Below are 56843 nucleotides of genomic sequence, written 5' to 3' on the forward strand. Positions count from 1 at the left end.
CGCAAGGACCGCAGGGAACTGGTGCTCGTCGACTCCGACAACGACGTCGAGTTCTTCTTCCTGCGCCCGCGCGACATCGCCGTGTACGTCGGCTCCGGCCGCCTCGACATCGGCATCACCGGCCGTGACCTGCTGCTGGACTCCGGCTCCCAGGCCGAGGAGATCATGCAGCTCGGCTTCGCCGGCTCCACCTTCCGCTACGCCACCCGGCCCGGCACGGCCAAGGACGTCAGCGAGTTCGGCGGGATGACGGTCGCCACCTCCTTCTCGGGCCTGGTGACCAAGCACCTCGCGGACAACGGCGTGGACGCCGCCGTCGTGCACCTCGACGGCGCCGTCGAGACCGCCATCCAGCTCGGCGTGGCCGAGATCATCGCGGATGTGGTCGAGACCGGCACCACCCTGCGCAACGCCGGGCTGGAGATCATCGGCGAGCCGATCCTGGAGTCCGAGGCGGTCGTCATCCGCCGCACCGGCGCCCCGGCCGACGACCCCAAGGTCCAGCAGTTCCTCCGCCGGATGCAGGGCGTCCTGGTGGCCCGGCGCTACGTGATGATGGACTACGACATCCGGGTGGAGCAGGTGGAGCGGGCGGTGGCGCTCACCCCCGGGCTCGAGTCGCCCACCGTCTCCCCGCTGCACCACGAGGGCTGGGTGGCGGTCCGCTCGATGGTCCCGGCCAAGGACGCCCAGCGGATCATGGACGAGCTGTACGACCTGGGGGCGCGGGCCATCCTGACCACCGGCATCCACGCCTGCCGCCTCTGACGGCCCGGCCGCCCCACCTCCTCAGACCCGTTCCTCTCACGGAGAGACCCCACGCCACGTGCCCGCCTCCGACTCGGCGCCCGCGCAGCCCCCTGCCGGGCTCCCCGCCCTCCCCGTCACCTTCCGGCCCACCCGCACCCGGGCCGTCCTGCTGACCACGGGGGTCGCCCTGGTCGCCGTCCTCACGGCGCTGGCACTGCTCCTGGAGCGGCTGAGCCCCGGGGAGAAGATCAGCTTCATCTTCACCGGCCTGCTGTTCTTCGGCGTGCTGGCCCTGCTGAGCCGGCCCAAGGTGGTCGCCGACGCCGAGGGGGTGACCGTCGTCAACCTGACCACCAAGCGCCGGCTGGCCTGGGCGGAGGTGCTGCGGGTCAACCTGCGGCCCGGCGACCCGTGGGTCTATCTGGATCTCGCCGACGGCACCAGCCTGCCCGCGATGGGCATCCAGCCCGGCATCGCCAAGGCCCGCGCCATCGGTGACGCCCGCGCGCTGCGCGCGCTGGCCGAGACGCACGGCACGGGCCGGGCGGGCGACTGAACCGGACCCCCGAACAGCCGTCCGACCACGGCCCCAGGGTCCGTCTCGCAGGGCGCCTCGCCCCCTTTGAAGACGGGCCCCAGCGGGCCCCCAACCGCTCGATCGGCCCTGTCAGGGGCTACGGGGCCTGCCCCGAAAGCCCGATCCTTGATTACCCTGTTGCCGGGGCGCCGACGGTGCCCCGGCCCGTACCACCTGTCCGCGCGCCTCCGGCGCGCCCCTGGCAGGCCCCTGCGACCCGAGGAGTGATTCCCTCCAGAGATGGACGGATCGTCCTGTAGTACCTGCGCCGCCCCTCACCCGACGGCGGCGGCATGAGCGTCACCCTGTCCCTCCTGCTGCTCGCCGCAGCACTCGTCCTGATCCTCGCCAACGGCTTCTTCGTCGCGGCCGAGTTCGGCCTGGTCACCGTGGAACGGCCGGACGCCGAGCGGGCCGCCGCCGAAGGCGACCGCCGGGCCCGCACCGTCGTGGAGGCCCTGCGCGAACTGTCCTTCCAGCTCTCCGGCACCCAGCTCGGCATCACCATCACCTCCCTGGTGGTCGGCATGCTCGCCGAACCGGCGCTCGGCGAACTGCTGACCGGCCCGCTGACCGCGACCGGACTGCCCCACGGGGCGGTCTCCGGCGTCGCCGTCGTCCTCGGCATGCTGATCGCCTCCGCCGTGCAGATGATCGTCGGCGAGCTGGTCCCCAAGAACTGGGCCGTCTCCCGGCCGCTGCAGGTCGCGCGGTTCGTCGCCGGTCCGCAGCACGCCTTCGCCCGCTTCTTCCGCCCGCTCATCTCCCTGCTCAACACGGTCGCCAACCGGCTGGTGCGGGCGCTGGGGGTCGAGCCCACCGAGGAACTGGCCTCCGCCCGCACCCCCGGTGAACTGGTCTCCCTGGCCCGCCACTCCGCGCTGGCCGGCGCCATCGAGCAGGACACCGCCGACCTGTTCGTCCGCACCCTGACCCTCGGGGAGCTGACCGCCCAGCATGTGATGACCCCACGGGTCCGGGTCAGCGCCCTCCAGTCCTCCGCGACCGCCGAGGACGTGCTCAACCTCACCCGCGCCACCGGGCTGTCCCGCTTCCCCGTCTACCGCGACCGCCTCGACGAGGTGATCGGCATGGTCCACCTCAAGAACGCCCTCGCGGTGCCCTCGGCGGAGCGGCTGCGCACGCCCGTCGGCCGGATCGCCCAGCCCCCGCTGCTGGTTCCCGAGACGCTGCCGGTCCAGCCCCTGCTGGAGCGGCTGCGCAGCGAACAGCCGATAGCCGTCGTCGTCGACGAGTACGGCGGCACGGCGGGCGTGGTCACCCTGGAGGACATCGTCGAGGAGCTGGTCGGAGAGGTGCGCGACGAGCACGACGACGAGGGCGCGGACACCCCGGACCTGATGCCGACCGCCGCCGAGGACGGCCGCCCCGCCTGGGAGGCCGACGGCGGCTGCCGCGTCGACACCCTGCGCCGGATCGGCCTGGAGGCGCCGGACGGCCCGTACGAGACCGTGGCCGGCCTGGTCGCCGACCTCCTCGCGCGGATCCCGGCCGTCGGCGACACCGCCGAGCTGCCCGGCTGGAAGCTCTCCGTCCGCCAGGTCGGACACCACCGGGCCGAGCGGGTGCGGATCATACGCACCGGCACCGGCGGCCTGGTGACGGCGGGTGGCGCTCTCGCCGGTGGCGCCCACAGCGACGGCGCCCGGGGGGCGGAACGATGAGCCTGGTCCAACTTCTCTTCGCCGTGCTCCTGGTCCTCGCCAACGGCTTCTTCGTCGGCGCCGAGTTCGCCCTCGTCTCCGTCCGCCGCAGCCAGATCGAGCCACGCGCGGCCGAGGGCTCGGCCCGCGCCCGTACGGTGCTCACCGGCCTGGAGAACCTGCCGCAGATGATGGCGGCCGCGCAGTTCGGCATCACCGTCTGTTCGCTGACGCTCGGCGCGGTCGCCGAACCGACCGTGGCGCACCTGCTGGAGCCGGTCTTCCACGCCGTCCACCTGCCCGAGCAGCTCGTCCACCCCCTCGGCTACGCCATCGCGCTGGCCGTGGTGGTCTGTCTGCACCTGGTGATCGGCGAGATGGTGCCGAAGAACCTGGCCATGGCGGCCCCCGAGAAGACCGCGCTGTGGCTCGCTCCCGGCCTGGTCGCCTTCGCCCGGCTGTGCCGTCCGGTCACCGCGCTGCTCGGCGCCTGCGCCCGGCTGGTGCTGCGGCTGTTCCGGGTGGAGCCCAAGGACGAGGTCGAGGCGGTCTTCACCAGTGAGCAGCTCACCCACCTGGTCGAGGACTCCCGGCAGGCCGGGCTGCTCGACCCCGGTGAGCAGGAGCGGCTCGCCGACGCCCTCGAACTGGGCAGCCGCCCGGTCACCGATGTGCTGCTTGACCCGGCGGGCCTGGTCACCGTCGATCCCTCGGTCACGCCCCGCCAGATCGAGGAGCTGACCGTACGGACCGGCTACTCGCGTTTCCCGGTGCGCGGGGCCGGCGGCGCCTTCATGGGCTATCTGCATGTGAAGGACGTCCTGGACCTCGATGCCCCGGACCGGGCCGTGCCCCAGCACCTGTGGCGGCCGATCGGGACGCTGCGGGCGGAGCTGCCGCTGGACGACGCGCTCACCGTGATGCGGCGGGCGGCCTCGCACCTGGCGGCCGTGGCCGACGCCACGGGCAAGGTGCTGGGCCTGGTCGCCCTGGAGGACGTCCTGGAGATGCTGGTCGGCGAGGTACGGGACCCCTCCCACCGGGGCGGGACCCGCGACCGGGTGGCCGAACCCAGGGCCGGGACGGCGGCCGCGGTTTCGGAGCCGGCTTCAGCGGCCTCGGGTTCGGGGGGCTCGGCTTCGGGGCCCTCCGTCTCGGAGACCTCGGCGTCGGAGGACGAGGAGCGGGCGATGGTCGGCTGAGCGGGCGCGGCCGCGCCCGTGGCCGGCGCTACACCGGCGGCGGGTCCTGCGGGTCGCGGTACATGGGGCCGCGGCCGGACAGGACCTCGCCGTACGCCTGCATCAGGTCCGGGAGCCGCAGCGTGGCGAGGTCGTCGCGGGTCGGGGTGCCGGACCAGCCGGACAGCCGCAGATCCCGGTAGGCGCAGCTTTTCTCGTACAGCGTGCGCAGGAACCGGCCGTTGCCCAGCTCGTCGATCCAGCCCTGCTCCACGACGTGTCCGCTGATGGAGCGCAGCTCCTCCACGGCCTCCTCGTCCCACCGGTCGCCGTTCTCGGCGGCCAGCACCTCGCCGATCCGGGTGAGCTCCAGCGGGCGGTAGCTGGGGAAGTCGACGCGCGTGGTGAAGCGCGAGCCGAGGCCCGGGTTCGCGGCCAGCAGCCGGTCCATCCCCTCGGGGTAGCCGGCCAGGATCACCACCAGGCGGTCGCGGTTGTCCTCCGCGCGCTTGAGCAGCACCTGCAGCGCCTCGTCGCCGTACGCGTCGCCCTTGCTGTAGCCGGAGTTGGACAGGGAGTACGCCTCGTCCACGAACAGCACCCCGCCGAGCGCCGAGTCGATCAGCTCGCTGGCCTTCACGGCGGTCTGGCCCAGGTACTCGCCGACCAGGTCGGCACGCCCGGCCTCGACCAGATTGTCGCTGCTCAGCAGCCCCAGCGCGTAGAAGACCCGGCCCAGGATGCGGGCCACGGTGGTCTTGCCGGTGCCGGAGGGGCCGGAGAAGACGAAGTGCCGCTTGGGCGGCTGGACCGGGAGGCCCTGCCCGGCGCGCAGCCGGGCCATGTGCAGCTGCGCCGACAGCGCCCGCACCTGCCGCTTGACGGGCTCCAGGCCGACCATGCGCTCCAGCTCCTGCAGCGCGTGCTCCAGCAGGACCGGGTCGGAGGGGCCGGGCTGCGGGGGGACGCCGGCCCGCTCGCGCGGGCCGTCGGCGGCCACCGCGGGCGCGGTCACCAGCGGGGGGCCCTCCGGCTCCGGGCCGGTGGGGCGCGGCTCCCGGCCGTCCGCCGGGTCGGCGGTGACCAGCGGGTCGGGGTCGGCGGCGGGGCCGTCGCGGCCCTCGGCGGCGTCCTGGCTGCCGAGTCCGGCCAGCGACACGGCGGCCAGGTCCGCGGTCTCGTCCAGGCCGTCGCCCTCGGCTATGGCCGCCAGCCGGGCCGCGGTGTCCATGAAGGTCGGGTCGATGCGGTGCACCGCGCGGTAGAGGGGGAGCGCCGCGGCGCTGCGGCCGGTGCCCTCGTGGGCGCGGGCCAGCCAGTAGCGCAGCTCCTTGCGCTGCGGCTGTTCGCTGCGGCAGCGCATCAGGGCCGCGGCGAGCAGTGGTTCGGCCTGGCCGTACATCTCCAGGCGCACCCGGGCCATGCCGCCGAACAGCCCCGCCTCGATGCCGAGTAAGGGGTCGTCCAGCAGCGGCTCGGTGTGCCGCACCAGCTGCTCCCAGTCCTTGACCAGGTAGGCGCGGCAGGCGTGCAGGAACCGCGCCTGCGGGTCGGCCTCCACGGGCGGGCAGCCGGCCAGGGCCCGGTCCAGCTCGGGGACGTGGCGGCCGTCGAGCCAGTGGGAGGCGTGCGCGAGCAGCAGGTCCCGGCTGGTCTCCAGGACCGGCTGGACCCACCAGCCCAGCCAGTACCAGGAGTTCAGGGTGCGGTGGTGGCGGGCGCGCTGCTCGCCGAAGCGGTCGCGGTGCCGGTACATCCGCAGCAGCGCGGTCGTGGTGTCGGCGCGCAGCGCGTGGAGACCGAGCCAGGCGTCGGCCATGCCGGGGTCGTGCCGCACCGCCGTCCGGAACTCGTCCTCGGCCTGGGCGTACGCGCCCATGGTGTACGCGTCGACGGCCCGCAGCCAGGCGAGATCGGCCGGGGAGTGCGAACCCTGGGTGCCGAAATCCATCACGTCCCCCACCAACCCTGCCCCCGTGGTTGCCGCCGGGGCGGCTGCCCCTTTCGCATCGTACCTGCGCAGGCCGCACGGGCCGAGGGTGCCGCACGGCTGTTCGTGTCCGACCTGCCTGGCCGGGCGGCGTGCGCGGGGGCGCGCAGGGGGCGTGAAAGGCCGGAAGACGCTGGTCACCCAGGGTGAGGGCGGTGGGGAGCAAAGCGGCGGAAAAGGGTCGCCGAAGGGGCTGTGCCGGGGGCTCCGGGAGCCCCCGGACAGGACGAAGCCCCCGATCACGGGGGAACAACCGGGGGCTTCGCGTCTTGGGGCGACTCGTACGAGTCGCACATTGAGAACGTAAGACCTGTATGGGCCCCAGGTCAAGCGGAGTTGGGGCGCGCGTCGCGGGTCGGGCGCGCCGGACGGGCGCCGGCCGGCCGTGTGTGGTCACGCAGCGTGAGGCGCGGGGGTGGCTCAGACCGCCGCGGCGGGCCCCGCCAGCAACTCGTACCCCTCGTCTCGCTGCACCACCAGCGTCCCGGCGTACGGGCGCGAGGGGTCCGCGGCGAAATGCGCGCGCTCGGCGGGAAGCCAGCCGTCCCAGAATGTGGACAGCTCCGGTCCGTCCCGGAGCTGTCCCCGCCGCCAGGAGTCCACGTCGGGCAGCTCCATCCACAGCAGGTGCGCCAGCCGCGGGCGCAGGGCACGCCGGCCGGCGCCCACGCCCTCGACCAGCACCACGGGGGCGGGGGCAAGCCGCCGCGGGGTGGCGGCGAAGCGGCGCGCCACCCAGTCGTAGGGCGCGTACCGGGCGGTGGCGCCGCGGGCGAGGGGGGCGAGGACCTGCTCGTCCAGCCGCCGGGTCCAGGCGAACAGCTCCTCGTGGGTGGCGAGGTCGTCGGTGTGCAGCACGGGTGCCCCGCCGAGCGCCGCCGCCAGCCGCCCGGCGAACGTGGTCTTCCCCGACCCGGCGTGCCCGTCCACCGCGACCAGCCGGACCGGCCCGCACGAGGGCGGCAGGGCCCGCAGCCGCCGGGCCAGCGCGCCGAGAGCGTCCGGGGCGGCGAGGGGGGCGCGGGGGGCGGCGGGGCGGGGCAGGTCCATCGCCGACCACCTTAGGCGGTGTCCCGGCCGCCCGGCTGCGGGGCCCTCGGCCCGTCCGGGGGCGGGGCCGGGCCATGGGTTCCGGCGGCCCTCGTTCACTCCACTGGTCGCACCAATATTGATCCGGCGCGGAGCCGGGAATCACTGGCCTGAAACCACTCGCAGCGGCCATAGTTGTGCGACTGTCGCGCACCCGCGGCCCACCCGGACGACGACTGGGGGAACCCCGTATGACCAGATCCGGAGACGGATCCACGCCTCGCCGCACCGTGCTCGCCGCCGCCCTCGCCGCCACCGGGGCGGCCGCGCTGGCCTCATCGGCCGCGGCACCCGCCGCCGCGGCCGCGCAGAGGGTGCGCCCGCCGGCCCGGCCCTCCCGCGAGGCCGCCGCCCCGGCGGTCGGCTACCGCGGCTGGAGCAGCCTCGCCGACTGGCGGGCCGGATCGGGTGAGGGCATCCGCGTCGAGGCAGGAGCCCGCCCCGGTGTGGTCATCTCCCGCCCGGCGGGCACCGCGGACTACACCGATCCGCACACCGGCACCACGGCCGCCTGGGAGTACGCCACCTGGACCTCCCCGGTGCACACCCTGCCCCACCCCGCCACCGAGGCGATCGTCTCCTGGAACGCCCGCACCCCGGCCGGCACCTGGATCCAGGCCGAGCTGAAGGGCACGTACTCCGACGGCACCGACACCCCCTGGTACGTGATGGGCCGCTGGGCCTCCGGGGACGGCGCCGACTCCATCCGGCGGACCTCCGTCGACGACCAGAGCGACGGCAAGAGCTCGGTGTGGACCGACACCTTCGCCATCGACGCCCCGGCGACCGGGCTGCGGCTGGCCTCGTACCGGCTGCGGCTGACCCTCTACCGCAGGCCCGGCAGCGGTCTGACGCCCACGGTGTGGCGCGTCGGCGCGATGGGCTCGGACGTCCCCGACCGCTTCGAGGTGCCCGCCTCCGCGCCGGGCCTGGCCGGCGGCCGGGAGCTGGCCGTGCCGCGCTACTCGCAGGAGATCCACAAGGGCCAGTACCCGGAGTACGACAACGGCGGCGAGGCGTGGTGCAGCCCCACCTCGTCCCAGATGATCATCGAGTACTGGGGCCGCAGGCCCACCGCCGCGGACCTGGCCTGGGTCAACCCCGACTACGCCGACCCGCAGGTCTGCCACGCCGCCCGGCACACCTTCGACTACCAGTACCAGGGCTGCGGCAACTGGCCGTTCAACGCCGCCTACGCCGCCACGTACCGCGATCTGCAGGGCGTGGTCACCCGGCTCGGCTCGCTCAACGACGCAGAGAAGCTGATCGCCGCCGGGATCCCCGTGATCACCTCCCAGTCCTTCCTCAAGGAGGAGCTGACCGGGGCCGGTTACGGCACCGCGGGCCATCTGATGACCGTGATCGGCTTCACCGCCGACGGCGACGTGATCGCCAACGACCCGGCGTCGGCCGACAACGCGGCCGTCCGCCACGTCTACAAGCGGCGCGAATTCGAGAACATCTGGCTGCGCACCAAGCGCTACAACGCGCAGGGCAAGGTGGTCTCCGGCAGCGGCGGCGTCTGCTACCTGTACTTCCCGGCCAGGCCGACCGCGAGCCAGCGCCGGGCCCTGCTGGAGCTGGGCATCCGCTGAGCGCGCCGGCGGCGCCCGGCCCCGGGCGCCGCCCCCCCACACCCCCCACTCCCCATCCCCATCCCCATCCCCGCCTCCGTCCCCGCCCCGCCCATGATCCGAGGTGCGGGCGGCCCCGAGGCTGCCCATGCTGGACAGGGGGAGGTCGTCGGACACCACAGTCCGCGGCTCACGGAGAGGACGGTGATGGGCGATGAGCATGCCCGTCCGACGCACAGGGAACGAGGGCGCGATGGAGCGCCGGCGCGGCTGGGCGCGCAGCCCCCTGGCCGAATTCGACGACCTGCTCAACCAGATGGGCGGCCTGCTCGAATCCACGGTCGGCGGCGGCCTGCCGGGCATGGGCCTGGTGGCCTGGACGCCGTCCGCCGACGTGTCCGAGAGCGACGAGGGCTACCACCTCCAGATCGAGCTCCCCGGAGTCAGCCGCAACGAGGTCGACGTCGAGGTGAGCGGGCAGGAACTGGCCATTTCCGGCGAGATCCGGGAACGGGAGCGCAAGGGCGTCGTGCGCCGCAGCACGCGCCGCACCGGGCACTTCGAGTACCGGATGCGGCTGCCGGGCGAAGTGAACACCGAAGGGGTCAAGGCGAGCATGTCGGAAGGCGTGCTGTCGATCGACGTCCCCAAGGCGGAGACCACCAAGCCGCGCCACATCGAGATCACCGAGGCCGGGGAGAGCGGAGGCGGCTGAGATTCGCCGAAGCAGGCTCCCTCGCGCGGCGGGACCGCCCCAGGGGGTGTCTCCCCGATCTCTGCGGGCCCGCGACGCCTGGCACGCACGCTCGCTGCGTTGTCGGGCCCGCCCGAGTAGGCCCACTACGAGGGCGACCCTCCGCCTTGCGATCGCACGCACCAGACGCCGCGGGCTGATCCACAGAGATCGAGGAGACACCCCCTCGGGCGCGTTCCGCCGCGGTCGGCGGAAGGGGGTGGAATCCGCCCCTGCCGCGCGGCGCTGCCCCGAAGCGCCCGGCACTTGCCCGGCTCCTCCCGGCTTTTCCGTTACCGGCGCCGATAAAACCCCGAAAAACCCCGAGAAGCGGACTATTGATTTCCACTTCCCGTTCCACCGCGGACGGCCGGTCAGTAATCTCGGTTCAGCAGCGGGTTGCCCTGCCGCTATTCGTCATGCTCCACTTCCCCGAGGACGCGGACGACCCCGAGGGCGGCCCCGGAAGCCGGAAGAGGGCGAGGAAGTGCAGGACGTGTACTGGCGGCCGAAGGGCGACGACGGCACAGGCGAGGAAGCGGCGGCCGGTCACGGCCGCGCCGCGGCGGGGCCCGCGATATGACCTCCGGGCCGGCCGGCGGGCCGAGACCCAGGGAGCGCGCGGAGGAGACCACGGCGGCGGACGCCGGGATCAGGCGGTTCGCGGAACTCTGGAGCGCCGCCGTCCACCCGGTGACGGCGACCACGATGAGCCGCACCGAATTCGAGGCGCACCTGGTGCCGCTGGCCCGCCGGCTGAGCGCCGCCCTCGCCTCCCAGCCCTTCGACACCGCGCCCGCGTACGAGGTCGGGGCCGCGCTGGTGGGCGCGCAGTGCGCCGAACCCGAGGCCCTCCCGGCCATCCTGGGCGCCATCGACAGCCATCTGGTGCCGCACTGCCCGCCCGACCCCCCGATGGCCGACGAGGAGGCGCGGACCCGCTGCACCCGGCTGCAGCACGCCCTCGCCGCCGGCTTCGTCCGCGAGCTCAGGAAGCGCGAGCGCGATCAGCACGAGGCCCTCTCCCGCGCCGCCGAGGCCGCCCGAACCGAGGCCGAGAAGGCCCTGCACGCCAGCGAGGCCAAGTTCCAGGCGGTGTTCGAGGGCGCGGTCATCGGCGTCGGGATCTGCGGCCTCGACGGGGAGATCCTGGTCGTCAACGACGCCATGGCCCGGATGTTCGGCGGCATGGACTTCTTCCGCCCCGGCCGCAACGTCAACGAGTTCGTCCACCCCGACGACGCCCCCGGGGTCCACGAGATCTACCGCGAGCTGGTCACCGGACAGCGCGACCACTTCCGGGTCGAGAAGCCGCACTACCGCGACGACGGCAGCGTGCTGTGGACCAACCTGACGGTCACCCTGCTCCGCGACTCCACCGGCGCCCCGCAGTACCAGCTCACCCTCGCCGAGGACATCACCGAGCACCGGCTGCTGCGCGAGCGGCTGCGCTACGAGGCCACCCACGACGAGCTGACCGGGCTGCCCAACCGCACCCTGTTCCTCGAACACCTCGACAAGGTGCTGGCCGGCGAGTCCGGCGCCGAGCGCTTCGGCGTCTGCTACCTCGACCTGGACGGCTTCAAGGCGGTCAACGACAGCCTCGGCCACATGGCGGGCGACCGGCTGATCAAGGTCGTCGCCGAGCGCCTCCAGGCCTGCGCCGCCACCCCCGACGAGCTGATCGCGCGCGTGGGCGGCGACGAGTTCCTGGCCCTGGTCACCGGCCCCACGGCGCAGCAGGACAGCGCCGCCCTCGCCGGCCGGATGCTCGCCGCCCTCGAGGAGCCCGTCCGCGTCGACGGCCGCGAGCTGCTGGTACGGGCCAGCATCGGCGTGGTCGACGGGGCCACCGGCGAGATCGGCCGCGCCGAGGTGCTGCGCAGCGCGGACATCACGATGTACCGGGCCAAGGCGGCCGGCGGCAACCGCTACGAACTCGCCGACGCCGACTCCAACGCGCGGGTCATCGCGCGTCACAGCCTGACCAACGGGCTGCCCGCCGCCCTGGAGCGCGGCGAGTTCTTCATCGAGTACCAGCCCCTGGTGCGGCTGGCCGACGGCACCGTACGCGGCGCCGAGGCGCTCGTACGCTGGCTCCACCCCACCCACGGGGTCCTCGGCCCCGACCAGTTCATCCCGCTCGCCGAGGACACCGGCCTGATCGTGCCGCTCGGCCGCTGGGTGCTGGAACAGGCCGCCCGGCAGGCCCGCGACTGGCGGGACGCCGCCGGGGGCGACGGCGACCGGCTGCGGGTCAACGTCAACCTCTCGCCCTGCCAGCTCAGCCACCCCAGCCTGGTCTCCGACACCGTGGCCGTCCTGGAGGACGCCGGGCTGTGCCCGAGCGCCCTGTGCCTGGAGGTCACCGAGAACGACCTGATCGGCGCCGACGAGGACGCGCTGCGCCCGCTGCGCCAACTCGCCGACCTGGGCGTGGACATCGCCCTGGACGACTTCGGCACCGGCTACTCCAACCTGTCCTACCTCCGCCGGCTCCCGGTCTCCACGCTCAAGCTCGACCGCTCCTTCACCCGGGGGATGCAGCGGGCCCCGATCGACCCCGTCGACGTCAAGATCGTGGAGGGGATCGTCTCGCTCGCCCACACCCTCGACCTGGCGGTGACGGTGGAGGGCGTGGAGACGGCCGTGCAGGCCGAGTACCTGCGGGGCCTGGGCTGCGACACCGCCCAGGGCTGGTACTACGCCCGCCCGGGCCCGCCCGAGCGCCTCCACACCCTCGCCCTCGCCGACGCGAGCTGACGGCGCATCGACGGCGGGCCGGCGGTCGGCTGACGGCGGCCTGACGCCCGTGCCCGGGTGCCGGGCCCCGCCCCGGCCGCCGCGCGCGCCGGGACAGGGCCAGGGCCAGTGCTAGCCCGGCGGGTCCAGCAGCCGGGAGCGGATCAGGAACCGGACGCCCTCCGGGGCCTCCAGGGAGAAGCCGCTGCCCCGGCCCGGCACCACGTCCACCGTCAGATGGGTGTGCCGCCACCGCTCGAACTGCTCGGCCGACATCCAGAACCCGACCGGCTCCGCGACGCCCTCCACCTCCAGCGACCCGAGCAGCACATCCGCCGCCCCGGTACGGAACTCGCCCAGCGGGTAGCACATCGGGGCGCTGCCGTCGCAGCAGCCGCCCGACTGGTGGAACATCAGCGGGCCGTGCGCCTCGCTCAGCCGCCGGATCAGCTCCGCCGCGGCCGGGGTCACCGCGACCCGGGACACCTCGGCCCCGCCCATCACAGCCCGCCCATCAGAACAGCCCGAGCTTCTTGGGGGAGTAGCTCACCAGCAGGTTCTTGGTCTGCTGGTAGTGGTCGAGCATCATCTTGTGGGTCTCGCGGCCGATGCCGGACTGCTTGTAGCCGCCGAACGCCGCGTGCGCCGGGTAGGCGTGGTAGCAGTTGGTCCACACCCGGCCCGCCTGGATGGCGCGGCCGGCGCGGTAGGCGGTCGTGCCGTCGCGGGTCCACACGCCGGCGCCCAGCCCGTACAGCGTGTCGTTGGCGATCTTGATGGCGTCGTCGAAGTCGCTGAACGGGGCCACGGCCACCACCGGGCCGAAGATCTCCTCCTGGAAGACCCGCATGTGGTTGCCGCCCTCGAAAATGGTCGGCTCCACGTAGTAGCCGCCCGACAGCTCGCCGCCGAGGTCGGCGCGGGCGCCGCCGGTCAGCACGCGGGCGCCCTCCTGCCGGCCGATGTCCAGGTAGGAGAGGATCTTCTCCAGCTGGTCGTTGGACGCCTGGGCGCCCATCATGGTGTCGGTGTCCAGCGGATGGCCCTGGACGATCTTCCGGGTGCGGGCCACGGCCGCGTCCATGAAGTCGCGATAGTGGCCCTGCTGCACCAGCGCGCGCGAGGGGCAGGTGCACACCTCGCCCTGGTTGAGGGCGAAGAGGGTGAACCCCTCGAGGGCCTTGTCCAGGAAGTCGTCGTCGGCGGCCGAGACGTCCTCGAAGAAGATGTTCGGGCTCTTGCCGCCCAGCTCCAGCGTCACCGGCTTCAGGTGCTCGCTCGCGTACTGCATGATCAGCCGCCCGGTGGTGGTCTCGCCGGTGAAGGCGACCTTGGCCACGCGCGCGCTGGAGGCCAGCGGCTTTCCGGCCTCCACCCCGAAGCCGTTGACGATGTTGAGCACGCCCGGCGGCAGCAGGTCGGCGACCAGGCTCATCCACAGGTGGATGGAGGCCGGGGTCTGCTCGGCGGGCTTGAGGACCACCGCGTTGCCCGCGGCCAGCGCGGGGGCGAGCTTCCACGCGGCCATCAGGATCGGGAAGTTCCACGGGATGATCTGGGCGACCACGCCCAGCGGCTCGTGGAAGTGGTAGGCGACGGTGTCCTCGTCGAGCTGCGACAGGCTGCCCTCCTGGGCCCGCAGCACCCCGGCGAAGTAGCGGAAGTGGTCGATGGCCAGCGGGATGTCGGCGGCCAGCGTCTCGCGCACCGGCTTGCCGTTCTCCCAGGTCTCGGCGACCGCGAGCGCCTCGAGGTGCTCCTCCATGCGGTCGGCGATCCTCAGCAGCACCGCGGCGCGCTCGGCGGGCGCGGTGCGGCCCCAGGCGGGGGCCGCCGCGTGGGCGGCGTCCAGGGCCCGCTCGACGTCCTCGGCGGTGCCCCGGGCGATCTCGGTGAACGGCTGCCCGTTGACCGGGGTCGGGTTCTCGAAGTACCGGCCCTGCTTGGGCGGTACGTACTCCCCGCCGATCCAGTGGTCGTAGCGCGGCTGGTAACGGACGACCGAGCCCTCGGCTCCGGGGTTCGCGTAACGCGTCATGGGCGGCTCTCCCAGTGTTCGTCGTGGCATGACGTCGCGGGACGACGTCGGCGGCGAGGTTAGGGGCCGGTACGTTGCACGGAGGTTGCGCCGAGGCGGCCGCGCCCGGGCGGTCGGCGCCGGGGTCAGAGGGGGCCGGCGGTCAGAGGGGGCCGGCGGTCGGAGAGGGCCGGCGGTCAGAGGGGGGCTGGGGGTCAGAGGGGGCCGAGTCCGTACGCCGCGCGCAGCCGCCGCACGCGGGGGACCAGGGCCGCCCGGCCCGGCGCGTGCGCCGGGAGGGCCGCCAGCAGGGCCTCGGCCGCCTCCAGGTCCTCCTCGCCCCACGGCGCCCGGGTCCACCAGCGCAGCAACTCCACCTCGCCGCGGGCCAGTACGGCGCGCCGCATGTCGTCCTCCAGGATCCCGCGCATCCGGCACACCCCGGGCGCCTCCGACAGCGGCAGCAGGGGCCCGGCGTACGCGCGCGCCGCCGCCTGCGTGTTCCCGGCCGCCAACTCCCGCGCCACCTCCGCCACATCGGCCCCCACCGGCGCGCACAGCCGGTAGGGGCGCGAGCCCAGCAGCGGCCCCACCAGGCGCCGCAGCCGCGACAGCTCCGCGCGCAGGGTGACCGGGGAGCGCCGGTCGGCCCGCTCCCCGTACAGCTCCAGGGCCAGCCGGTCGCCGCTCAGGCCCTCCGGGTGGGCGGCCAGCAGCACCATGATCTCGCTGTGCCGCGGCCCGAGCCGCAGCCGCCGCCCGCCGGTCAGCAGCAGCGCCTCGTCGCGCCCCAGCGCCACCAGGCGCGTCCGCGGGACCGTCGCGCGCGGCGCCTCGGCCGCCAGCTGGGCCTCGGCGGCCCGGGCGGTCGCCTGGACCAGGGCCAGGGTGTGCGGGGCCGCCAGGTGGTCGCCGCCGGTGATGTCCACCGCGCCCAGCAGCCGCCCGGTGTGCGGGTCGTGCACCGGGGCGGCGGCGCAGGTCCAGGGCTGCACCGTGCGGTTGTAGTGCTCGGCGGCGAAGATCTGCACCGCGTGGTCGAGGGTGAGCGCCGTGCCCGGCGCGTTGGTGCCCACGTGCCGCTCGTCCCAGCGCGCCCCCGCCACGAAGTTCATCCGCTCGGCCCGGTGCCGCACCCCCGCGTGCCCCTCCACCCACAGCATGCGGCCCTGCTCGTCGCAGACCGCCAGCAGATGCGCCCCGTCGTGGGCGATACCGCCCAGCAGCTCGCGGAACAGCGGCATCACCCGGGCCAGCGGGTGCTCGGCGCGGTACGCCTCCAGCTCGGCGTCCGCCAGGTCGATCGGCGCCAGGCGTTCCTGGGCCACCCGCGCCCGGGCCGAGCGCCGCCAGGACTCCGCCACCACCGGGCGGACGGCCGGCGAGACCGCCCCCTCGGTCAGAAACGCCTCATGGGCGCGGCGCACCGCGCGGACGCGCTCCGCCGGATCCGCGTCCGACGCCATCGCCAGCCAGGGATTGGCCAAGGGTCCTCACTCGAGGTCACGGACGGGCAGGTCGGCGACGGGCGGCACGGTACAGCCGAGCGGCGCCGGCCGCCCCCGTTCCTCAGCCTCTCCCGCGCGCGGGCCGGCCCGCAAGAGCCGGGAGCGCCCCGCGGCACGCGCGTCTTGCTCAACTTCCGCGCCCCTGGCGGCGGCAGGCGAGACGCGGGTGCGACGATGAGGGCGTCATGGAAGCGGGCCACGTACTGCGGGCGCTGCGAGCCGCGGTGTTCGCAGCGGTCTGTGTGCTGCTCGCCGCGCTCGGACACGCCCTGATGTCCGGGGCCGCCATCCCCTGGTGGGTGATCGCCGCCGCCGTGCCGGCCACCGGCGGGCCGGCCTGGTGCCTGGCGGGGCGCGAGCGCGGCCCGCTGGTGGTCGTCGCCGCGACCGTGGGCGCGCAGACCGCGCTCCACGTCGCGTTCACCCTCGCCCAGGGCGCCATGGCCGCTCCGGGGGCGCCCGGCGCGGCGCCGACGCACATGCCCATGACCATGCCGATGGCGGCCCACGGGTCCGGGCACGCCCACCTCATGGACCACGCCCACGCCCATCACGCCATGGCCGCGGCCCCCCTCCCCGGCGGCGAGGGCCACGGCGCGCTCGGCATGTGGTCCGCGCACCTGCTGGCCGCCCTGCTGTGCGGCATGTGGCTCTCCGGCGGGGAACAGGCCGCGTTCCGGCTGCTGCGGGCCCTGGCGGCCGGGCTGTTCGCGCCCCTGCTGACCCTGCTGTACGGCCCGCCGCACGTGCCCGGGCGGCCCCGCGTCCGCGCCGCCCGCCACGGCGGCTGTCAGCGGCTGCGGCGGCTGCTGCTCGCGCACGTCATCGCCACCCGTGGTCCGCCGCCCGGGGCCGCCGCCGTCCGCTGACGGACGGCGGCCTCCAGGCCCACCACGACACCGGACGGCCCGACGGCCGCCCGGACCCCAGGAAGGACCGCAGGCGATGACCCCTGCCCGCACACCGGCCGCTGCGCCACGACGGCGCCCGGCCCGATGGCCCGTATCCCCACCGCGCGTCTCCCGGCGGCGCGCGGGAAGGCCCCCCGTGTCCCGACCGCCCGTATCCCCGCCGCCCGGGTGCGGCCACCCCGGCTCCCGGCTCTCACGGTCCGCCGTGACCGGCGGCCTCGCCGTCGAGACGGGCCGCGAGCTCCCGCAGCCGCCGGGCCCGCTCACCCCAGCGGCGGCACTCCGGGCACTCCAGCAGATGGGCGTCGAGCGCCGCGTCCGGGACCTCCGGCGGCGGCGCCTCGCCGTCGACACGGGCCGACACGGCGACCCTGAACTGAGCACAGACCACCCCCTCATGGTCCCCGATGCCGCCCCCGTCGGCGCGGAGGGCCGCGATGCCTGACCGCGACGACGAGACCCTGACGTCCTGGGCGCTCGCCGCCCGCGGCGGGGACCTGGAGGCCGTGGACCGCTTCGTACGCGCCACCCGGCGCGATGTGTGGCGGTACGTCCACCGGCTGAGCGACGACCCGAACGCGGCCGACGACCTCGTCCAGGAGACCTATCTGCGGGCGCTGCGCGGCCTGCCCCGCTTCCAGGGCAGATCCTCGGCGCGCACCTGGCTGCTGTCGATCGCCCGCCGGGCGGTCGTGGACCGGCTGCGCCACAACGCGGCCAGGCCGCGGCTGTCGGACACCGACGACTGGCAGACGGCGGCCGAGCGGGCCTCGCGCCGGGGGCTCCCGGACACCGGCTTCGACGAGGGGGTGGCCCTGTCCCAGCTGCTCGCCCTGCTGCCGTACGACCGGCGCGAAGCGTTCGTCCTCACGCAGCTGCTCGGCCTGCCGTACGCCGAGGCGGCGCTCGTCGCCGGCTGTCCCGTGGGCACGATCCGCTCCCGGGTGGCCCGCGCCCGCGAGGCGCTGATCGAGCAGCTGGCGACGGCGGAGCGGGTGGCTTCCGGTGCGGCCGAACCGGGCCGCGCGGCCCCGCCGGCCCGCGTCGCGATGCCCGAGCCGGTGGGCTCCCGCTAGCGGGGCTCCCCGGCGCCGGGGAGCCCCGCTCGGCCGGGGACGCGCCGGCCGGGGACGTGCTCCAGGACGAGCGCCGCCGCGTCGTCCTGGAGCCGCCCCTTGGTGTGGGCGTCGAGGTCTCAGTTGATGGACTTGATCAGCTCACCGTTCGACGTGTCGCCGCTCAGCTCCCAGAAGAAGGTGCCGCCGAGGCCCTGCTGCTGCTTGTAGGCCATCTTCCCGGCGATGGTGGACGGGGTGTCGTAGCTCCACCACTGGCTGCCGCACTTCGCGTACGCCGTCCCCGCGACCGTGCCGGTCGCCGGGCAGGAGTTCTTGAGCACCTTGTAGTCCTCGAAGCCAGCCTCGTACGTGCCGGGGGCCGGGCCGGTCGCCGTCCCGCCCGGGGCGCTCTGGGTGACCCCGGTCCAGCCGCGGCCGTAGAAGCCGATGCCCAGCAGCAGCTTCGAGGCCGGGATGCCGAGGCCCTTGAGCTTGCTGATCGCGGCGTCGGTGTTGAAGCCCTGCGTGGGGATGCCGCTGTAGGAGGTGAGCGGGGAGTGCGGGGCGGTCGGGCCCTGGGCCGCCCACGCGCCGAAGAAGTCGTAGGTCATCGGGTTGTACCAGTCGACGTACTGCGCGGCGCCGGCGTAGTCGGCGGCGTCTATCTTGCCGCCGGAGGACGCGTCCGCGGTGATCGCGGCCGTCACCAGGTTGCCGCTGCCGAACTTGGCGCGCAGGGCGGCCATCAGGTTCTTGAAGGCGGCCCGGCCGCTGCTGTCGCAGGTGAGGCCGCAGGCGTTGGGGTACTCCCAGTCGATGTCGATCCCGTCGAAGACATCGGCCCAGCGCGGGTCCTCGACCAGGTTGTAGCAGGACTGGGCGAAGGCGGCGGGGTTCCTGGCGGCCTCGGCGAACCCGGAGGACCAGGTCCAGCCGCCGAAGGACCACAGCACCTTCAGGTTCGGGTGCAGCTTCTTGAGCTTGCGCAGCTGGTTGAAGTTGCCGCGCAGCGCGCCCGCGTCCCAGGTGTCGGCGACGCCGTCCACGCTGCTCGCCGCGTCGTAGGCCTTGTCGTAGTCGGCGTAGGCGTCACCGATGGCGCACTTTCCGCCGGTGACGTTGCCGAAGGCGTAGTTGATGTGGGTGAGCTTGGCGGCGGATCCGGAGGTCTGGATGTTCTTGACGTGGTAGTTGCGCTGGTAGATGCCCCATTCGGTGAAGTAGCCGACCACCTTGTTGCCCGCGGCGGCCTTCGTGCCCGCCGTCGGACCGGCCTTCGCCTCCGGCGTGGTGCCGGCCTTCGCGGCCTTCAGTCCGGGTTCCCCGGCGGCGGCCGGGCCGGCGAGCATCGTGGCGGCCAGTACCGCCGTACACAGCGCCGCGAGGGCGGCGAGCAGTCCGCGGATTCCGCGAGGTCTGCGCATGGATTCTCCTCCGTGGGGGTGAGGGGAAGTGGTGCTGTTGACGACCCGCCCATGACTTGACATGAACGCGTAGGGCGCGGTGGGAGCACCGTAGAAGGACTAGACCAGAGCGGTCAATGGTTTGGACCAATTTGCTCACCGCTCGACGAACTCGGTTGAAGATCCACCAATCGGTGACGCGGGGCCCCGGATCGGGCATACTCCAACCGCCACGGCGCAGGTCACGCCCCGTTCGCGACCCGACGGAGCGGCCCCGGCCGCCCGGCAGCACGCACCCCGGCGGCGCCGCCACACCCCCGGCGCCGCGCCGCCGCAGCGCCCGACAGGGAGAGGAGCGCCGTCATGACCGACCACGGACCGCAGCCGGTGGAGCGGGAACTGCCCACCGAAGAGGCCCGGGATCTGATCTCGCTGGTCCGCGAGGTGATCGAGCGGGAGATCAGGCCGCACGCGGCCGAGGAGGAGGCCGCCGGACGCTTCCCGCGCGAGCTGTTCACCCTGCTGTCGCGATCCGGGCTGCTGGGGCTGGTGTACCCCGAGGAGTACGGCGGCGGGGAGCAGCCGTACGAGGTCTACCTTCAGGTGCTCGAGGAGCTGGCCGCGGCCCGGCTCACCGTGGGCCTCGGCGTCAGCGTGCACACCCTCGCCTGCCACGCGCTCGCCCACTACGGCACCAAGGAGCAGATCGCCGAGCACCTGCCCGCCATGCTGGGCGGCGGGCTGCTGGGCGCCTACTGCCTGTCCGAGCCCTCGTCCGGCTCCGACGCGGCCGGGCTCACCACCCGCGCCACCCGCGAGGGCGACACCTGGACCCTGGACGGCACCAAGGCCTGGATCACCCACGGCGGCATCGCCGACTTCTACACCGTCATGGCGCGCAGCGGATCCGACCGCACCCGGGGCATCACCGCCTACCTCGTCCCCGGCGACGCCCCCGGGCTCTCCGCCGCCACGCCCGAGCGCAAGATGGGCTTGAAGGGCTCGCCCACCGCCCAGATCCACCTCGAAGGCGTCCGGGTGCCCGACGCGCGCCGCGTCGGCGAGGAGGGCCAGGGCTTCGCCATAGCGCTGTCCGCCCTGGACGCGGGCCGCCTCGGCATCGCGGCCTGCGCGATCGGCGTCGCCCAGGCGGCGCTGGACGAGGCGCTCGCCTACACCACCGAGCGGCGGCAGTTCGGCCGGCCCGTGGCGGACTTCCAGGGGCTGCGCTTCATGCTCGCCGACATGGCCACCCGGATCGAGGCCGGACGCGCCCTCTACCTCGCGGCCGCGCGGCTGCGCGACGCGGGCAGGCCGTTCTCCAAGCAGGCGGCGATGGCCAAGCTGTTCTGCACCGACACCGCCATGCAGGTCACCACGGACGCCGTCCAACTGCTGGGCGGCTACGGCTACACCGCGGACTTCCCGGCCGAGCGCTACATGCGGGAGGCCAAGGTGCTGCAGATCGTGGAGGGCACCAACCAGATCCAGCGCGTGGTGATCGCCCGCCATCTCGCGGGGCCGGAGAGCGGCTGAGGCGGCGCGGTGGGGAAGTGAGGCTCACGCCAGTGGGGGCGCGGCGCGCCGGGCCCCCTCGGTGAGCGGCTGACTCGCGGGCCTGGATTCCCGGGCCCGGGACCTCAGGCCCGGGACTCCTGGGCCCGGGACGACGGCCGACGGCGGCGCAGGCCGGGCATCCGGATCGGCTGCGACCCGGGGCCGCCGATGTGCGAGAACGGCTGCATCCGCCAGTCCAGCGTCTCCGGCAGCGTCAGCAGGAGCGCCGCGTCCTGCTCCGACGCGTCCAGCGACGCGTCGGCGGCGGAGGCGTCCGCCACCCCCCGCCCGGTGCCGGGGCAGACCGTGAGTCCGAACGGGTTCCACGGGGACGGGCACAGCGCGTGCTCGGGAAGCACGTCCTCGTCCGCCAGCAGGGCGATCGGACGAGCGCAGTCCGGGCAGATGACCCGGAAGATCTCGTAGGTCTCGTCCGTATCGTTGTCGCCTTCGTCGAGGCGCTCCAAATAGGGCATGAGTTTCCCCCTCGGAATGGGACGGCCGGGCTCGTCGGCCTCGGCCTGGCCAGGCTCGTCGGCCTCGACCACAGCAAGCATTTCCCGCGGCACTACGCGGGTAATCGCGGCACTCCCCGGGACCCCGGCGAATGTATGTGGCGTTCGTCACATGCCCGGTGCAGATGCTGCGAACATGGGTGTATGTCCCTGGCTGGTTCACAGCGGGCGGCCGACTGGGCCGGACCGTCCTCGACACCATAAGACCCTCCGGTAGTAGGGAGCGCGGGTGAAGGAGCGGGTCGAGGGCCGAGTCTGGGCGTGCCGCGTGAGGAGAGCGCAGCGGCGCTGCGTGCGACGAGCGCGGTGCGGTCAGGCGAGAGCCATCGGCACGCGACGCCGCGAGCCCTGCTGCCGGAGGGTCTAAGGTGAGCGGCTGTGGAGGAGCTGGACAGACAGATCGTGGAACTGCTCGTCAAGGACGGGCGGATGAGCTACACCGACCTGGGCAAGGCCACCGGCCTGTCCACCTCGGCGGTGCACCAGCGCGTGCGCCGGCTCGAACAGCGGGGCGTCATCCGCGGCTACGCGGCCGTCGTGGACCCGGAGGCCGTCGGCCTGCCCCTCACCGCGTTCATCTCCGTCAAACCCTTCGACCCCAGCGCGCCCGACGACATCGCCGAACGGCTGGCCGACGTGCCCGAGATCGAGGCGTGCCACAGCGTGGCGGGGGACGAGAACTACATCCTCAAGGTGCGCGTCGCCACGCCGCTGGAGCTGGAGAACCTGCTCAGCCGGATCCGCTCGCTGGCCGGGGTCTCCACCCGCACCACCGTCGTGCTCTCCACGCCGTACGAGGCCCGCCCGCCCCGGGTCTGAGCGCGCCGCGCACCCCCTTGTGCGGGCCGGCCGCGCGGAAGGGCGAGACTGAGGGGCGTACCGAACGCCCGATCCCGAACCCCGCGAGGCAGCCCGCCGTGAACGACCCCACACCCGCCCCGGCCGAAGGCCGCACCGTCCTGCTCCGCGGCGGCGAGGTGCACAGCCCCGCCGACCCGTTCGCCACCGCCATGGTCGTCGAGCGGGGCACCGTCGCCTGGGTCGGCTCCGAGGGCGCCGCGGACAGCTTCGCCGACGGTGTGGACGAGGTGGTCCACCTCGACGGGGCGCTGGTCACGCCCGCGTTCACCGACGCGCATGTGCACACCACCGCCACCGGCCTGGCCCTCACCGGCCTCGACCTGGCGGGCGCCCGCACGCTCGCCGACGCGCTCGGCCGGGTGCGGGCGTACGCGGAGGCCCACCCCGACGACCGGATCCTGCTCGGCCACGGCTGGGACGCCAGCGCCTGGCCCGAGGGGCGGCCGCCCACGCGCGCCGAGCTCGACGAGGCCACCGGGGGCCGCCCGCTCTACCTCACCCGCGTCGACGTGCACTCGGCCGTCGTCACCACCGCCGTGCTCGACCTGGTTCCGGACATCGCCGGGCTGGCCGGATACCGTCCCGACGCGCCGCTGACCGGCGCCGCCCACCACGCCGTGCGCGCCGCCGCCCACGCCGCCGTGACCGCCCGGCAGCGCGCCGACGCCCAGCGCGCCGCCCTGGCCCGGGCCGCCTCCCTCGGCATCGGCTCGGTCCACGAGTGCGCGGGCCCCGACATCTCCGGCGAGGACGACCTCACCGGGCTGCTGCGGCTGGCCGCCGAGGAGCCCGGCCCGCGCGTCTTCGGCTACTGGGCCGAGCCCGCCGCGAGCGCCGCCGACCTGGACAAGGTGCGCGACCTCGGCGCCCTCGGCGCGGCCGGCGACCTCTTCGCCGACGGCTCGCTCGGCTCGCACACCGCGCATCTGCACCAGCCGTACGCCGACGCGCCGCACACCGGTACCGCCCACCTGGACGCCGCCGCGATCGCCGCCCACGTCATCGCCTGCACCGAGGCCGGGCTGCAGGCCGGCTTCCACGCCATCGGCGACGCCGCCGTGACCGCCGTCGTGGAGGGCGTACGGGCGGCCGCCGACAAGGTCGGCCCGGCCCGCGTCCGCGCCGCCCGCCACCGCGTCGAGCACGCCGAGATGCTCACCCCCGACACCATCGCCGCCTTCGCCGACCTGGGCCTCACCGCCTCCGTCCAGCCCGCCTTCGACGCCGCCTGGGGCGGCGAGAGCGGCATGTACGCGCAGCGGCTCGGACCGGAGCGGGCGCGCACCCTCAACCCGTACGCCGCGCTGCTGCGCGCCGGCGTGCCCCTGGCGCTCGGCTCCGACAGCCCGGTCACCCCGCTCGACCCCTGGGGCACCGTCCGCGCCGCCGCCTTCCACCGCACCCCCGAGCACCGCGTCTCCGCCCGCGCCGCCTTCACCGCCCACACCCGCGGCGGCTGGCGGGCCATCGGGCGCGACGACGCGGGCGTCCTGGTGCCCGGCGCGCCCGCCGACTACGCGGTGTGGCGCACCGGGGAGCTCGTCGTACAGGTGCCCGACACCCGCGTCGCCGGCTGGTCGACCGATCCGCGCTCGGGGACGCCGGGGCTGCCCGACCTCACGCCGGGCGCCCAACTCCCGGTCTGTGTGCGCACGGTGGTGGCCGGGCGGACCGTGTACCTCCGGCCGGACGAGTGACGCACGGTCGCGCCGTACCGCCGAACGATGCTCCCGCGGGTTGTCGCGGCGGCTGAACACTGTCCGTACTGACCTGCTCATTTGAGGAAACGGCGCAGGTCATGCCGGTGTTGACAGGGTGCGGTCGGCGGCCGGTAGGTTCGGCCGAGTCCACCACAGGACGTCCGACCGGGGAATCTCCACGCAGTCGTCGAACGCCGCTGGGCCATGGGGTGGCGTGCCGGACCGGCGCGCCGCCGCTGGGAGCCAGGTCCAGCGCACGGGGGCGAGGGAGGGATCGCCGGGTCGGCAGGTGCGACCCGGGAGGGGCCCGGACGCTCAGTAGACAACGGCTCTCGGTCGACCCGCAGCCAGCGGGTCCCAGGCCGGCCCGAAGGGCGCCGGGCCCCGATCCGCACGCACCGCCCCGCGGTGCGCGGCGGGATCGCGCCGCGCTTCCGCCGCCTTCCCGAGGCTTCCTGGCGCGTTCCCGACACCTCCCCGGCGCCCCGCGGAACCGGCCGTCTCCTCCTGGCGTTCCGCACCTCGGGACACATCGCGGAGTCCCGCGTTGTACGGTCACCTCACCACAGCACGACTTGCAGGAAGGCAGCACGTGCATCCGGGTACCGAAACCAACGCCGACGCCGGCCCGCCGGGCACGGCCGAAGACCGACCGGGGAAGCGTCCGAAGGCCGCGGCCGCGCCTCCCGCGGCCGACGCCCCGGCCGACGCCGACGCCCCGGCCGCGGCACGCCCCGAGCGCGACCGTCCCGAAGCCGGCCGCCCCGGCCGGGACCGGGCCGAGGAGCCCCGCCCCGGCCGGATGCGGCGCCTGGCCCGGCTCGCCCGCCGCGAGGCGCGCCGCAGCGCCCTCGCGGTCGTGTGCGGCCTCGCGCTCGCCCTCGCCTTCCCGCCGTACGGGGTGTGGCCGCTGTCCGTGGCCGCCGTGGCGGCCCTGAGCCTGCTCACCCACGGCCGGACGGTCCGCCAGGGCGCCTGGACGGGCTTCGCGATGGGCCTGCCGTTCTTCGTCTTCCTGCTGAAGTGGCTGCACGTCGTCGGCTGGGACGCGACGGTGGGGCTCTCCATACTCCAGGCGCTCTACTTCATCCCGCTGGGGGCGGGGCTCGTCCTGATCTCCCGGCTCCCGGTGCCCTGGCTGCGGCCGCTGTGGGCGGCCTGTCTGTGGATCGCCGAGGAGTTCGTCCGCGACCGGGTGCCGTTCGGCGGCTTCACCTGGGGGCGGCTGGCCTTCGCCAACACCGGCTCGCCCTACACGCCGCTCGCCGCGCTCGGCGGCGCCCCGCTGGTCAGCTTCGCCGTCGCCCTGACCGGCACGCTGCTGGCCGCCGCGGCCCTGGCCCTGTACGGCATGCGCGGCGGTGCCCCGCGCCCGCGCGCCGCGCTGGCGGCCGGCGGCTCGGTCGCCGTGGCCGCGGCCGTGACCGTGGCCGGGCTCGCCGTGCCGATCCCCACCGCCGCCGACGACGCCGTGGACATCGCGATCGTCCAGGGCAACGTCCAGAAGCCCGGCATGGACTTCCTGGGCCGCCCCATGAAGATCCTCAACAACCACGTCAACGCCACGATCGACCTCGCGAAGGACGTGAAGGCGGGCCGGATCAAGAAGCCCGATCTTGTGATTTGGCCGGAAAACGCCTCCGACCTCGACCCCTTCCAGTACCGGGAGGCGTACGCGCGGATCGACGAGGCCGTGAAGGCCATCAACGTGCCGGTTCTCGTGGGCGCGCTGGTCGACCACCCCACCAAGCAGGGCTATGTGCTCAACCAGGGCATCGTCTGGGACCCCAGGACGGGCCCCGGCGCCTCCTACACCAAGCAGCATCCCGTGCCCTTCGGCGAGTACGTCCCCTTCCGTGACCAGCTCAGCAAGTTCATCACCCGCCTCCAGCGGGTCCCGCGCGACTTCTACCCCGGTCACCACAGCGGTGTGCTGCGGGTCGGCCCGGCCCGGCTGGGCGATGTGATCTGCTTCGAGGTCGCGTACGACGAGATCGTCCGGGACACGGTCAACGCCGGCGCCCGCATGATCGTCGTCCAGACCAACAACGCCACGTACGGCCGGACCGGCCAGCCCGAGCAGCAGCTCGCGATGTACCGGCTGCGCGCCATCGAGCACGGCCGCGCGGTGGTCTCCGCGGCCACCAGCGGCATCAGCGCGGTCGTCGCCCCCGATGGCACGATCGAGCAGCAGACGAAAGAATTCACCCAAGATGTGCTCACCGCGCGCATCCCGCTGCGCGATGGCACGACTGTCGCCGACCGCGTCGGTGCGATCCCCGAGTGGGTGCTCGCTATGGTGGGCGTTCTCTCCTGCGCGGCCGCGCTCGTGATCGGCCGTCGGGGACGTATGGACGAGAAAGGGCAGTAAGTACCGTGAGCGACGCACGCGAGGCCGACGAGCCGCGCCACACCTCGGACGCCGCGGATTCGCCTCGCGAACAGGGCGACGCCGCGGCCGTCACCGAGCGGAACCCCGACCAGGACGGGGGGCGGCGGAAGTACGGGCCGCTGGGCACGGTGCTGGTGATCATCCCGACCTACAACGAGGCGGAGAACATCAGACCGATCGTCGAGCGGGTGCGGGAATCCGTGCCGGAGGCGCATGTGCTCGTCGCCGACGACAACAGCCCGGACGGCACCGGCAAGGTCGCGGACGAGATCGCGGTCGAGGACGACCACGTCCACGTGTTGCACCGCAAGGGCAAGGAGGGCCTGGGCGCCGCCTACCTCGCCGGGTTCCGCTGGGGCATCGAGCACGGCTACGGCGTGCTGGTCGAGATGGACGCCGACGGCTCGCACCAGCCGGAGGAGCTGCCCCGGCTGCTGACCGCGCTCAAGGGCGCCGACCTGGTGATCGGCTCCCGCTGGGTGCCCGGTGGCCGCATCGTCAACTGGCCCAAGCGGCGGGAGTACCTCTCGCGCGGTGCCAGCACGTACTCCCGGATCCTGCTGGATGTGCCGATCCGCGATGTGACGGCCGGTTTCCGCGCCTTCCGCAAGGAGACCCTGGAGGGGCTCGGCATGGACGCCGTCGCGTCCCAGGGGTACTGCTTCCAGATCGACATGGCCTGGCGGGCGGTCAAGGCGGGCTTCCACGTCATCGAGGTGCCCGTGACGTTCGTCGAGCGCGAGCGTGGCGACAGCAAGATGAGCCGCGACATCGTCACCGAGGCGTTCTGGCGGGTGGCGACCTGGGGCGTGTCGTCCCGGGCGAACAAGCTGCTGGGGCGCGACCCGTCCTAGGTCTGCCGCCAGGGTCTGCCGTCGCGGGGGGCGCCCCCCGCGCTCAGCGGAGCCCCGTGGCGGTCAGGGCGGTGAGCAGGGCCATGCCGACGACCAGCCAGGCGACGTAGTCGCCGATGTGGCCGGACTGCAGCCGCCGTACCGGGGCCGTCAGCGCGGTCGCCCCGGTGCGGGCGGGCCGCCACACCGCGAGGGCGGCGAGGGCGGCGGCGAGGGCCGTGGAGAGCAGCCCGAGCAGGATCCCGGTCGTCGGCCAGTGCTGGGCCACGGCGGCCGGGGCGGCCACCGGCCGCCCGTCGAGGACGGCGGCGCGGTAGCCCCGCGCGTCGGTGAACAGCCGCCCCGCCCGCTCGGCCGTCGCGGCCACCCCGGGCAGGACGCCGACCGACAGCGCCCCCGCCAGCAGCGCGGCGGGCACCGCGAGCATCGGCACGGGGACGCGCCGGAGCCGCCCGCCGGTCTCCGGCTCCGCCTCGCCCGTGGTCTCGGGGCCGTCCTCCGCCGCGCGCGGCGGCCGCCCGGCCCCGGCGAAGACCCGCAGCGCGACCCGGAGCACCGCGCCGCCGGTCACCGCGGAGACCAGGACGAACAGCGCGGGCAGCCAGCCGGCGGCCTGGCCGGCCGCCTCTTCCGCCAGGGCCTTGCCGAGCCCGGTGCCGAACGGCGGCAGCCCGCTGAGCGCGAGTCCGCCCACGGTGAACAGGACGCCCGTCACCGGCAACTCCCCGGCCCTGCCGTACAGCTCGTGCTCGTCGACGGAGGCGTACCGGTCGAGGAGCACGCCCACGCACCCGAACAGGGCCGCCTTCACGCCCGCGTGCCCCAGGACGTACAGCGCGGTGCCCGAGACGCCCTCCGGGGACAGCACGGCCACGCCGGTCAGGAACAGCCCGGTGTGGGCCACGGTGGAGAACGCGAGCAGCCGCTTGATGTGCCGCTGCCGCCAGCACATCAGCGCCCCCAGCAGTGCCGTGAGGGTGCCGATGACCAGCAGCGCGCGGGTGAGATCCGGATGCGGCACGCCGCCGGGGCCGGAGAAGACGGTCCAGTACACCCGCGCGACCCCGTACACCCCCAGCTCCACCATCACCCCGGACAGCAGCATGCACACGGGGGTCGGGGCGACCGCGTGGGCGTCGGGGAGCCAGAAGTGGAAGGGCACGGCGGCGGCCTTCACCAGCAGCCCCGTCGCCACCAGCACGAACGCGGCCAGGACCAGCCCGTCCGGGGCGCGCCCGTCCAGCGCGCGGCCGATCTGGGCGAGCCCCAGCTCGCCGGTGCGGGCGTACAGCAGGGTGATGCCCAGCAGCATGCAGTACCCGCCGAGGGAGTTCACGATGCCGAAGGACAGCGCGCCGTGCAGCGGCCGGGACTCCTCCACCCGGTAGCCGGTCAGCGCGTACGCCACGACCCCCATCAGCTCGAAGAAGACGAACGCGTTGAACAGGTCGCCGGTCAGCGCGAAGCCGCACATCCCGGCCTGGAAGAGCAGGATCAGCGCGGTGAAGGCGCCGCCGTGGCGGCGCGGGGGCTCCTCGAAGTAATGCCAGGAGTACGCGAGTACGGCGACGACCAGCACGGACACCAGCGCCGCGAGCCCGGCGCCCAGGGGGTCGGCGACCAGCACGATGCCCACGCCCTCCCCGCCCGCCAGGTGCCAGCCGCCCACCCACTCCACCGCGTACGGCCCGGCCCCGCCCCCGGCGACCCGGGCCAGCACCAGCAGCGCCAGCGCCGCCGGGGCGGCGGCGAAGGCACAGCCCAGGGCGTCGGTGACGATCCGGGGCAGCCGCCGCCCGCCCGCGACCAGCACCGCCGCGCCGAGCAGCGGCACGGCGATCACCAACGGCAGCAGCCCCGCGGTGTCCATCCGCCGTCACCCCTTCAGGTCCGACAGGGCGTCCGGGTCGACGGTCCCGTGGCGTTTGCGCAGCTGGACGACGAGCGCCAGCAGCAGGGCGGTCACGGTCGCCCCGACCACGATGTCGGTGAGGGCGAGGGCCTGGACGACGGGGTCGACGACGCGGCGGTCGGGCGGTACGTCGGAGAACACCGGCGCGGTGCCGCCCCGCCGGTAGCCGACGGCGAGCAGCAGCACATACGTGGAGGACTGGGCCACCGCGAGGCAGCCCACCGCGTGGATCAGATTGCGGCTGGTCACCAGCCCGTACACGCCCACCAGGAAGATCCACCCCGCGACCAGGTACGGCAGCACGGTCACGCCCGCTCCCTCCTTCCCGGGCCCCGCGGCCCGTCGTCGTCGGATCCGCCGCCGTCGGCCCCCTCGATCTGCACCGCCTGGTCCAGGAACTGGGCGAGCAGCACCACCACCCCGCAGGCGACCTCCATTCCGACGGCGGCGTTCAGCAGGGGGACGGTCCCGCCCGAGGAGAGGGTGGCGAAGGTCCCGTACGGGAGGACGTTGGCCAGGAACGCCGACCCGGCGAGCACCGCCGCGAGCCCCGTGATCACATACGCGGCCTCGCCCACGGCCTCCCCGATCTCGTACGGTCTGAGCGGTCGCACGCGCTCCAGCGCCCGGTAGTCGGCCGCGATGTACAGCAGGTGCAGCGCGGTGGCGACGACCACGCCGCCCTGGAAGCCGCCGCCGGGGCTGAGCTGCCCGTGGGCGACCACGTACAGGCCGACGGCCAGCGCGACGGGGAGCATCAGCAGGCCGAACCGGCGGATGGGCGGGCGGACGGCGGCGGGGGCGGGGGTGTGGCGGCGCTCGTCGGCGGTCTGGCGGAGCAGCACGACGGCGCCGAGCACCGCGGAGAAGAGGATGGTCTCCTCGCCGAGGGTGTCCAGGGCCCGCTGGTCGAAGTTGACCGAGGCGATGGCGTTCGAGGTGTGGTGGCGCACGGCGGCCCGTACCGCGCGGTCCCCGTAGGGGTGGTGGGCGCCGCCGAAGGGCGGCAGGCCGAGGCAGGCGACGGTGAACAGGGCCGCGACCACGGCCGCCCCGGCGAGGAAGAGCCCCAGCCTGCCGCGCGGGCTCATCGCGGCGGCCGCCCGTCCCGGCCCGCGCCCCGGCGGCCGTCCCCGGCGCCGCCCTGGGGCGGGCCGCCGTCGCCGGGGCGGCGCCGCACCTTGCGCACGGTCAGCAGGATCATCAGCGGGGTCACCGCGGAGCCGACCGCCAGCTGCGACAGCGCCACGTCCGGCGCCTGGAGGAAGGTGAACAGCAGGGCCAGCGACAGCCCGAGGAACGACAGGACCAGCGCCTGCCGCACCGGGTCCCGATTGAGTACCGCGGCCGTGGCGGCGGCGGCCACCAGCAGCAGCGCCACGGCGACCAGTACGTCGGTGAGCGTCCCCGTCATGCCCCCACGCCCTCGTCCCGGCTCCCGGCGCTGGTGACCAGGCCGCCCGCCATCAGCAGCGCCCCGATCACCAGCAGCTTCACCATCGCCCGGCCCGGCCCGGTCGCCACGCACAGCGGAATCACGGCGGCCGGCACGCCCGCCAGCGCGATCCACCGCACCAGCCGCGAACCGGGCAGCACCCCCAGGAAGCGGGCGTAGACGAGCGTCCCGGCGGGGCCGAGCACGGACAGGACGAGCGCCACGTCCACGTAGGCGGGGCGGCCGAAGCCCTGGGCGGTCAGCAGCAGGGCCAGGGCGGCCAGCAGACAGGCCAGGTTCTGGGCGATCAGCCGGTCGCCCGGCTCCCCGTACGCGATCCGCCACAGCACCGGGACCAGCCCCAGCAGCGGCACCAGACCGGCCAGCAGCCAGCCGTCCGCCGCGCTCACGGCCGGGCCGCCGCGCGCCGGGCGGCCCGCGCGGCGACGGCGGCGGCCAGCCCGACGCCCGCGCCCACGACGACCTCCAGGGGATCCACGGTGGAGATCAGCACCAGCCACAGCCCGGTCAGCCCCACCCACCAGGCGAGCACCTCAAGCACCCCGCTCACCTCCCTTTCACGGTGACCTCAGCACCTCCGGCGCGGGCGGCGCGCCCCTTCGGCTCACTCGCCGGTGGCGCGGCGGGTACCCGGATGTCCGCGGGCGATTCCGCGCGGATCTCCGGCCCCGGGGCCCGGCCATGGCGCCGGTCCGGGCACACTTGGAGCATGATGACCGGCCCGGAGCAGCAGACCAACCCGACCCGCCCGAAGCGCTCGCGCGCCCGCACCTTCGTGCCGCTGGGAATCGCGGCCTGGCTGGTGCTCGAGATCTGGCTGCTGACCGTGGTGGCGGAGGCCGCCAGCGGGTTCGCGGTCTTCCTGCTGCTGCTCGCCGGGGTGGTGGTGGGCGCGGCCGTGATCAAGCGCGCCGGCCGCCGGGCCTGGCAGAACCTCTCCCGGTCCATGCAGCCGGGCGCCGAGCCGGCGCGGGACCCGGGGGAGGGCGGGGGCAGCAGCTTCACGATGCTGGGCGGGCTGCTGCTGATGATGCCCGGCCTGATCTCGGACGTGGCCGCGCTGGTGTGTCTGTTCCCGCCCACGCGCGCGCTGCTGCGCGGCCGCGCGGAGGCGATGCTCCGGCGCCGGGTCGGGTATGTCCCGGGGCCGAGGGGCGGCGGCTTCGGTCCGGGCTTCGAGCAGGACCGGCTGCGCCATCCCGACGGCAAGGTCATCCAGGGCGAGGTCGTCCGGGACGACGAGGACCCCCGGGACCCGCGGCCGTCGCGCAGGGACTGAAACCGCGCAGGGACTGAAGCCGCGCAGGGACCGAAGGGTCGACAAGGGCCGGGGCCACTGCTCAGCAGTGGCCCCGGCCCTTGAAATGGTGTCTGTCAGTGCTGCCGCAGGATCAGGCAGACTTCCGGGTGTCGCGCGGATGCACCGCGATGTTCATCGCCCCGGAGCGCAGCACGGCCAGCCGCTCGGCCAGCACCTCCTCGAGCTCCTCGCGGGTGCGCCGCTCCATGAGCATGTCCCAGTGCGTGCGCGCGGGCTTGCCCTTCTTCTCCTCAGGACCGTCGCCGTCCACCAGGAGTGCGACGGCACCACAGGCCTTACACTCCCACTCCGGCGGGATCTCCGCCTCCACGGAGAACGGCATCTCAAATCGATGTCCGTTCTGGCATGCGTACTCCACCGCCTGGCGCGGGGCCAGATCGATGCCGCGGTCGGTCTCGTAGCTGGTCACCACGAGTCGCGTGCCGCGGAGAGCTCGCTCACTCATGAATCGTGCCTCCCGGGCTTTGTCGCCCACAGGACAGGTGTCGCTGTCGTCGTCATCCGGTCAACGTCCGGTCGGCGGTGAAGATTCCCGTACTGGGACATGCGTCGCCCGTCGTGCCGCCCCGTTGTTCTACCCACAGGCGCCCGGTTTGTCACATCTGGCAGCAGATGTCACCCAGCGTTTCTGGTACTTTAGCGCGCAGTAACGGTCCGCCTGGTAGGCCGAGGGCGTACACTACCGCTCCCCACCCACGAGGGCTAAATCCGGTCACGCATCGGTCTCCGTGTCCCGCCCCGCGCGACGACCGGAGACCGCTCATCGGCGGGCGAGGGAAGCGCGAAGAAGCGCAGGAAGTACTGCGACAGCGGGCCGATGGCCAGCGCGTACAGCACCGTGCCGACCCCCACGGACCCGCCGAGCGCGAACCCCGTCGCCAGCACGGTGACCTCGATCGCGGTCCGCACCAGCCGCACCGAGCGGCCGGTGCGCCGGTGAAGTCCGGTCATCAGGCCGTCGCGCGGGCCGGGGCCGAAGCGCGCCGAGATGTACAGGCCGGTGGCCGCGCCGTTGAGCACCACGGCGAACACCAGCAGCGGGATCCGCACGGCCAGGGAGTGCAGCTCCGGAAGAAGCCACAGTGTGGCGTCCACCACGGGGCCGATCACCAGCACATTGGACACCGTGCCGAGACCGGGGCGCTGCCGCAGCGGGATCCACAGCAGCAGCACGGCGGCGCCGACCACCACGGTCACCGTGCCGAAGGACAGCGGGACGCGCTCGGTCACGCCCTGGTGGAACACGTCCCACGGGTCGAGCCCGAGCCCGGCGCGCAGCTGGAGCGCCATGCTCACGCCGTACAGCACGAGCCCGGCGTAGAGGTGGACCAGGCGGCGGCTGAGCCGGGGGCCGGGGGAGCCGGGGGAGCCGGGGGAGCCGGGGGAGGGGGGATCGGCCGGTGACGCGGACAACGAGTGCTCCTTGAAACTGAATTGGCCTTGCTGGTGGAGGCAATGGACGGTGGCATGTCACTCTGTACCCCGAGACCAGTCCAGTTCCATGGCCAATTCCGGAAAGGTGGACCGCAGCCGATGAGTCCGTGGACATCCGCGGTGGGGGCGCCCCAGCTGGCGCGCCTGCTCGGGCCGGAGCACACCCGCGACGCCGAAGCGGCGGCGATCGTCGCGGTCACCGGCGGCCGGCGCGTGCCCGCCTACCGTTCGCTCGCCGACCGCGTACGGCTGCTCGTCCTGGAGGGCCGCGTCCCGGTCGCCGCGCGGCTGCCCGCCGAGCGCGAGCTCGCGGCGGCCCTGGGCGTCAGCCGGACCACCGTGGCCGCCGCCTACGAAGCGCTGCGCCAGGAGGGCTTCCTGGAGTCGCGCCGCGGGGCGGGCAGCTGGACCGCGATGCCCGCCGGGAGCCCCCTGCCCACCCGCGGGCTCGACCCGCTGCCGCCGGAGGTCGCCCGCTCGGTGATCGACCTGGGCTGCGCGGCCCTGCCGGCGCCCGAGCCCTGGCTGACCCGCGCCATGCGCGGCGCCCTGGAGGAGCTCCCGCCGTACGCCCACACCCACGGCGACTACCCCGCCGGGCTGCCCGCGCTGCGCCAGGCGCTCGCCGACCGCTACACCGCCCGTGGCATCCCCACCATGCCCGAGCAGATCATGGTGACCACCGGGGCCATGGGCGCCGTGGCCGCCACCTGCCGGCTGTTCGTCCGCCACGGCGAGCGGGTCGCCGTCGAGTCGCCCAGTTACGCGAACATCCTCCAGCTGCTGCGGGAGGCCGGCACCCGGCTGGTCCCCGTGGCCATGGCCCCCGGGCTCGCCGGCTGGGACATCGCGGCCTGGCGGCAGACGCTGCGCGACGCCGCGCCGCGCATGGCCTATGTCGTCGCCGACTTCCACAACCCCACCGGCTCGCTCGCCACCGGCGAGCAGCGCCGGCAGCTCGTCGACGCGGCGCGCGCGAACGGGACCCTGCTCGTCGTCGACGAGACCATGGCCGAACTGCGCCTGGACGAGGAGGTGGAGCCGCCCCCGCCGGTGTCCGCGTTCGACCCCGGCGGCAGCACGGTCGTCACCGTCGGCTCGGCGAGCAAGTCCTTCTGGGCCGGGCTGCGCATCGGCTGGGTGCGCGCCGCGCCCGACGTGATCCGCAGTCTGGTCGCCGCCCGCGCGTACGCCGACATGGGCACCCCGGTCGTCGAGCAGCTCGCGGTCGGCTGGCTGCTGGCCACCGGCGGCTGGGACGAGGCGGTCGAGCTGCGCCGCGCGCAGGCGCGGGAGAACCGCGACGCGCTCGTCGCCGCCGTCCGGCGCCACCTCCCCGACTGGGAGTTCGCCGTGCCGCACGGCGGGCTCACCCTGTGGGCCCGCACCGGCGGCCTGTCCGGCTCGCGTATCGCGGAGGCGGGCGAGCGGCTCGGCGTGCGGGTCCCCTCCGGCCCCCGCTTCGGGGTCGACGGCGCCTTCGAGGGGTACGTACGCCTGCCCTTCACGGTCGGCGGCGCGGTCGCCGAGAAGGCCGCCACCCGCCTGGCCGCCGCGGTGGACCTGGTCGCCACCGGAGCCGCCGTCGAACCCCAGGTCCCGCGCAGCTACGTGGCCTGAGCCCCGTCACGTCGGTCCAGGGCCTCTCGTTTGGATCATGCCGGGCTCGCGGGGTCCGGCACCGCGCCTCGCGGCGTTGTCGTCGGTTGCCATGGCTCTGCCATGGCGCCCTCCTCCGCCTTGCGATGCTCCCCCAGCTACCGCTGGGAGGTGCCCCCTGCACCGGACCCCGCTCCCTGATCCGGCCTGACCCAAACGAAAGACCCTAACCCTCCGCGGGGCCGGCCTTCACGACGTCCACGCGCCCCGGGGCCTCCGGCGCCGGGGCCGGGGCCGGCCCGCGGGGCGCCTCCGGCTCCGGCAGCAGCGCGAGCACGGCCCGCCGCTGCGCCTCGCCGGTCGCCTCGTCGTACGGATCGGGCGTGGCCGGCACCTGGAGCCGGTGCACCGGGCCCGCGCCCAGCCGTGCGTAGCCGCGGCCCGGGGGCACCTCGGGGGGCGGCGTGGTGTGCGGGGGCGCGCCGAGCACGGCCCGGATCTGCTCGGCGGAGGCGGGCCCCAGCACCACACGGGCGGGGGTGTGGGTCCGTACGGTCTCGCCGAGCGCGTCCGCGGCGTCGAGCTGGTCGGCCACCACCACCCGCACCTGGGCCGCCCGCCCGTGCCGCAGCGGCACCCGCAGCAGCTCCTGCGGGTCGTGGCGGCCCTCGGCGGCGGCGAGCTGGCTGAGCACGGTCGGCCGGTCGAGGATCAGCCACAGCGGGCGGAGGGTGTCCCGCGGCGGCGGGTGGCCCGTCTGGCGGGCCCGGTTCGCCGCGATCAGCCTCCGCTCGGTCTCGTGCGCCGCCCACTCCAGCGTCGCCAGCGTCCCGGCCAGCCCGCACTCGACGCCCAGCACCCCGGACCGGCCGCCCAGGAACGCGTACTCGCCGGTGCCGCTGCCGTCCACCACCAGCACCTGACCGTGGCACAGAGCCTGCAGCGCGATGGACCGCAGCAGGGTCGTGGTGCCGCTGCCGGGCGGGCCGAGCGCCAGCAGGTGCGGCTCGGTGGACCGCGGCCCGGTGCGCCAGACCACCGGCGGGGCGTCCCGTCGCACCTCGCCCGCCGGGTCCCCGGCCGCCACGTCGTCGTCGCCCGGGTCCTCGGCGGTCTCCACCACCGGCAGGGTGCGCTGGACGGAGGAGGGGTCGGTGAAGCCGAGGACGGTCTCGCCCGGCGTGGTCACGAAGCGCTGCGCGCCGATCGCGGTGGAGAGGGCGGGCAGCACGGTCAGCGTCAGCTGGTTGGCCTCCTCGTCCCACTCGAAGAAGTACTCGCGGCCGCGCCCCGACTTCGCGTACAGCAGCCGCTCGACGCGGGCCCGGGCCTCCGGGTCGCCGTCGGCGAAGTACGCGGGGTAGCGCAGCCTCAGCCGGGTCGGCCGGCCGCTCTCGTCGAACTCGAAGGACTCGAAGGCGCGCGCCCACTCCCCGCCGTGGGCGTACAGCGGGCTGGGGTCCTCCGGGGCGGAGAAGTGCGGCACCAGGGCCTCGTAGAGGATCCGCAGCCGCTCCTGGCCGGCCGTGCCGGGCCCGGGGTCCTTCGCGGGGCCCTTCCGCCCCGCCCAGAACGCCGCTCCCATCAGGCCGACGGCCGACAGCGTCGGGCCGTACGGCAGCAGCGCGACGCCCACCACGCAGGTGGCCAGCAGGAAGAGCGCCGGGCCGCGCCGGTCCTTGGGGGTCTGCGCCCATCTGCGCCGCCCGGCGGCGGACAGGGCGCGCAGCCCCCGGCAGAGCGGGAGCAGCGGATGCAGCACATCGGCGGCGCCGTCGCCGACGGCGCGCGCCAGGCCGCGGACCCGGCCGAAGCCGCGCGGCCGGGAGAAGCCGCGGACCCGGCCGAACCCGCGGGCGCGGGCGAGCGGGCCGCCGCCGCGAAGGGCACGGGGGAGCGGTGGGCGGCGCACGTCAGATCTTGATCCCGCCCAGCAGATTGGCCAGGCTGGCGCCGCCGGCCTTGATGCTCGGAGCGATCGCGGTGCTCGCGAGGTAGAAGCCGAACAGGGCGCAGACGACGGCGTGCGACGCCTTGAGGCCGTCCTTGCGGAAGAACACGAAGACGACGACACCGAGCAGTACGACGCCGGAAATGGACAGGATCATCACGGTCTCCTGGCTGGTGGGGGACGGTCACCATGAGTCCTTCCAGGGTCACGTCAGGTGCTCACTCGGCAAAAGGTGCAAATGGGTGGATTATCGGTATATTCACCGCTTTGGATCGTTCCGTAGGGTGGGCGGCAGTGGTGCCCCCAGGAGCGAAGCCGGAGGCGAGGCGTCATGACCGATGACCGGAACCGTGAGCCCGGGCCGGCCCACGACCCGGAGGTGCTGCAGCTCGCCGCCAAGGTCTTCGATCTGGCCCGGCACGGGGACACCGACACGCTCGCCGCCTATGTCGACGCCGGTGTCCCGGCCAACCTCACCGACGACCGGGGGGACTCGCTCCTCATGCTCGCGGCGTACCACGGGCACGCCGCGGCCGTATCCGCCCTGCTGCGCCGCGGGGCCGACCCCAACCGCGGCGACGAGAGCGGCCGGACGCCCATCGCGGGCGCCACCTTCAGGGGTGAGGAGGAGGTGCTCCGGGTGCTGCTGGCCGGTGGTGCCGATCCGCGGGCGGGCTCGCCCTCGGCGGTGGAGACGGCACGCATGTTCGGGCGGCGTGACCTGCTCGCGCTGTTCGGCGCGGCGGAGTGAGTCCGTAGGGGCCTCGCGCTCCCCCGCGGTGCGCCCCGTTCGACTTCTGTTGACCGATGGTCCCGGGGGCGATCTCCTGTCTCAACTTCTTTGACGTGCTTGGTCCAGACTATTGACATGCCCTTAACAAGGCTCGGCATGATGTCCCCACCGCGCACCCTTCCCCGCGGGCCGCCGCGCGCGGCCGCCCCCCCACACCAGGAAGGCCATCGCTTCATGAGGAAAACCCTGCGCACCGCCCTGACCGGACTGCTCGCGGCCGCCGCCCTGGCCGCCGCCCCCTGGCCGGCCCCCGCCGCCGAGGCCGGCCCCCGGGCCCCGGCCGCCACCTTCACCGACACCTTCGACGGCCCGGCCGGCAGCGCCGTCGACGGCTCCAAATGGGGCTACGAGACCGGCGACAACGTCAACAACCACGAGCGCCAGTACTACACGGACGGCACCAAGAACGCCGCGCTCGACGGCCAGGGCAACCTGGTCATCACCGCCCGCAAGGAGAACCCGGCCAACTACAACTGCTGGTACGGCCGGTGCCAGTACACCTCCGCCCGGCTCTCCACCGCCCGCACCTTCACCACCGCCTACGGACGCGTGGAGGCCCGGCTCAAGGTGCCCCGGGGCCAGGGCATGTGGCCGGCCTTCTGGATGCTCGGCACCGACATCGGCAGCGCCGGCTGGCCCAACTGCGGCGAGATCGACGTCATGGAGAACGTCGGCTACGAGCCCGGCACCGTGCACGGCACCATCCACGGCCCCGGCTACTCCGGCTCGGGCGGCATAGGCGCCGGCTACACCCTGCCCAACGGGCAGAAGTTCGCCGACGGCTTCCACACCTTCGCGGTCGACTGGTCACCCAACAAGATCACCTGGTCCGTGGACGGCAACGTCTACCAGACCCGCACCCCCGCCGATCTGGGCGGCAACCGCTGGGTGTTCGACCACCGCTTCTACCTCATCCTCAATCTCGCGGTCGGCGGCTACTGGCCCGGCGACCCGGACGGCTCGACCACCTTTCCGCAGCGGCTGGTGGTCGACTACGTCAAGGTCAGCGGCGGCAGCTGACCACAGGACCGAACATCCGTCTCCGTACGCTTGACCCTCTCACTGTGTGAGGGCCTGCACTGGAAGGCGTCATGTTCACCATCGGAGAGTTCGCCAAACACGGGCGGGTGTCGGTCCGCATGCTGCGCCACTACGACGCCATCGGGCTGCTGCACCCCGTCCGCACCGACCCGGCCAGCGGCTACCGCTACTACGAAGCCGGCCAGCTCGCACGGCTCAACCGCGTCATCGCGCTCAAGGACCTGGGCTTCAGCCTGCACCAGGTCAAGGTGCTCCTCGACGAGGACATCGGCACCGAGGAGCTGCGCGGGATGCTGCGGCTGCGCCGGGCGGAGCTGGAGTCGGCCGTCGCGGAGGCGATGGCCCGGCTGGGCCAGGTCGAGGCGAGGCTCCGCACCATCGAGAACGAGGGACGCATGCCCACCGAGGACATTGTGATCAAGAGCCTGCCGCCGCTCCGCCTGGCGGAGCTGACCGCCACCGCGGCCAGCTTCCAGCCGCAGGACATCGGGCCCGTCATCGGCCCGCTGTTCGACCGGCTGTGCGGCCTGCTGGAGGCCGCGGGGGCGGCCCCCACCGGCCCCGGGCTCGCCTACTACGAGGACGCCCCCGGGGGCGGCGGGGCCATCACCGTGCACGCCGGGCTGCCGGTCGCCGCGCACGTCGGCACCGACCACGGCTTCCGGATCGTCCACCTGCCCGGCGTCGAACGCGCCGCCACCGTCGTGCACCGCGGCCCGATGGACGACGTGCTGCCCACCTCCCAGGCCCTGGCCCGGTGGATCGACGCCCACGGCTACCGCTCGACGGGGCTGCCCCGCGAGCTCTCCCTCGCCTGCCCCGAGGACCGCACCCAGTGGGTGACCGAGCTCCAGGAGCCCATCGTCCACGCCGGCTGAGACCCGCGCCGGCTGAGACCCGCGTCCGGCGGCCCGGCCCGCCCTGCCTGGCCGCCGGACGTGATCGCCGCCATGACAGGATCGCCCGCATGACGGCTCGGTACGACCCGGAAACGATCCTCGCCGGCCTGGACGAGGAGACCTGGCCCACTATCGGCTTCTCCCGCGGCACCGCCGCCGACCCGGCCGGCACGCTGCGCGCGCGGCGACCCCGGGCGAGTGAGCCGGGGCCGCCGAGTAGCCTCGCTCCATGGATATCGGTGATGTCGTCGAGGACTTCGAACTGCCGGACGAGAACGGCGCCGCCCGCACGCTGAGCGGGCTGCTCGAGAACGGCCCGGTGGTGCTGTTCTTCTATCCCGCGGCCTTCACACCCGGCTGCACGAAGGAGGCCTGCCACTTCCGGGACATCGCGGGGGAGTTCACGGCGCTGGGGGCCCAGCCGGTCGGCGTCAGCGCCGACTCGGTCGACAAGCAGGCGGAGTTCGCCCGTACCCACTCCTTCGGCTATCCGCTGCTGTCCGACCCGGAGGGGACCGTACGGGAGCGGTTCGGCGTCAAGCGCGGCATCGCGGCCGTCCCCACCAAGCGGGTCACCTTCGTGATCGACACCGACCGCCGGGTGCTGGAGGTCGTCAAGAGTGAGTTCCGGATGAGCGTGCACGCCGACAAGGCGCTCGAGGCGCTGCGGCGCAGGGCGGCGTAAGCGGGACGACAGCACGGAGGGCGCGCGGGCCATGACCCGCGCGCCCTCCGCCACTCAGATCCGCGAGAACGTGAACGAGAACTCGGCGGGCGCCGCGTCCAGGCGGTACGACGGCAGCACCCCGGGGCCGCACGACTGGCTGCCGATGCCCTGCTGCCCGTGGTCGAGGTTCACCCACACCGTGTCCGCCGAGGCGGACAGGTCCGGGGTGTGCTCGGCCGCGTCCAGCTGCTCCGTGGTCCACCGGCGCGCCGTGAACCAGAACGGCGGCGCCCCCTCCACCGCGATCCCGGTCCCGTCCTCACCGGTCAGCCGCGCCCACCGGACGTCCGCCCGGGCCCCGTTCTCCTGCGGCCGGACGTACGGCGTCTGCAGGGCGTCGACCGTCAGCGCCCACCGGCCGATCCGGGAGGCGGCCCGGGTGTCGGGGTACGCCTCGCCGGGGCCGCCGCCGAACCACTCGGCCCGGCCCAGCGCCGCGGGGACCCCGAGCCGCACGCCCAGGCGCGGCAGCGGGCAGGGCCACTCGCCGTGGGGGGTGACGGAGACGGCCAGCCGCAGCCGGTCCTCGTCGGCGGCGTCGGCGATCCAGCGGTAGACGGCCACCAGGCCGACATCGGTGGCCGCCGGGGCGACCCGGGTGCGGACGGTCAGGGCGTCGTCCGCCATCTCCACCGCGTCGACGCGGTGCCGCAGGCGGTGCAGGCCGAGCGCGCGCCAGATCAGGCCGTAGCGCTCGTCGGGCTGCCAGGACGCGCCGTTGTCGTTGTCGGTGGGCGCGCGCCAGACGTCGAGCCGGGGGCCGGTGACCTCGAGCCCCCCGAGGGAGACCAGCGCGCCGCTCGCCGGGTCGAAGACCCCCGGGCCCAGCACGATCGTGTCGCCCTCGCGGCGCGGCGCGACGGCGGCGGCTCCCGTGGCGGCGGGGGCCTGCGCTGCGGCCGGGGCCTGCGTGGCGGCGGGGGCCTGCGTGGCGGGCGCGGCCGGGAACTGACCCCACGCCACCTCGTGCCCCGCCGGGGCCCACGCGGTGTCGGCCGCGAGCCGCGCCCGTACGGTCCACAGCGCCTCGCCGGTGGCGTCCGTCGCGGGCCGGCCGGCCAGCTTGACCTCGGCGGACTCGCCCGGGCCCAGCGGCGGGACCGCCAGCTCTCCCCCGTCCACCTCCACGCCCTCGGCCTCGTACACCCAGGAGAAGGCGAGATGGGACAGGTCGGCGAAGTCGTGGGTGTTGGTGACGCGGACCGTGCCCGCCGCGCCGTCGCCCTCGATCCGGACCGGCTCGATGACCTTCTTGTACTCGACCAGCCCCGGGGACGGGGTGCGGTCGGGGAAGAGCAGCCCGTCGCAGACGAAGTTGCCGTCGTGCAGCTCCTCGCCGAAGTCCCCGCCGTAGCCGTAGAACAGCTCGCCCTCGGGGGTGCGCTTCGCGATGCCGTGGTCGATCCACTCCCACACGAAGCCGCCCTGGCAGCGCTCGTGCGCCTCGAACAGCCGCTGGTACTCGCTCAGTCCGCCCGGCCCGTTGCCCATGGCGTGCGCGTACTCGCACAGGATGAAGGGGAGCGCGCGGCGCTTGGCGTCCAGTCCGGCGTCCGCCCAGGGGGCCTCGGCGCGCCGGCCGATCTGCTCGACCTCCTCGTGCGGGGCGTACATCCGCGAGTAGACGTCCGTGTCGGCGCAGGACAGGTCGCCCTCGTAGTGGATCACGCGGGAGGGGTCGCGGTCGCGGATCCACTCCGCCATGGCGGTCAGCCCCCGGCCGGTGCCGCACTCGTTGCCCAGCGACCACATCACCACCGAGGCGTGGTTCTTGTCGCGCTCGACCATCCGGCGGGCCCGGTCCACCAGCGCCGGAGTCCAGCGGTCGTCGTCGACCGGGTTGCCGCGCCAGCCGAGGTCCACGAAGCCGTGGGTCTCCAGGTCGCACTCGTCGATCACCCACAGGCCCAGCTCGTCGCACAGGTCGAGGAAGGCGGGGTGCGGCGGGTAGTGGCTGGTGCGTACGGCGTTGATGTTGTGGCGCTTCATCAGGACCAGGTCCTCGCGCATGGTCTCCAGGTCGAGCGCGCGCCCGGCCTCGGGGTGGAACTCGTGCCGGTTGACCCCCCGGAACAGCACCCGCTTCCCGTTGACCTTGATCACGCCGTCCTCGACGACGACCGTACGGAAGCCCACCCGCAGCGACACCCGTTCGCCGCCGGTGGCGAGCGTGGCCTCGTACAGGCGCGGGGTCTCGGCCGTCCACGGCTCGACGGCCACGGTGGCGCTCTCCCCGGTGGCCAGGTCCAGGCCCAGCTCGGGCACGGTGACCCGGCCGCCCGGCTCGGCGTCGACCCGCAGGGTGCCCTCGCCCGAGGCGTGGTCGTACGAGGCGTGCACGAAGAAGTCGCCGACCGCGTCCGCGGGCCGGTGCAACAGGGTCACCTCGCGGAAGATCCCCGGCAGCCACCACTGGTCCTGGTCCTCCAGGTAGCTGCCGGAGGACCACTGGTGCACGCGTACGGCCAGCACATTGCCGCGCGGCCGCAGCAGCTCGCCCACCGCGAACTCGTGCGGCAGCCGGCTGCCCCTGAAGACGCCCAGCTCCTGCCCGTTGAGCCAGACCCGGGCGCAGGACTCCACGCCCTCGAAGCGCAGCACGGCGTCCCCGTCGGCGGGCCAGTCCTCGGGCAGGTCGAAGACGCGGCGGTGGTCGCCGGTCGGGTTCTCGGTGGGCACCCGAGGCGGGTCCACCGGGAACGGGTACAGCACATTGGTGTAGATGGGGGCGCCGTGGCCCTGGAGCACCCAGTGGCCCGGCACGGCGACCGTGTCCCAGCCGGTGGTGTCGTAGTCGGGGCGGGCGAACGACTCGTCCTCGGCGGTGGCGGTCGGCGACAGCCGGAAGGCCCAGTCGCCGCCCAGGCTCAGCCGCGCGGCGTCGGACCCGGCGGTCCAGGCGCGGGGCGGCAGCCCACCGCTTCCCGGGGACACGTCCTCGTAGTAGGGGAGTGGGGTGTCGGGGGTGGTGGTGCTCATCGGTCTCCTCGGTCGGCGATGGAGGGGGACGACGATCGGGCCGGCCCGGGCCGGAGCGGCCCGGGCGCGCGTCGGCCCGGGCGCTTGGGCCCGGGCCGCCAGCACGGGACGTTAACGAGCGGCGAGAGACTTTTTCAAGGGGTTGGACGAAGTCGGCGTGAAGTCTGTGGCAAGCGCTTGCCGGGGCGGCTTGCCGGGACGCCCTCGACAGGCCCGCTCGCCGGCGCCGCTCGCCGGGCTCCCCGCCGGGCTCCTGGCAGGTCCGCTCGCGGGGCCGCTCGCTAGCCCCGGTGCGGCTTCGCTCTCATGGCCGCCAGCGAGCCCTCCAGGGCGAAGGTCGCGGCCCCCAGGCTCACCGGGTTGGACGGGATCGGGCACAGCACGATCTCGACGCTCCCGAAGGGGCGGCGCAGCGCGCGCCGCGCCACCGCCTCCCGTACCTCCGCCACCAGCGGCTCGCCCAGCGCGGCCGCCACCCAGCTGCTGACCACGATCACCTCGGGGTTGAGCAGATTGACCAGGTCGGCCAGGGCCGCGCCGAGATAGCGGGCGGTCTCGCGGACCACCCGCACGGCCACCGGATCGCCGTCGGCCAGCGCCCGGCCGAGCGCCTCGATGGTGGCGGTCTGGTCGTCCGGGTGCAGCAGGGGGCTGTCGGGGCTCAGCTCCCGGAGGTTCCGCATGATGCCCGGGGCGCCGACATACGTCTCCACACAGCCCTGGTTGCCGCAGTGGCACGGCCGCCCGTCCAGCACGAGGGTGGTGTGCCCCCACTCGCCTGCGCTGTTGGTCGCCCCCCGGTGCAGCGTGCCGCCCAGTGCGAGCCCCGCCCCCACCCCCGTCCCCAGGTTGACCACGATCGCGTCATCGCGCCCGCGCGCCGCGCCGAACCACTGCTCGGCGACGGTGGTGGCGCGCAGCGGGTTGTCGAGGTGGAGCGGGTAGGGGAGGTGTTCGGCCAGCAGGCCCAGCAGCGGGACGTCGTGCCAGTTCCAGTTGGCGGCGTAGACGGACACCCCGCCCTCCCGGTCCACCTGCCCGGGCATGCTGACCCCGACGCCCAGCACCCGCTCCGGCGCCACGGCCGACCGCGCCACCACCTCGGCCACGGCGCCGGCGATGCGCGCCACCACCCGCGCCGCGTCCCGCTCGCCGGGGCGCAGCTCCTCGTCGGCGCGGGCCAGCACGGTCAGCGCCAGGTCGAACAGCTCGACGTGGATGTACGTCTCGGCCACGTCCACGCCGATCAGCGCGCCGCCGGTGGGGTTGACGGCGACCAGCCCGCGCGGCCGGCCGCCGTCGGAGTCCTCGTACCCGCCCTCCACCAGCATGCCGAAGTCCAGCAGCTCGCCCACCAGGGTGGCGACCGTGGCCAGGCTCAGCCCGGTCGCGGCGGCCAGCTGCTGCCGGGAGACGGGGGATTCGGCGATGATGTGGCGCAACACGTCGTAGCGGTTCGCGGTGCGGATGTCGCGGGACGTGCGCTTCACGCCGGGTCCTCCGTGCTCGGTGGTGCGGCCCGTATGACGCCGCGCCACCCTAGAGTGCGCGCCCCCCTTGGGCAACTCCTTCGCGCAACCCTCGCACGAAGCGCACTTTGCCCGGGACCCGGATGCCCGGCCGGCGCGGATGCTAGCCGTGGGCCGTGAGCACGTCCCTGACGACCGGCCCCGCCGTGTCGCCGCCGTGGCCGCCCCCGACGACCACGGCGGCCGCCGCGATGTCGTTCCGGTAGGCCGTGAACCAGGCGTTCGTGGTCTGCTGTCCGTCGATCTCCGCCGAGCCCGTCTTCGCGCCGATGTCCCCGCTGAGCCCGGACATCGCGCGCGCCGCCGTGCCGCTGGTGGCGGTGAGCCGCATCATGCTCCGCAACTGCCGGACGGCCGCCGGGCTCAGCCCGCGCTCCGTCTTCGCCTGCTCCTCCCGGATCAGGGACCGGGGCACGATGACGGGCTGCCGGAAGGTGCCGGTCTGGGCGGTGGCCGCCACCGAGGCCACGGTGAGCGGGTTCATCTGCACCCTGCCCTGCCCGATCAGCGCGGCGGCCTTGTCGTCCCCGCCACCTGTGGGCACCGAGCCGTCGAAGGTCTCCACCCCCACGTGCCAGGTGAGCCCGATCCCGAACACCGCCCGCGCCTCGTCGGCGACGGCGCTGTCGGACAGATCGCCGGCCAGCGACACGAAGGCGGTGTTGCAGGAGGCGGCGAAGTCCTGCGCGAAGGTGGCGGCCGGGTTCTCGCTGTCCTCGACGTTGTGGAAGGTCATGCCCTGCTGGTACGAGATCGTTTTGGGGCAGGGCACCGGACGGCCGGGGGTCACCTTGCCGGACTCCAGCAGCGCCGCCGAGGTGATGATCTTGAACGTGGAGCCGGGCGCGGTGGCCCCCTGGAAGGCCGGATTGAACTCCGTCCGGTCGGAGTTGGCCACTGCCAGTACCTCGCCCGTGCTGGGCTTGAGCGCCACCACCGAGGCCCCCGAGCGCCGCGCGACCGCCTCCTCGGCGCGGCTCTGCACCCGCGCGTCGAGCGTGGTGTGCACGGTGCCCGGCCTGCCCTTGGCCACCACGTGCAGGGTCTTCGCGGGTGTGTCGTCCACCCCGGCCGCCCACACCTCGATCCGGCCCCCGGTGCCCGAGGCGGCGGCGTACCGCTTGCGGAGTTCGGCCAGCACCGGGCCGAGCGAGGGATAGCGCTCCTTCGTCAGCTCCTTGCCGTCGCGGTCCACCACCCGGACCGACGGCGGGGCGGCGAGGCCCGTCCGCAGCGCCGGACGGTCGGCGGTCAGCTCGGGGTGCAGCACGGAGGGCATCCAGTCGACCAGCGGTCTGCCCGTCGTCCTGCCCCGCACCACCGACAGCTCGGAGGCGTAGCTCCAGCTGGCGCGGGTGCCCTCGTAGGAGATGTCGGCCCTGACGTCGAATGGCACCCGGGTCCCCTGCGCCCGGCCCGCCTTGAGCGTCAGCTTCGCCACATGGCCGTCGTGGCGGTAGCCGCTCAGCGCGGCCACGGCCGACGCGGCGTCGTTGGTGAGCTGCGAGGCCCTCACGTCGTTCTTCTCCGCCCAGGCGGCGAGGAAGTCCCGTGCGGTCTCCCGCACTTCGGACGCGCTGACCGGGCCGTCGTGCCCCGGCCCCCGGTCGCCGCCGGTGAGCCCGGTGTACAGGTTGTACGCGCCGAGGCCCGCGACACCCACGACCGCGACGGCCGTGACTCCGAGCACGACTCTTCCCACTGTGCGCATGGCGTGGTCCGCCCCCCAAGATCCCCCGATGATCCCCGAGCTGAGGTTGGCGCCCTGCCGCTCCACCCCCGCGTCAAGCGGCAGGGCGCACAACGAGTCCACAACCTATGGACCGTGACACTCCATCACAAGGGGCTACTTCAGGCCACAAGCGCACCGCGTGACCCGCGACACGCCCTCCGGGCGCGCCGCGACGGCTCACGCCGCCTGCTCGACCTCTCCCCGCAGCGCCCTGGTGTAGACCTTCAGCAGCCGACCGTATTCGGCCCGCTCCTGCGGACGCAGCGCCCGGCCGGCCCGCGCGCGCAAGAACACGCGGATGGCCTCGTTCGCCTGGTCGGTGGAGAGGGTGAGTAAAGCGGTTTCGGGGTGAGTAGGAGTCGGACGCATGGGAATAAGAGTACGGGCAGCCACTGACATCGGCACCGGTGCAAACCGTTCAAGTGCGCTGTTACCGCGGGTATGTGAGCAAGAACGCATCCGGTGCACGGCCCTGGACGGCCGCCGCCACCCCTCCACCAGCACGTCCGTCACCCCTCCACCAGCACGACTTCCAGCGTTCGCGGGCCGTGCACGCCCTCCACCCGGTCCAGTTCGATGTCGCTGGTCGCCGACGGGCCGGAGATCCAGGTCAGCGGGCGCTCCGGGGCGAGCCGTTCCAGGGCCTGCGGTACGGAGTCCACCACCTGCTCGGGGACCTTGATGACACAGATGTGGTGGTCGGGCACCAGCGTGATGCGCCGGCGCCCCTGGTCCGGCCCCGCGTCCAGTACGACGGTCCCCGTCTCGGCCACGGCCACCGCGCAGCCCGTGACAACGCTGGAGACCGCGTCCAGGTCGTGCGGGGTCAGCTCCGGGGTGTCCGGGATCCGCGCCACCTCCTCCGGGTCCGTGGCCGACAGCCACTCGGCGGGCAGCCCCGGCGGCACGACCACGCTCGTCGCGCCGCGCCCCGCCAGCAGCCGGGCGATCAGGGCCGGCAGCCCGGCCGCGTCGGTGCGGTGGACGATCGCCCGGTAGTCCGCGAGGTTCTCCGCGAGCAGATCCACGGTCTGCTCGGTGGTCCGGTCCCCGTGCGCCCGCAGGTAGTCGCGGTCCACGGGGGCGTCGGAGGGGCGCTCCGTGCGGGGCACGTCCGCCAGCGCGCGGCGGACGCGGGCCAGCACCAGGTCTCGGCTGCTCACGTCGTGCTCTTCCCCTCGCTCCGGTTCCCGTCGCCGTGTGTTCTCTGCCACCAGTCCCGGAACGGCTCGGCGGGCACGGCCGGCAGGTCCCGGGTGTCCGTCCACGCCCGCCCCGGCCCCGGCAGCCGGCGCGGATGGAAGCGGCGGGTACGGGAGGCGAGCCGCTGCCCGGCGCGCAGCACCCCCGGGTGGTCCAGGGCCCAGCGCGCCGCCCGCATCGCGGCGCGCTCCGCCGCGTGCCCCTTGGCGGGCTTGATCACGGCCCGGGTCCCGCGCACCGACGCCGGGCCGCCCTCGACCACCCGCTCGCGCAGATGGACCAGGATCTCCGGGATGTCGATGGCGACCGGACACACCTCGTAGCACGCCCCGCACAGCGACGAGGCGTACGGCAGCGAGGCGTCCAGCTCGCTCTGCGTGCCGCGCAGCTGCGGGGTGAGGATCGCCCCGATCGGCCCCGGGTACGCCGACCCGTACGCATGGCCGCCCGCCCGCTCGTACACCGGGCACACATTGAGACACGCCGAGCAGCGGATGCAGCGCAGCGCCTGGCGCCCCACGGTGTCCGCGAGGGTGTCGGTGCGCCCGTTGTCGAGCAGGACCAGGTGGAAGACGCGCGGGCCGTCGCCGTCGGTGGTGCCGGTCCAGGTGGAGGTGTACGGGTTCATCCGCTCCGCCGTCGAGGAGCGGGGAAGGAGCTGGAGGAACACCTCCAGGTCCCGCCACGTCGGCACCACCTTCTCGATGCCCACCACGGAGATCAGCGTCTCGGGGAGGGTCAGGCACATCCGGCCGTTGCCCTCCGACTCCACGACCACCAGCGTGCCGGTCTCGGCCACCATGAAGTTGGCGCCCGAGATGCCCACCTTGGCGTTCAGGAACTTCTCGCGCAGATGCAGCCGGGCCGCCTCCGCCAGGTCGGCCGGGGCGTCCGTCAGCCCCTCCGGGGCGGGGCGGCCCCAGCGGGCCATCCGGTGCGTGAAGATGTCGCGGATCTCGGTGCGGTTGCGGTGGATCGCGGGCACCAGGATGTGCGACGGCAGGTCGTCGCCGAGCTGCACGATCAGCTCGGCCAGATCGGTCTCGTACGCGCGGATGCCCGCCTCGGCGAGCGCGTCGTTCAGGCCGATCTCCTGCGTGGCCATCGACTTGACCTTGACCACCTCGCGCTCGCCGGTGGCCCGGACCAGCTCGGTGACGATCCGGTTGGCGTCCTCCGCGTCCGCCGCCCAGTGCACCTGGCCGCCCGCCGCCGTCACGGTGCTCTCCAGCCGCTCCAGGTAGTGGTCCAGGTGGCGCAGCGTACGGTCCTTGATCGCCGCGCCCGCGGCGCGCAGCCGCTCCCAGTCCGCCAGCTCGGCGACCGCCGCGGCGCGCTTGGCGCGGATCGTGTGGGTGGCGTGGCGCAGATTGGCGCGCAGCCGGGTGTTCTTCGTCGAGACGGCGGCCGCCTCGGGGAACGCGGGCATGCCCAGATAGGTGCCGGTCACCAGACGTCTCCTTCCGTGCTCGCCAGGATCTCGGCGATGTGGACCGGGCGGACGGTCGAGCCCTGGCGGGCGAGTGTCCCGCCGATGTGCATCTGGCACGAGTTGTCGACCGTGCACACCGTCTCCGCCCCGGTCGCGGTGATGTTGCGCGCCTTGTCGGCGCCCATCGCGGCCGAGACGGCGGCGTTCTTCACGGCGAACGTGCCGCCGAAGCCGCAGCACTCCTCGGCGCCCGGCAGCTCCAGCAGCTCGAGCCCCTTGACCGCCGCCAGCAGCCTGCGCGGCCGGTCGCCCAGGCGCAGCATCCGCAGCCCGTGGCAGGTGGGGTGGTAGGTCACGGTGTGCGGGTAGTACGCGCCCACATCGGTCACCTTGAGCACGTCGGTGAGGAACTCGGTGAGCTCGTAGGTCTTGGGGACCGCCGCGGCGGCCAGCTCGGTCAGCTCCTGGCCCCGGCCCTCGGCGGCGGCCTTCGCCCCGATCCTCGGGTAGTTGTCGCGCACCATGGCGGCGCACGAGCCCGAAGGGGTGACCACGTAGTCGTAGTCCTGGAACGCGGCGGCGTAGCGGCGGACCAGGGGCTCGGTCTCATGGCGGTAGCCGGTGTTGAAGTGCGGCTGGCCGCAGCAGCTCTGCTCCGGCGGGAAACCCACCTCGACGCCCAGCCGCTCCAGCAGGGTGACGACGGCCCGGCCGGTGCGGGGATACAGCGTGTCGTTGACGCAGGTGATGAAGAGCGCTACGCGCACGGTTCCTCCTCCTGGTCCTCGGCGCGGCCGCCCTCCACGAGGGCGGCCGCCCGGGACCACGCTGCTTGATCACCCGACGGCTCATACTGCCTCAGACGCTGGGTGCTGTGAAGCAGCTCCCGCAGGTCGGTGAGGCCACCGGTGAGCACGCCCGCGGTCCGGGCCTGGACCAGGACGTTGCCGAGCGCCGTGGCCTCCGCCGGGCCCGCGAGCACCGGCAGCCCGCAGGCGTCGGCGGTCAGCCGGCACAGCAGCTCGTTGTGCGCGCCGCCTCCGACGATGTGCACGGTGCGGACCGTACGGCCGGAGAGGCGCCGGGCGTCCTCGATCGCGCGCCGGTGCGCGAGGGCGAGGGAGTCCAGCACGCAGCGGGTGGTCTCGGCGGGCGTGCGGGGGACCGGCCGGCCGGCGCGGCGGCAGGCCTCCGCGATGCGGTCGGGCATCCGGTCCGGGGCGATGAACTCCGGCGCCCCGGCGTCCACCACCGAGCGAAGGGGGGCGCACCGGGCCGCCTCGTCCAGGAGTGTCCGCAGGTCCTGGGGCCGGCCCTGGGCCTCCCAGGTGCGCAGGCACTCCTGGAGCATCCACAGGCCCATGATGTTGCGCAGATAGCGGACCGTGCCGTCCACGCCCAGCTCGTTGGTGAAGTTGGCCCGACGGCTCGCCTCGGTGAGGACCGGGGAGTCGAGCTCGAGACCGGCCAGGGACCAGGTGCCGGTGGCGATGTACGCGAAGTCGGGCGAGGTGGCGGGGACGCCGACGACGGCCGAGGCGGTGTCGTGGGAGCCCACGGCGGTGACGGGCACGGGCTCCCCGATCCCGGTCGCGGCCATCGCTTCCTCGCACAGCGTGCCCGCCGGGTCGCCGGGGTGGCGTAGGGGCGGGAACAGCGACAGGTCGATGCCGAGCGCGTCGGCGACCGTGCGGGACCAGGTGCGGGTGCGCGGGTCGATCAGCTGGGTGGTGGAGGCGTTGGTCAGCTCGGTGCCGGCCTCGCCCGTCAGCCAGTACGAGACCAGGTCCGGGATGAGCAGGAGGCGGCGGGCGGCGCCCAGGGCCGGGCTGCCCTGGGCGGCGGTGAGCTGGTAGATCGTGTTGAACGGGAGGTGCTGGAGGCCGGTGGCCGCGTACAGCTCCCGGGGCGCGAGGACGGCCGCGACCTTCTCCGCGGTGCCGTCGGTGCGGCTGTCGCGGTAGTGGACCGGGTTGCCGAGCAGCGCCCCGTCCTCGCCCAGGAGGCCGTAGTCCACGGCCCAGGTGTCGATGCCGATGCCGGCGAGGCGGCCGCCCTTGGCCCGCACGGCTGCCGCCGCGGCGCGCAGACCGTCCAGGACGCCCTGGTAGAGGGCGAGGACGTCCCAGTGCAGGGTGCCGGCCACGCGGACCGGGCGGTTGGGGAAGCGGTGCGCCTCCTGGAGTTCGAGGGTGCCGGGGGCGACCGTGCCGACCATGACGCGGCCGCTCGACGCGCCCAGGTCTACGGCGGCGAAGCACTGGGGTGACGGTGTTGGGGGCACGGTGGGACCTCGTGGTGTGGTTGCTGTGCGCGGGGCGGAGGCCGGGGCGCGGGGGCCGGGGCGCGGGGGCCGGGGCGCGGGGGCCGGGGCAGGGGAGCCGGGGCAGGGGAGCCGGGGCGGGGGCGGGGTGCGGGGGCAGGGCGCCACCCCCGCACCCCGCCCCCTCATGTGCGGGTCAGCGCAGGAAGGCCGCCGCAACCCCCGCGTCGACCGGCACATGCAGACCGGTGGTGTGCGTCAGGTCGCCGCCGGTCAGTGCGAAGACCGCGTTCGCCACGTGCTCCGGCAGCACCTCGCGCTTCAGGAGCGTGCGCTGGGCGTAGAACTTGCCCAGTTCCTCTTCGGGGACGCCGTAGGTGGCCGCCCGCTGCGCGCCCCAGCCGCCCGCGAAGATCCCCGACCCCTGGACGACCCCGTCGGGGTTCACACCGTTGACCCGGATGCCGTGACCGCCCAACTCGGCGGCGAGCAGGCGCACCTGGTGGGCCTGGTCGGCCTTGGTGGCGGAGTACGCGATGTTGTTCGGGCCCGCGAACACCGAGTTCTTGGAGGCGATGTAGACGACGTCGCCGCCCATGTTCTGGTCGATCATGATGCGGGCCGCCTCCCGGGAGGCCAGGAAGCTGCCGCGCGCCATGATGTCGTGCTGGAGGTCCCAGTCCTCGGCGGTGGTTTCGAGGAGGGGTTTGGAGATGGAGATCCCCGCGTTGTTGACCAGGAGGTCCACGCCGCCGAAGGCCAACAGGGCCTGTTGGAAGGCCGCTTTGATCTCGTCTTCCGAGGTGATGTCCACGGTGACGGCGGTGGCCTTGTCCGGGCCGCCCAGGTCGGCGGCCACCGCCTCGGCGTTCTCCGCGTTGATGTCCGCCACCACGACGCAGGCGCCCTCGGCCGCCAGACGGTGCGCGATCGCCTTGCCGATGCCCGAACCGGCGCCCGTGACCAGCGCGACGCGGGTCGCCAGCGGCTTGGGCTTCGGCATCCGCTGGAGCTTGGCCTCCTCCAGTGCCCAGTACTCGATGCGGAACTTCTCCGACTCCTCGATGGGGGAGTACCTGGACACGGCCTCGGCGCCGCGCATCACATTGATCGCGTTGACGTAGAACTCGCCCGCCACCCGGGCCGTCTGCTTGTCCTTGCCGTAGCTGAACATCCCCACGCCCGGGACCAGCACGATCGCCGGGTCGGCGCCGCGCATCGCGGGGGAGTCGGGGGTGGCGTGCCGCTCGTAGTACGCCCGGTAGTCCGCGCGGTATGCGGTGTGCAGCTCCCTGAGCCGGCCGATCGCCTCGTCGAGGGGCGCCGCGGGCGGGAGGTCGAGGACCAGCGGGCGGACCTTGGTGCGCAGGAAGTGGTCCGGGCAGGAGGTGCCGAGCGCGGCCAGGCGCGGGTGTTCGGCGCGGGAGACGAAGTCGAGGACGGCGTCGGAGTCGTTGTAATGGCCCACCTGCGGGCGGTCCGTGGAGGCGAGCCCCCGCAGGACGGGGGCCAGGGCGGCGGCGCGGGCCCGGCGTTCGGCCTCGGGGAGCGGCTCGTAGCCGGGGAGGACCGGGCCGAAGGGGTCCGCCTTGCCGCGCTCGGCGAGGAACCGCTCGGCCGTGCGGATGATGCGCAGGGAGTTGGCCTCGCACGCCTCGGAGGTGTCGCCCCAGGCGGTGATGCCGTGGCCGCCGAGGACGCAGCCGATCGCCTCGGGGTTGGCCTTCTTGATGGCGGCGATGTCCAGGCCGAGCTGGAACCCGGGGCGGCGCCACGGGACCCACACCACCTGGTTGCCGAAACACTCCTTGGTGAGCGCCTCGCCGTCGGCGGCGCACGCGAGCGCGATGCCGGAGTCGGGGTGCAGGTGGTCGACATGGGCGGCGTCGACCAGGCCGTGCATGGCGGTGTCGATGGACGGCGCGGCGCCGCCCTTGCCGTGCAGGCAGAAGTCGAACGCGGCGACCATCTCGTCCTCGCGCTCCACCCCCGGGTAGACCTCGGTCAGTGCCCGCAACCGGTCCAGCCGCAGCGCGGCGAGACCCGCCTCGGTCAGGGTCCCCAGGTCGCCCCCGGAGCCCTTGACCCACATCAGCTCGACGTCCTGCCCGGTGACCGGGTCGGTCGCGGTCCCCTTGGCGGAGGTGTTCCCGCCTGCGTAGTTGGTGTTCCGGGGATCGGCTCCGAGGCGGTGCGAGCGCTGGAGCAGGGCGGCCGCTTCGGGGTGCGGTTCTGCGGTCATCTGATCTCCTTCGAGGAAATCCCGCCTTGCAGGGCGGGGAGGAATCGAGCCCCTGCCGAGCAGGGCAGGAAAGCCGGTTCGCCCCCAGGGCGGCCCGGCGCCGACCCGGCGCCTCCAACTGCCGCCGGGGAGTCACCAACTGATGGCCTGGTATGTGAGCCGTGGAGGCCGTACAGGTGCGGCGGGCGTTCAAGTACCGCTTCTATCCGACCGATGCGCAGGCAGCCGAGCTGTCGCGCACGTTCGGGTGTGTGCGGAAGGTCTACAACCTGGCCCTTGAGGCGCGCACGCAGGCGTGGACACTGCGACAGGAGCGGGTCAACTACAACGCCACCTCGGCGATGCTGACGGCGTGGAAGAAGACCGAGGAACTGGCGTATCTCAACGAGGTCTCCTCCGTCCCGCTCCAGCAGGCCCTGCGCCACCTCCAGACGGCCTTCACCCACTTCTTCGCCAGGCGCGCCGGGTATCCGCGGTTCAAGTCGCGGAAGAAGTCCCGGAAGTCCGCCGAGTACACCACCAGCGCCTTCCGCTTCCGCGCCGGCGAGCTGACCTTGGCGAAGATGACGGAGCCGCTGGAGATCGTGTGGTCCCGCCCCCTTCCGAAGGGCGCGTCGCCGTCCACCGTGACCGTGTCGCAGGACTCGGCCGGACGCTGGCACGTGTCCCTGCTGTGCGAGGACCCCACCGTGGGGCCGCTCGCCCCAACGGATGCGGCGGTCGGCGTGGATGCCGGACTGGACCACCTGCTGACCCTCTCGACCGGGGAGAAGATCTCCAACCCCCGGCACGAGCGGCGCGACCGTACCCGCCTGGCCAGGGCCCAGCGGCACCTTGCCCGCAAGGCCCCGGGCGAGGGCGCGAACCGGGCCAAGGCGAGGCGGAAGGTCGCCCGTATCCATGCCCGCGTCGCCGACCGCAGGCGCGACACGCTGCACAAGATCACCACTCGGCTCGTTCGTGAGAACCAAACGATCGTGATCGAGGACCTCACCGTTCGGAACCTGCTGAAGAACGGCAAGCTCGCCCGCGCCATCTCCGACGCGGCGTGGAGCGAGTTCCGGAGCCTGCTGGAGTACAAGGCCCAGTGGTACGGCCGCGAGGTGATCGCGGTCGACCGCTGGTTCCCCTCCTCCAAGCTGTGCTCCGTGTGCGGCACCCTGCGGGACAAGCTGCCGCTGCACGTCCGTACCTGGACCTGCGACTGCGGCACGACCCACGACCGCGACGTGAACGCGGCACGCAACATCCTGGCCGCCGGGCTGGCGGTATCGGCCTGTGGAGCCGGTGTAAGACCTCAACGGAGCACTCCGGGCGGGCAGTCGGCGACGAAGCAGGAACCCCCACGGCGCGAGCCGTAGGAACCCCCTCCTTCAGGAGGGGGAGGAAGTCAAGTTCTTCCCTCTGTGTGGTGGTGAAGTCGGCCGGTGTTCGGGGACCCGTTCCCGGGACCGCCGGGGCGGAGCCCCGCGCCGCGCGGCGGAGCGGCGGCGGAGGCGAGACACCCCCTACGCGCCCCAGCCCGCCTGCGTGCCGCCCACTCGCTCGGCCACGATCTTCTCCGCCCACCCGGAGGCCCGGTACGCCGCCATCGGGTCGGGGTCGATCCCCAGCTCCTCCCGGACCTCGGCGAGGAGCGGCCGTACGTCGGTGTTGTAGGCGTCCATGAGGACCGCGTTGGCGCCGAGGACATCGCCCGAGGCCTGCGCGGCGGCCAGCGCGTCGCGGTCCACCAAGAGCGCCTTCGCCGTCGCCTCCTGGACGTTCATGACCGAGCGGATGATCGCCGGGATCTTCGGCTCGATGTTGTGGCACTGGTCCAGCATGAACGCGACGCCCGAGTCCAGGCCGCCGCCGCGGACCACCTCGTACATGATCCGGAAGAGCTGGAAGGGGTCCGCCGCGCCGACCATGAGGTCGTCGTCGGCGTAGAAGCGGGAGTTGAAGTCGAACGCGCCGAGCCTCCCCTCCCGCAGCAGCAGCGCGACGATGAACTCGATGTTCGTGCCGGGCGCGTGGTGGCCGGTGTCCACGCAGACCTGGGCCTTGGGGCCGAGCTTGAGGCAGTGGGCGTAGGCCGTGCCCCAGTCCGGGACGTCGGTGGTGTAGAAGGCGGGCTCGAAGAACTTGTACTCCAGCAGCATCCGCTGGTCGTCGCCGAGCCGCTCGTAGACGGCCTGCAGGGCCTCGGCGAGCCGCTCCTGGCGGGCGGCGATGTCGTCCTGGCCGGGGTAGTTGGTGCCGTCGGAGAACCAGAGCTTGAGGTCGCGGGAGCCGGTCGCGTCCATGATGTCGACGCATTCGAGCAGGTGGGCGAGGGCCTTGCCGCGGATCTCGGGATCAGGGTTGGTGACCGAGCCGAGTTTGTAGTCGTCGTCCTGGAACACGTTGGAGTTGATCGCGCCGAGTTTCAGCCCGCGCTCCTCGGCGTACTTGGCGAGCGCCCCGTAGTCGTCCACCTTGTCCCAGGGGATGTGCAGGGCGACGGTCGGGGCCACGCCGGTGGCGGCGTGCACCTGGGCGGCGTCGTCGAGCTTCTCCTGGGGGGTGCGCGGGACCCCGGGCTGGGTGAACACCTTGAAGCGGGTTCCGGAGTTGCCGTACGCCCATGACGGCGTCTCGACGGCCTGGGTCTTGAGGGCCGCCTTCACGGCCGAAAGGTCAGACATACGGTCTCCTCGAAGGCAACTATGAAACGATTCAAGCGACGCTAACCGTGCGGATGGTCACGCGTCAAGCAGCGGTGCGGCTCCGGGCCGGGGCTCCCCGATCACGAAAAACGATTCAATCCAAAGCGCCTGGACCGTAGGGCCACCGGTCCTGGTGCGTCAAGAGGGGCCACAACGACTTGGTGTACCCGGTGCATACCCCCTTGACGGTGGCAAATCGCCGGGTTAGCTTCCCGAAACCCGGCTTTGAAACATTTCATTTACGCGGAGCCGGAAGGCCGCTCTCGTGGCAAGGAAGCAAGGAGACCCCACACCGTGAGCCAGGCTGTTCCGACCGGAGTTCCGGTCCTCGCCCTCAAGGGGGTGAACAAATCCTTCGGCGCCGTCCGCGCCCTGCGGGACGTCTCCCTCGAGCTGTTCCCCGGCGAGGCGCACGCCCTCGCCGGCGAGAACGGCGCCGGCAAGTCCACGCTCATCAAGACGCTCGCCGGGGTGCACCGCCCCGACTCCGGGCAGGTGCTGCTCGACGGCGCGCCGGTGGTCTTCCACGGCCCCGCCGACGCCCGCGACGCGGGCATCGCCGTC

Annotated in this window: 50 protein-coding genes (2 of these 50 cut by a window edge); 22 read left to right on the top strand and 28 right to left on the bottom strand. The window is 73.9% G+C overall.

The window, feature by feature from the left end; genetic code table 11:
- The 4 genes from hisG to BBH68_RS27125 all read left to right on the top strand — a co-directional run.
- Positions 1–768 carry the 3' portion of an ATP phosphoribosyltransferase gene (gene hisG / locus BBH68_RS27110; RefSeq protein WP_065966278.1) on the top strand. The gene continues 81 nt to the left of window position 1, outside the view, so the window shows 768 of its 849 coding nt (coding positions 82–849); its start codon lies beyond the left edge, outside the window; it ends in the stop codon at positions 766–768.
- A 58-nt stretch (positions 769–826) separates the two neighbouring features.
- Positions 827–1306 (top strand): PH domain-containing protein, encoded by a 480-nt coding sequence (locus BBH68_RS27115; protein ID WP_065966280.1) that lies wholly within the window; start codon positions 827–829, stop codon positions 1304–1306.
- A 314-nt stretch (positions 1307–1620) separates the two neighbouring features.
- Positions 1621–3012, top strand: coding sequence for a hemolysin family protein (locus tag BBH68_RS27120; protein ID WP_065966282.1), 1392 nt, complete (start codon positions 1621–1623; stop codon positions 3010–3012).
- Positions 3009–4193: a hemolysin family protein gene (locus BBH68_RS27125; protein ID WP_065966284.1), complete on the top strand. Its 1185-nt coding sequence runs from the start codon at positions 3009–3011 to the stop codon at positions 4191–4193. Before BBH68_RS27120 ends, BBH68_RS27125 begins: the two co-directional genes overlap by 4 nt.
- A gap of 28 nt (positions 4194–4221) precedes the next feature.
- Here the strand turns inward: BBH68_RS27125 and BBH68_RS27130 are convergent, their stop codons facing one another.
- On the bottom strand, positions 4222–6123 hold the full coding sequence (locus BBH68_RS27130; protein WP_065966286.1) for an AAA family ATPase: 1902 nt from the start codon (positions 6121–6123) through the stop codon (positions 4222–4224).
- 459 nt (positions 6124–6582) lie between these two features.
- Entirely contained in the window at positions 6583–7212 is a 630-nt protein-coding gene (locus tag BBH68_RS27135) for a uridine kinase family protein (RefSeq protein WP_174589099.1), read from the bottom strand.
- Between the two features lie 230 nt (positions 7213–7442).
- Between BBH68_RS27135 and BBH68_RS27140 the strand changes: the two genes are divergently transcribed.
- The 3 genes from BBH68_RS27140 (at position 7443) to BBH68_RS27150 (ending at position 12321) form a co-directional block, all read left to right on the top strand.
- Positions 7443–8846 (top strand): peptidase C39 family protein, encoded by a 1404-nt coding sequence (locus BBH68_RS27140; protein WP_065966288.1) that lies wholly within the window; start codon positions 7443–7445, stop codon positions 8844–8846.
- Between the two features lie 193 nt (positions 8847–9039).
- Positions 9040–9540, top strand: coding sequence for an Hsp20/alpha crystallin family protein (locus BBH68_RS27145; protein ID WP_065966290.1), 501 nt, complete (start codon positions 9040–9042; stop codon positions 9538–9540).
- 597 nt (positions 9541–10137) lie between these two features.
- The gene (locus BBH68_RS27150; RefSeq protein WP_170066601.1) at positions 10138–12321 is read left to right on the top strand and encodes a putative bifunctional diguanylate cyclase/phosphodiesterase; all 2184 of its coding nucleotides are present in this window, start codon (positions 10138–10140) and stop codon (positions 12319–12321) included.
- 111 nt (positions 12322–12432) lie between these two features.
- On the opposite strand, the gene BBH68_RS27155 is transcribed toward BBH68_RS27150, so the two are convergent.
- From BBH68_RS27155 to BBH68_RS27165, 3 genes are all read right to left on the bottom strand, one after another.
- Positions 12433–12801 (bottom strand): DUF779 domain-containing protein, encoded by a 369-nt coding sequence (locus BBH68_RS27155; RefSeq protein ID WP_065966294.1) that lies wholly within the window; start codon positions 12799–12801, stop codon positions 12433–12435.
- Between the two features lie 13 nt (positions 12802–12814).
- The gene (gene adh / locus BBH68_RS27160; RefSeq protein WP_065966296.1) at positions 12815–14338 is read right to left on the bottom strand and encodes an aldehyde dehydrogenase; all 1524 of its coding nucleotides are present in this window, start codon (positions 14336–14338) and stop codon (positions 12815–12817) included.
- Positions 14339–14532: 194 nt separating this feature from the next.
- A complete protein-coding gene (locus tag BBH68_RS27165; RefSeq protein WP_065966298.1) occupies positions 14533–15804 on the bottom strand; it encodes a GAF domain-containing protein in 1272 nt (423 codons plus the stop codon).
- A 206-nt stretch (positions 15805–16010) separates the two neighbouring features.
- On the opposite strand from BBH68_RS27165, the gene BBH68_RS27170 reads away from it, so the two are divergent.
- Positions 16011–16694 carry a hypothetical protein gene (locus tag BBH68_RS27170; RefSeq protein WP_065966300.1) on the top strand — a complete coding sequence of 228 codons (684 nt, stop codon included), beginning with the start codon at positions 16011–16013 and terminating at the stop codon, positions 16692–16694.
- 235 nt (positions 16695–16929) lie between these two features.
- Here BBH68_RS27170 and BBH68_RS27175 read toward each other — a convergent pair whose 3' ends face one another.
- The gene (locus BBH68_RS27175) at positions 16930–17127 is read right to left on the bottom strand and encodes a zf-HC2 domain-containing protein (protein WP_065966302.1); all 198 of its coding nucleotides are present in this window, start codon (positions 17125–17127) and stop codon (positions 16930–16932) included.
- 46 nt (positions 17128–17173) lie between these two features.
- On the opposite strand from BBH68_RS27175, the gene BBH68_RS27180 reads away from it, so the two are divergent.
- Positions 17174–17812: a sigma-70 family RNA polymerase sigma factor gene (locus BBH68_RS27180; RefSeq protein WP_245738331.1), complete on the top strand. Its 639-nt coding sequence runs from the start codon at positions 17174–17176 to the stop codon at positions 17810–17812.
- Between the two features lie 119 nt (positions 17813–17931).
- Here BBH68_RS27180 and BBH68_RS27185 read toward each other — a convergent pair whose 3' ends face one another.
- Entirely contained in the window at positions 17932–19218 is a 1287-nt protein-coding gene (locus BBH68_RS27185; protein ID WP_065966304.1) for a glycoside hydrolase family 18 protein, read from the bottom strand.
- Positions 19219–19560: 342 nt separating this feature from the next.
- Here BBH68_RS27185 and BBH68_RS27190 point away from each other — a divergent pair, with 342 nt between their 5' ends.
- Positions 19561–20733, top strand: a complete 1173-nt coding sequence (locus BBH68_RS27190; protein WP_065966306.1) for an acyl-CoA dehydrogenase family protein — start codon at positions 19561–19563, stop codon at positions 20731–20733.
- A gap of 104 nt (positions 20734–20837) precedes the next feature.
- Here BBH68_RS27190 and BBH68_RS27195 read toward each other — a convergent pair whose 3' ends face one another.
- Positions 20838–21230, bottom strand: a complete 393-nt coding sequence (locus tag BBH68_RS27195) for a hypothetical protein (RefSeq protein ID WP_104531418.1) — start codon at positions 21228–21230, stop codon at positions 20838–20840.
- A 417-nt stretch (positions 21231–21647) separates the two neighbouring features.
- Here BBH68_RS27195 and BBH68_RS27200 point away from each other — a divergent pair, with 417 nt between their 5' ends.
- The 4 genes from BBH68_RS27200 to BBH68_RS27215 all read left to right on the top strand — a co-directional run bounded on the left by BBH68_RS27200 (position 21648) and on the right by BBH68_RS27215 (position 27076).
- Positions 21648–22088 carry an Lrp/AsnC family transcriptional regulator gene (locus tag BBH68_RS27200; protein ID WP_065966312.1) on the top strand — a complete coding sequence of 147 codons (441 nt, stop codon included), beginning with the start codon at positions 21648–21650 and terminating at the stop codon, positions 22086–22088.
- Positions 22089–22186: 98 nt separating this feature from the next.
- Positions 22187–23827 carry an amidohydrolase gene (locus tag BBH68_RS27205; RefSeq protein ID WP_065966313.1) on the top strand — a complete coding sequence of 547 codons (1641 nt, stop codon included), beginning with the start codon at positions 22187–22189 and terminating at the stop codon, positions 23825–23827.
- A gap of 805 nt (positions 23828–24632) precedes the next feature.
- Positions 24633–26201, top strand: a complete 1569-nt coding sequence (gene lnt, locus BBH68_RS27210; RefSeq protein ID WP_079151227.1) for an apolipoprotein N-acyltransferase — start codon at positions 24633–24635, stop codon at positions 26199–26201.
- Between the two features lie 140 nt (positions 26202–26341).
- Positions 26342–27076, top strand: a complete 735-nt coding sequence (locus BBH68_RS27215) for a polyprenol monophosphomannose synthase (RefSeq protein WP_065966392.1) — start codon at positions 26342–26344, stop codon at positions 27074–27076.
- A 43-nt stretch (positions 27077–27119) separates the two neighbouring features.
- Here BBH68_RS27215 and BBH68_RS27220 read toward each other — a convergent pair whose 3' ends face one another.
- From BBH68_RS27220 to BBH68_RS42135, 6 genes are read right to left on the bottom strand one after another with little or no spacing between them, the layout of a single operon-like run.
- Complete coding sequence (locus BBH68_RS27220; protein WP_065966316.1) at positions 27120–28946, bottom strand: complex I subunit 5 family protein; 1827 nt, start codon at positions 28944–28946, stop codon at positions 27120–27122.
- Positions 28947–28952: 6 nt separating this feature from the next.
- On the bottom strand, positions 28953–29297 hold the full coding sequence (locus BBH68_RS27225) for a sodium:proton antiporter (RefSeq protein ID WP_065966318.1): 345 nt from the start codon (positions 29295–29297) through the stop codon (positions 28953–28955).
- Entirely contained in the window at positions 29294–30079 is a 786-nt protein-coding gene (locus tag BBH68_RS27230; RefSeq protein WP_065966319.1) for an MnhB domain-containing protein, read from the bottom strand. Before BBH68_RS27230 ends, BBH68_RS27225 begins: the two co-directional genes overlap by 4 nt.
- Entirely contained in the window at positions 30076–30402 is a 327-nt protein-coding gene (locus tag BBH68_RS27235; RefSeq protein WP_245738332.1) for a Na(+)/H(+) antiporter subunit B, read from the bottom strand. The genes BBH68_RS27230 and BBH68_RS27235 overlap by 4 nt, the downstream gene beginning before the upstream one ends.
- Positions 30399–30833, bottom strand: coding sequence for an MrpF/PhaF family protein (locus BBH68_RS27240; RefSeq protein WP_065966320.1), 435 nt, complete (start codon positions 30831–30833; stop codon positions 30399–30401). The genes BBH68_RS27235 and BBH68_RS27240 overlap by 4 nt, the downstream gene beginning before the upstream one ends.
- A complete protein-coding gene (locus BBH68_RS42135) occupies positions 30830–30994 on the bottom strand; it encodes a hypothetical protein (protein ID WP_170066602.1) in 165 nt (54 codons plus the stop codon). Before BBH68_RS42135 ends, BBH68_RS27240 begins: the two co-directional genes overlap by 4 nt.
- 162 nt (positions 30995–31156) lie before the next feature.
- Between BBH68_RS42135 and fxsA the strand changes: the two genes are divergently transcribed.
- Positions 31157–31723, top strand: coding sequence for an FxsA family membrane protein (fxsA, locus tag BBH68_RS27245; protein WP_104531417.1), 567 nt, complete (start codon positions 31157–31159; stop codon positions 31721–31723).
- 112 nt (positions 31724–31835) lie between these two features.
- On the opposite strand, the gene BBH68_RS27250 is transcribed toward fxsA, so the two are convergent.
- Together BBH68_RS27250 and yczE are read right to left on the bottom strand one after the other, a co-directional pair.
- Positions 31836–32210, bottom strand: a complete 375-nt coding sequence (locus BBH68_RS27250) for an RNA polymerase-binding protein RbpA (RefSeq protein WP_065966324.1) — start codon at positions 32208–32210, stop codon at positions 31836–31838.
- A 257-nt stretch (positions 32211–32467) separates the two neighbouring features.
- A complete protein-coding gene (gene yczE, locus BBH68_RS27255) occupies positions 32468–33178 on the bottom strand; it encodes a membrane protein YczE (RefSeq protein WP_065966326.1) in 711 nt (236 codons plus the stop codon).
- Positions 33179–33298: 120 nt separating this feature from the next.
- On the opposite strand from yczE, the gene BBH68_RS27260 reads away from it, so the two are divergent.
- Positions 33299–34819: an SCO1417 family PLP biosynthesis transcription factor gene (locus tag BBH68_RS27260; protein WP_065966328.1), complete on the top strand. Its 1521-nt coding sequence runs from the start codon at positions 33299–33301 to the stop codon at positions 34817–34819.
- 205 nt (positions 34820–35024) lie between these two features.
- On the opposite strand, the gene BBH68_RS27265 is transcribed toward BBH68_RS27260, so the two are convergent.
- Positions 35025–36710, bottom strand: a complete 1686-nt coding sequence (locus tag BBH68_RS27265) for an ATP-binding protein (RefSeq protein ID WP_065966330.1) — start codon at positions 36708–36710, stop codon at positions 35025–35027.
- Between the two features lies 1 nt (position 36711).
- A complete protein-coding gene (locus BBH68_RS27270; RefSeq protein WP_065966334.1) occupies positions 36712–36906 on the bottom strand; it encodes a hypothetical protein in 195 nt (64 codons plus the stop codon).
- A 174-nt stretch (positions 36907–37080) separates the two neighbouring features.
- On the opposite strand from BBH68_RS27270, the gene BBH68_RS27275 reads away from it, so the two are divergent.
- The 4 genes from BBH68_RS27275 (at position 37081) to BBH68_RS27290 (ending at position 40167) form a co-directional block, all read left to right on the top strand.
- Positions 37081–37500, top strand: a complete 420-nt coding sequence (locus BBH68_RS27275) for an ankyrin repeat domain-containing protein (protein WP_065966335.1) — start codon at positions 37081–37083, stop codon at positions 37498–37500.
- 216 nt (positions 37501–37716) lie between these two features.
- Positions 37717–38562 (top strand): glycoside hydrolase family 16 protein, encoded by an 846-nt coding sequence (locus tag BBH68_RS27280; protein ID WP_065966337.1) that lies wholly within the window; start codon positions 37717–37719, stop codon positions 38560–38562.
- 71 nt (positions 38563–38633) lie between these two features.
- On the top strand, positions 38634–39461 hold the full coding sequence (locus tag BBH68_RS27285) for a MerR family transcriptional regulator (protein WP_065966339.1): 828 nt from the start codon (positions 38634–38636) through the stop codon (positions 39459–39461).
- A gap of 250 nt (positions 39462–39711) precedes the next feature.
- On the top strand, positions 39712–40167 hold the full coding sequence (locus BBH68_RS27290; RefSeq protein ID WP_065966341.1) for a peroxiredoxin: 456 nt from the start codon (positions 39712–39714) through the stop codon (positions 40165–40167).
- Positions 40168–40221: 54 nt separating this feature from the next.
- Here the strand turns inward: BBH68_RS27290 and BBH68_RS27295 are convergent, their stop codons facing one another.
- From BBH68_RS27295 to BBH68_RS27335, 9 genes are all read right to left on the bottom strand, one after another.
- Positions 40222–43188: a glycoside hydrolase family 2 TIM barrel-domain containing protein gene (locus BBH68_RS27295; RefSeq protein ID WP_065966344.1), complete on the bottom strand. Its 2967-nt coding sequence runs from the start codon at positions 43186–43188 to the stop codon at positions 40222–40224.
- 281 nt (positions 43189–43469) lie between these two features.
- Complete coding sequence (locus BBH68_RS27300; protein WP_065966346.1) at positions 43470–44678, bottom strand: ROK family transcriptional regulator; 1209 nt, start codon at positions 44676–44678, stop codon at positions 43470–43472.
- Positions 44679–44820: 142 nt separating this feature from the next.
- Positions 44821–46428: a penicillin-binding transpeptidase domain-containing protein gene (locus tag BBH68_RS27305; protein ID WP_065966348.1), complete on the bottom strand. Its 1608-nt coding sequence runs from the start codon at positions 46426–46428 to the stop codon at positions 44821–44823.
- A 198-nt stretch (positions 46429–46626) separates the two neighbouring features.
- A complete protein-coding gene (locus BBH68_RS27310) occupies positions 46627–46818 on the bottom strand; it encodes a hypothetical protein (protein ID WP_065966353.1) in 192 nt (63 codons plus the stop codon).
- Positions 46819–46958: 140 nt separating this feature from the next.
- Positions 46959–47612, bottom strand: a complete 654-nt coding sequence (locus BBH68_RS27315; RefSeq protein WP_065966354.1) for a LutC/YkgG family protein — start codon at positions 47610–47612, stop codon at positions 46959–46961.
- Complete coding sequence (locus BBH68_RS27320; RefSeq protein WP_065966355.1) at positions 47609–49102, bottom strand: lactate utilization protein B; 1494 nt, start codon at positions 49100–49102, stop codon at positions 47609–47611. Before BBH68_RS27320 ends, BBH68_RS27315 begins: the two co-directional genes overlap by 4 nt.
- The gene (locus tag BBH68_RS27325; RefSeq protein ID WP_065966356.1) at positions 49099–49851 is read right to left on the bottom strand and encodes a (Fe-S)-binding protein; all 753 of its coding nucleotides are present in this window, start codon (positions 49849–49851) and stop codon (positions 49099–49101) included. Before BBH68_RS27325 ends, BBH68_RS27320 begins: the two co-directional genes overlap by 4 nt.
- Positions 49842–51302 carry a rhamnulokinase gene (locus BBH68_RS27330; RefSeq protein ID WP_065966357.1) on the bottom strand — a complete coding sequence of 487 codons (1461 nt, stop codon included), beginning with the start codon at positions 51300–51302 and terminating at the stop codon, positions 49842–49844. The genes BBH68_RS27325 and BBH68_RS27330 overlap by 10 nt, the downstream gene beginning before the upstream one ends.
- 241 nt (positions 51303–51543) lie before the next feature.
- Positions 51544–53589: a bifunctional rhamnulose-1-phosphate aldolase/short-chain dehydrogenase gene (locus tag BBH68_RS27335; protein WP_065966358.1), complete on the bottom strand. Its 2046-nt coding sequence runs from the start codon at positions 53587–53589 to the stop codon at positions 51544–51546.
- Between the two features lie 161 nt (positions 53590–53750).
- On the opposite strand from BBH68_RS27335, the gene BBH68_RS27340 reads away from it, so the two are divergent.
- Positions 53751–54950, top strand: a complete 1200-nt coding sequence (locus BBH68_RS27340; RefSeq protein ID WP_065966359.1) for an RNA-guided endonuclease InsQ/TnpB family protein — start codon at positions 53751–53753, stop codon at positions 54948–54950.
- Between the two features lie 147 nt (positions 54951–55097).
- Here BBH68_RS27340 and rhaI read toward each other — a convergent pair whose 3' ends face one another.
- Positions 55098–56258 carry an L-rhamnose isomerase gene (rhaI, locus tag BBH68_RS27345; RefSeq protein WP_065966360.1) on the bottom strand — a complete coding sequence of 387 codons (1161 nt, stop codon included), beginning with the start codon at positions 56256–56258 and terminating at the stop codon, positions 55098–55100.
- A gap of 315 nt (positions 56259–56573) precedes the next feature.
- Here rhaI and BBH68_RS27350 point away from each other — a divergent pair, with 315 nt between their 5' ends.
- On the top strand, positions 56574–56843 hold the beginning of the coding sequence (locus BBH68_RS27350) for a sugar ABC transporter ATP-binding protein (protein WP_065966361.1). 1260 nt of this gene lie beyond the right edge of the window; the window shows 270 of its 1530 coding nt (coding positions 1–270); it begins with the start codon at positions 56574–56576; its stop codon lies off the right edge, out of view.

Source organism: Streptomyces sparsogenes (assembly GCF_001704635.1).
GTDB classification, from domain to species: domain Bacteria; phylum Actinomycetota; class Actinomycetes; order Streptomycetales; family Streptomycetaceae; genus Streptomyces; species Streptomyces sparsogenes.

Excerpts from the sequence above, each read along its gene's own strand:
- BBH68_RS27120 (WP_065966282.1), top strand. The coding sequence starts at position 1,621 with ATGAGCGTCACCCTGTCCCTCCTGCTGCTCGCCGCAGCACTCGTCCTG.
- BBH68_RS27125 (WP_065966284.1), top strand. The coding sequence starts at position 3,009 with ATGAGCCTGGTCCAACTTCTCTTCGCCGTGCTCCTGGTCCTCGCCAAC.
- BBH68_RS27130 (WP_065966286.1), bottom strand. The coding sequence starts at position 6,123 with ATGGATTTCGGCACCCAGGGTTCGCACTCCCCGGCCGATCTCGCCTGG.
- BBH68_RS27135 (WP_174589099.1), bottom strand. The coding sequence starts at position 7,212 with ATGGACCTGCCCCGCCCCGCCGCCCCCCGCGCCCCCCTCGCCGCCCCG.
- BBH68_RS27140 (WP_065966288.1), top strand. The coding sequence starts at position 7,443 with ATGACCAGATCCGGAGACGGATCCACGCCTCGCCGCACCGTGCTCGCC.
- BBH68_RS27145 (WP_065966290.1), top strand. The coding sequence starts at position 9,040 with ATGAGCATGCCCGTCCGACGCACAGGGAACGAGGGCGCGATGGAGCGC.
- BBH68_RS27150 (WP_170066601.1), top strand. The coding sequence starts at position 10,138 with ATGACCTCCGGGCCGGCCGGCGGGCCGAGACCCAGGGAGCGCGCGGAG.
- BBH68_RS27155 (WP_065966294.1), bottom strand. The coding sequence starts at position 12,801 with ATGGGCGGGGCCGAGGTGTCCCGGGTCGCGGTGACCCCGGCCGCGGCG.
- adh (WP_065966296.1), bottom strand. The coding sequence starts at position 14,338 with ATGACGCGTTACGCGAACCCCGGAGCCGAGGGCTCGGTCGTCCGTTAC.
- BBH68_RS27170 (WP_065966300.1), top strand. The coding sequence starts at position 16,011 with ATGGAAGCGGGCCACGTACTGCGGGCGCTGCGAGCCGCGGTGTTCGCA.
- BBH68_RS27180 (WP_245738331.1), top strand. The coding sequence starts at position 17,174 with ATGCCTGACCGCGACGACGAGACCCTGACGTCCTGGGCGCTCGCCGCC.
- BBH68_RS27185 (WP_065966304.1), bottom strand. The coding sequence starts at position 19,218 with ATGCGCAGACCTCGCGGAATCCGCGGACTGCTCGCCGCCCTCGCGGCG.
- BBH68_RS27190 (WP_065966306.1), top strand. The coding sequence starts at position 19,561 with ATGACCGACCACGGACCGCAGCCGGTGGAGCGGGAACTGCCCACCGAA.
- BBH68_RS27195 (WP_104531418.1), bottom strand. The coding sequence starts at position 21,230 with ATGCCCTATTTGGAGCGCCTCGACGAAGGCGACAACGATACGGACGAG.
- lnt (WP_079151227.1), top strand. The coding sequence starts at position 24,633 with ATGCGGCGCCTGGCCCGGCTCGCCCGCCGCGAGGCGCGCCGCAGCGCC.
- BBH68_RS27220 (WP_065966316.1), bottom strand. The coding sequence starts at position 28,946 with ATGGACACCGCGGGGCTGCTGCCGTTGGTGATCGCCGTGCCGCTGCTC.
- BBH68_RS27230 (WP_065966319.1), bottom strand. The coding sequence starts at position 30,079 with ATGAGCCCGCGCGGCAGGCTGGGGCTCTTCCTCGCCGGGGCGGCCGTG.
- BBH68_RS27235 (WP_245738332.1), bottom strand. The coding sequence starts at position 30,402 with ATGACGGGGACGCTCACCGACGTACTGGTCGCCGTGGCGCTGCTGCTG.
- fxsA (WP_104531417.1), top strand. The coding sequence starts at position 31,157 with ATGACCGGCCCGGAGCAGCAGACCAACCCGACCCGCCCGAAGCGCTCG.
- BBH68_RS27250 (WP_065966324.1), bottom strand. The coding sequence starts at position 32,210 with ATGAGTGAGCGAGCTCTCCGCGGCACGCGACTCGTGGTGACCAGCTAC.
- BBH68_RS27260 (WP_065966328.1), top strand. The coding sequence starts at position 33,299 with ATGAGTCCGTGGACATCCGCGGTGGGGGCGCCCCAGCTGGCGCGCCTG.
- BBH68_RS27270 (WP_065966334.1), bottom strand. The coding sequence starts at position 36,906 with ATGATCCTGTCCATTTCCGGCGTCGTACTGCTCGGTGTCGTCGTCTTC.
- BBH68_RS27275 (WP_065966335.1), top strand. The coding sequence starts at position 37,081 with ATGACCGATGACCGGAACCGTGAGCCCGGGCCGGCCCACGACCCGGAG.
- BBH68_RS27280 (WP_065966337.1), top strand. The coding sequence starts at position 37,717 with ATGAGGAAAACCCTGCGCACCGCCCTGACCGGACTGCTCGCGGCCGCC.
- BBH68_RS27285 (WP_065966339.1), top strand. The coding sequence starts at position 38,634 with ATGTTCACCATCGGAGAGTTCGCCAAACACGGGCGGGTGTCGGTCCGC.
- BBH68_RS27290 (WP_065966341.1), top strand. The coding sequence starts at position 39,712 with ATGGATATCGGTGATGTCGTCGAGGACTTCGAACTGCCGGACGAGAAC.
- BBH68_RS27295 (WP_065966344.1), bottom strand. The coding sequence starts at position 43,188 with ATGAGCACCACCACCCCCGACACCCCACTCCCCTACTACGAGGACGTG.
- BBH68_RS27305 (WP_065966348.1), bottom strand. The coding sequence starts at position 46,428 with ATGCGCACAGTGGGAAGAGTCGTGCTCGGAGTCACGGCCGTCGCGGTC.
- BBH68_RS27310 (WP_065966353.1), bottom strand. The coding sequence starts at position 46,818 with ATGCGTCCGACTCCTACTCACCCCGAAACCGCTTTACTCACCCTCTCC.
- BBH68_RS27330 (WP_065966357.1), bottom strand. The coding sequence starts at position 51,302 with ATGGTCGGCACGGTCGCCCCCGGCACCCTCGAACTCCAGGAGGCGCAC.
- BBH68_RS27335 (WP_065966358.1), bottom strand. The coding sequence starts at position 53,589 with ATGACCGCAGAACCGCACCCCGAAGCGGCCGCCCTGCTCCAGCGCTCG.
- rhaI (WP_065966360.1), bottom strand. The coding sequence starts at position 56,258 with ATGTCTGACCTTTCGGCCGTGAAGGCGGCCCTCAAGACCCAGGCCGTC.